Genomic DNA, 48,010 nt, shown 5'->3' with positions numbered 1-48,010 from the left:
GCGCTCCGACCTCGTCCTTGCGCTCCGTGCCGGACACGGTCACCGACAGGTCGCCCTCCGCCAGCTGCCCCATGGAGCCGGTCACATGATTCAGCGGACGCGTAATGGCCATCACGACGATGGCTCCGAGCAGGGCGATGGCGATGCTCAGGCCGATCGCCGACGACACGATGAGCGACGTGGAAGTACTGGACGCCAAGGCTTCCGATGCCTCCGACGAGTCATCGAGCGCCTTCTGGTTGATGGCGATGCGCTCGGTCAGGAGGTTGCGGACCTTCATGCGAAGATCGCGCCCTTCGCCGTTGGAAATCTGGAGGGCGGAGAAATCGTCGTCCTGCATGCTGTGGGCGACGCTCTTGTCCATAAGGGCGAAATATTGGACGAGGGTCGCCTTGATGTTCTCGTTAATGGTGCGGCGTTCCGCAGAATCGGAAAAGGCGATCAGCTCGTCGGCGTGCTGCAAGGCCAGCTTCTTGTATTCCTGATAGACGGACTCCGCACTCTTGAGCCGGTCCTGCTCTGTCGAGGAAAGCAGGATTATGTTCTTTTCCTGGATGCTGGCCTCGTTCACTTCCGCGTTGATGTTGAGAATGGTGATCAGCCGGGCGGACTCGACATTGACCAGTTTCTTGGTGTCGGCACTGAGGGTATCCAAGCCGTTCTTTGCAATTGCAATCAACCCGATGGTGATCGCGACAAAGATGGCTGTCGGAATCGCCAGTTTGAAGATCAATTTCAAGTTATTCAGAAAACGCATGGTCCCTCGACGACCTGCCCACAACCCCGCGGGAGGCGCACGCCCCCACGACGCGCTGACAACAGGTCCTATATTTATAAACGCCACCTACCGCGCACCGCATTACGTGAAATTACTTAGAATTGGCAGTTTTTATAATAAAACTTCATCATTTTCGTAGATTATATTAATGGTATTTTCATAATTGAAGAGTGCCGCCCGGTGAAAGAAATCCTTCAGCTTGATATCATCCCTACGAAAGTGGCAACGCCGTAAGCCCCGTCGGAATAACCCGGCTTGGACCGCGGTTACTCTGACGTAGGGCCAAGAAGACGTTGCTATAGACGTCCGTTAGTGACCTGTTCCGACCCCGGCTTCCTCGAAGGTGAACAGGCCGAGGCACGCGCGGAGTTCATCCAGGGTCGCTTGGGTCCGCTCGCGGGCCGTCGCGGTGCCTGCTCGGAGAAGATTGAGAACATGGCCCGGGTCGCGCCCGAAGGCCGCACGGCGCTCCCGAATGGGCGCGAGAAGGGTCTGAAGGACATCTTCCAGGCGGCGCTTGACGAGGGCGTCCCCGAGACCACCATGGCGATACCGTGCCTTCAGGTCTTCGACGGTTGCATGATCGTCGTCGAAGGCGTCGAGATAGGTGAAGACGACGTTGCCTTCCACGGTGCCGGGATCGGAGGCGCGCAGATGATGGGGGTCCGTGTACATGCGCCGCACGGCATCGCGGATTTCGTCGGGGGTAGCGGATAGGGAAATGGCATTGCCCTGGGACTTGCTCATCTTCGCCTTACCGTCGACGCCGGGCAGGCGTCCGACGGCTGGGATCAGGGCCAGTGCTTCGGGAAGCACATCGCGACCGGCCTGACGGTTGAGACGGCGCACGATCTCGTTGGTCTGTTCGATCAGCGGAGCCTGATCCTCACCCACGGGCACCACATTCGCCTTGAATCCGGTGATGTCGGCCGCCTGCGCGGCCGGATAGCACAGGAAGCCCGCGGGAATATCGCGCCCGAAACCGCGCGCCTGAATCTCATCCTTGATCGTCGGATTGCGCTCGAGGCGCGCGACGGTGACGAAGTTGAGATAGAGCAGGGTCAGTTCGGCAAGCGCCGGCAGGCCCGATTGCAGGCAGATCGTCGTCTGGCCCGGGTCGATCCCGACCGCCAGATAATCGAGCGCAACCTCCAGCACGTTCCGGCGCACCTTGGCGGGGTCGGACGCATTGTCGGTGAGGGCCTGCGTATCGGCCAGAAGCAGATATTGCCGGTGGGTGTGCTGAAGGGCGACCCGGTTCTTCAGTGATCCGACATAATGGCCGAGATGAAGCGGGCCGGTGGTCCGGTCTCCGGTCAGTATGACGGGGCGGTGGTCGATGTCGACGGGCATGGGGCTTCTCCAGATGGAAGCCGCCGCGACGTAGGACCAGATCGGAAAATGACGAACGATGCCTGCCGTACCCGGCGGCTACGTTCGTTGCGAAAAACATGACGACGTGCCGCTCCTGTCAGGAGCGCCACCAAAGGATTGCGGTCGGGGTCGCACGGTCGTTCATGGGTGAAGAAATGCCACGGGAGCGGCACTCATGCAAGAGCCCCGGAAATCTCAGAGCACCACGATGCCTGCGTGCTTGGCCTTGTTGTCGGGCTCCACATGGATCGTGATGAGCGCGTCCTTCACGTCCTCCTTGAGGGCGCGTTCCAGGCGGTCGCAGATGTCGTGGGCATCTGTCACGCTCATCTGGCCCGGCACCACGAGGTGGAAATCGATGAAGGTCATCCGGCCCGCGTGGCGTGTGCGCAGGTCGTGGGCCTCGATGGCGCCTTGCGCATTGACGGCGATGATCTCGCGAACACGGCTGAGCGTGGCCTCGGGGAGCGCCTCGTCCATGAGGCCGCCGATGCTTTCCTTCATCAGGCCCCAGCCTGACCAGAGAATGTTGACCGCCACCAGGGCCGCGAGGGCGGAATCGAGCCAGTGCCACCCGGTGAAGGGAACGAGGAGAAGGCCGATCAGGACGCCCGCCGAGGTCATCACGTCCGTGAAGAGATGGCGTCCGTCGGCCACGAGGGCGGGCGAGCGCATGCGCCGTCCGCGGTTGATCAGCAGCCAGGACCAGAAGGCATTGACGACGCCGGCGATTGCGTTGATCGCAAGGCCCTCCATGGGGGCATCGATCATCTTCGGCGACAGGAATCCGTAATAGGCCTCCCGCAGGATGGCCAGCGCCGCCACGATGATCAGCACGCCTTCGAGAACGGCGGAGAAATATTCCACCTTGTGATGTCCGTAGGGGTGGTTCGCATCGGCCGGCGTGGCGCTCACGCGCACGGCCAGGAACGCCGCAACCGCCGTCACCACGTTGATGACGCTCTCCAGCGCATCCGAATAGAGCGCAATGCTGCCCGTGATGTAATAGGCGGCATATTTCAGAACGAAAACAAGGGTTCCGACGAATATGCTGCCGAGGGCAAGTTTCTGAATCTTGTCCATGGCGCGATACTTAAACGAGAGTGCGGCGGGAAACGAGGCGCCCTTATAGACGGAGTCCCAGGAGTGGCAAGACTTTGTTTTTACTTGCAATTCGTTTGCAAGATCATGTCGGAGCGGGAGTGTTTACCGCGCAAGTCAAGCCTGAACGCGAGCGGCGACACGAGAGACCCATCACGGCCGCGGCCGACCGATCATTCGGGGATGGCCGTCGCCTTGAGCAGAAGCTTCCCGTAATAGGCCGACAGGGCGGGGGCGAGCGCCTGGCAGCGCCGGACGAGGTCGAGGGCCTCCACCCGCCGGCCGGCACGGATGCTGTCGAGCAGCACGGGATGCAGATCCATCAGCTCCGTCAAAGCCGGAGCCTGGCGCTGCGCGGCGGGCGCTACGATGGTGAAGATCGCGGTTTTCTCGGCGCGTCCCTTCACGGCGATGCGGTCGAGCTCGATCAGCACGAAATGGTCCCGCAGCGCCTTCGCGGTCGCGGGCCCGAGGACGATGGAGACGCCGTATTCCTTGGACAGGCTCTCCAGGCGCGATGCGAGGTTCACCGTATCGCCGAGGACCGAATAATCGTAGCGCCAGCGCGAGCCGACATTGCCGACTACGCAATCGCCGGTATTGATGCCGACGCCGATGGCGAAGGAGGGAGCATCCTCGCCCTGTTCTCGCCGCAGCTCGGCATTCAGGGCTTTGACCGCGTCCAGCATGCCCATGGCCGCGCGGGCGGCGCACAATGGATGGTCCGGACTCGGCAGCGGGGCGTTCCAGAACGCCATGACGCAATCGCCGATATACTTGTCGATGGTGCCGCCTTCCGCCAGCACGGCGGCGGACAGCGGATCGAGCAGGCGATTGATCAACGTGGTCAGCCGCTCCGGCTCGTCCTTCAGCTTCTCCGACAGGGTCGTGAAGCCTCGCACGTCGCAGAACAGGATCGAGAGATTGCGGCGCTCGCCTCCGAGCTTCAGGGCCCCGGGATCGCGGGCGAGCTGCGCCACGAGATCCGGCGAGAGATAGCGCGAAAAGGCTTCCGACACGGTGCGGCGCAGGTGGCGCTCGCGGGCATAATCGAGGCCGAACCGCGCACCGAATACCGCCAGCGCCGCCGCCGCCGGCATGGCAGGTGGCATCCAAACCCGGCCGAAGCGGAGCACGACCCAGGATCCGGCGATGAAGAAGGCGAGCAGGAAGGCCGCCGCGAGCCCAGTCCGCCAGGAAACGCCATGGGCCGAGAAGGCGGCGGCGAGCAAGGCCCCGGCGATGACCAGGAGCGCCATGACGAGCCGAGGCGCGGGCAGCACGTAGAGGTTATGGCGGAGATTGTCGAGGATCGTGGCCTGGACCTCCACGCCGGCCGTGAGGGTGCCCTCGGTCAACGTGTAGGGCGTCGGGAAAGTATCGGGCGCGCCGATATCCGCGGAGGTTGCCTGCTTCAGGCTCAGGCCCACCAGAACGACCTGACCCTTGAAGAAGCCCGGCGGCAGAAAATTCCCCGGATCGAGGGCCTGGTAATAGGAGGCCGTCGGGTAGGAGCGGGCGGGGCCGAAGAACTGAATCAGCGCACCCTCGGGAGCGACCGCCTGCGGTTCGCCCTTCAGGCGCAGCGCCTCGGCGGCCAGGCTGTCCTGCATCCGCGGCATGCGGCGCAGATAGGCATCCCCGTCGAGATCCACCGAGGCCACGCCGGTTGCTGCACCGGCATCGAGGAAGGGATCGAGCGGGCTGACTCGGGTCACCTGGACGCCTTGCGGCAGGAGCGTCGTCACGTCGTCGGCGGCCAGCACCACGTCCGGGCCGAGCATCTTTGCGAAAGCGGTATCGGCTTCCTCCGAGCTGGGATCGGCGAAGATGATGTCGAAGGCGATCACCTTCGCGCCCGCGGCCCGCAGGCTCTCGACCAGTCTGGCGTGAAGCTCCCGGGACCATGGCCAGCGTTGGCCGATCTCCCCGATGGACGGCTCGTCGATAGCCACGATCACGGCGCCAGGCCGCGCCGGCAGGGGGGGCGATACGACCGAGAGAATATCGTAGAGCCGCGCCTCGATGAGATGGAAGGGCGGGAAATAGAGGACCGGCACCAGCAGGGCCGCGATGAGCCCTGCCATGATAAAATGGCGCCAGAGAGGCTCGCGCCCTTGATCGACCGCTGCCGGCCTTTCGCCGCTCACCCTAGAACCGAGCCTTGACGGAGGCCGCGACCGTGCGACCGGGAGCCGGAATGTCGAAGCCGAAATCGTAGCGCTGGTCGAACAGGTTGAGCGCCGTCACGCCGAACTGGAAGCGCCGGTCCGGCGTCTCCCAGGTAATCGCGGCATCGGTCGTCCAATAGGCTTCCAGCCGGTCGTTGTAATAGGAGCCGGAACGTTCGCCGATATAGTTCTGGGTCAGCGTGAAACGCAGGCGGCTCGGATGCACGAACGTCATCCCGAAGCGCGCGAAACGCTCCGGAACATAGGGCACGGGCTCTCCCACCGCTCCGTCCACGTCCGCCGAGGTCGCGAGAATTTTCGAGGTCGCTCCGCCGATTGTGCCGAAGACGCCGATGCCATGGCCCAGCCAGACATTCACCGTCGCGGCGAGCCATTCGGCTCGGGCCTTCTCGATGTCATTAAAACTCTCCAGCGTGTTGATTCTCGGAACGGAGAGGTCGCTCAAGGTCTGCCGCTGATATTCCAGCGCTGTGAAGATGTGCGGCGTCCATTCCGCGTCCCAACGTAGAACAATACTCTTCGTCGGTCCGCTCGCGGGCGTGTCGTTCGGGATCAGCCCGACCGTGGTCGTAGGTGCGAGAGAGTAGCTCAGGTACGTGTCGGCATTCTCGATATAGGCTGCGCGCAGCCATTGCCCTTCCAGCGGCGACACGCCGACGCCGAAGCGAGGCGACACCCAGACATCGGGATCGGCGTTCTTCACGTCGAGGAAGGTGCGATGGATGCCAGCCTGAGCCTCGAACCGATCGTTCGGGCGCCACGACAGATCGGCATAGGCACGGCCGCCGCGGAACGGACTGTCGAAGCTCGGTGCGTCCTGCAGAGACTCCTCCGGTCCCGAGAACCAATATTGGTAGCTCCTACTAATTCCATTGTAGCGCAGCTGGCCTGCCTGAGCTTCCAGGCCGTAGCGCAGATTGAAGTCGCCGATCCCGATGGCGTGGCTGACCGCTCCGACCACACCGTCGACGCGCTGCTTCTCCTGCCAGAGGGTATGGGTGGTCGGGAACGCGCTGTAATCCCACAGGTCCCCACGGTCGAGCGTATCGTTCCGGGTTGCGAAGATCGCGGTCGAGAGAACGTTGCGATAGCCGAAAGTATGGCTCCAGCCGGCGACACCGAAGAGAGTCGTCTCGTCCCGCTCGATACGCTGCGTGCGGTCGAAGCGGTCGACATCCGTCAGGCCCGGCTTGCCCTCGGTCGCCCATCCCATGACCATGAATCGGTCGGCGGCGCTCGGAGCCGAACCGATGCTGAGCGTCATGCCTTTCGCTCTTTCGTTGTCGGCCGTCAGGTTGCCTTTGGCCTCGCCGGCGCTCGCGGACAGGCTGAAGCTCGTCGGCACAGGCTCGTTGGAGAAGCCGTTGACCAGCACGCCTGCATCCCAGCCGACCTTGCCGCCGCGCACGACCGGGCCGCCACCGATCTCAGTATCGAGGAACGGCCGGCGAATGGGATCGAAGCGCCCGATGCGGCCCGATACGGCCAGGGGATCGAGGAGCAGACCCTGGATGGACAGGTTCAGGGCCGCACTGTTGAGATCCGTGCCTTCCGCGGCATCGAGGGTCGGCTCCGTTGGGAACAAGCCCGGCCTGCTGGTGATCGCCTGGTCGAAATAGCCCTGCGCCTCGAACGGATCGAAGGTCCGGTCGGCGTAGAAGCGCGCCCAGTCATGCAGGTTGATGAAGCGGTAGGCTTCCACCGGGTATGAGCCGGTCTGCTTCGTGACCGATAGGCCCGCATAATCCCCGCCGCGATCCCGGTAGCGCCGCAGGGCCTCGCGCGCGGCAAGGATGGCCTCGTCGGCCATGTAGAGATCGAGCGCGAAGGCCGTGCGCAGGATGGGCACGATAGGCGCCCTGGGATCGAGCCGGTCGGCATTGTCGAGGGTCTGCCAGGCGAGCTCGTAATCACCGTTCTGGAAATACGCGTCGGCCAGGATGAGCTGATCGTTCGACCGGGCCGGATTGACCGCGGAACCGGCCAGCAGCGACTCGATGGCCTGGGCCATCTTGCCCTTCTGCAGGAGATAGCGCCCGCGGGCCGAGTAGGCTGTGGGCGGATCGAGCGCCAGCGCCTTGTCGATCAGAACGCCCGCCTCTTCCACCCTGCTCTGATCGAGGAGAAGGATAGCCAGGTTGACGTAAGGAATCGGGTTCTGCGGCTCCATCTCGATGGCCTGCCGGAAGGCGGCTTCAGCCTCGATGGTGGCGCCCCGGCCCTGCTCGAGCAGGCCGATCTGGTTGAGAAGCGAGAAATTCGGCTCGGTCTTCACAACCCTGTAGAGATCGGCAAGAGCCCCGTCGATGTCACGGGCATAATCCGCCTTGATCGTCGCCCCGAAGGCCACCACGTCCGGATCGGTGGGATCGATGGCCTTGGCCCGTTCATAGGCCGCATACATGTCCTCGCGGTGGTCGAGATCCTGCGCGAGGGTGGCCGAGAGAATGGCGAGCCCGGCATCCTGCGGAAATAGTCTCTCGGATGCTGCGGCCTCGGCGGCGGCGGCTTTGAGATCCTGTCGGAAACCTGTGAGATAGGCGTTGATTTCCGCCGTCCTGGGATCCTTCAGCGGAACCTTTGGGGGCGGCTGCACCCGCTTGGGATCCGCCAGGGAAGCGGCCGCATAGCGGCCGTACTCGGCCCAGCCGCGCCGCCGCGGATCGAGGCCCGGCTTCGCGCGATCAAACAGCCTGATCGCATCCTGCCAGCGGCGGTCCGCGCCGGCCATGAGGGCTTCGAGGTAATCGGCGCGCGCTCGCTGCGCCCTGCTCATTGGGCGACGGCGGGCTTCCGCAAGAGGCGCCGCCGCGGCGCGCCTGTTGCCGGCATTCATGAGGCTCTCGGCAAGGACGAGCCAGTCCTCCGTCGTCCGGGTTTCGGGCGTCAGCGCCTCGATCCTGGAGCTCTCGGCTTCGAAATGCTTGTTGTCCAGGGTTGTCGTCGGCAGGTTGATGAACACCTCGCGCATCGACATGTAGAAGAGCATCTGCTCGCGGTCGTTCGGGCTCACGAGAACGAATTTCGTCGGCGCCTGGCCGACGGCCGCCACGGCTCCCTCGCCCTGTCGGACCGTCACAGCGCCTTGCGGGTTCTTGAGCTCGACGACGCCTTCGAGCACGACCAGGGAGGTCTTACCCGCGCCGTCCACCGCCAGCGACCAGTCGGTACCACGGATGGCCGCGACCGCCGCCGGCGTCTTGACGTCGACGCCCGAGCCGCCGCGGGCCGCGCGGGCCCAGATGTTGCCGCCCTGCAGACTGAGTTGGGTCGCATCGGCTGGCCCGCGCGCCACATCGTTGACGGTCAGGGTCGAGTTGCGCCCGACGCGGATCTGGGTCTGGTCGTTGAACAGGATCGCCAGGTTGCCGATGGCGTTGGTGCGCAGGGTGTCGCCACCGACGAGGCTCTGCTGCAGCTGGGCGGCCCGCCAGAGATCCTCGCGCACGAAGCGCATCTCCTCGCCGCCCTTGGCCGCCACGATGGCACCCGCGGCGGGTGCTTGGCGCGGCACGGGGACTTGAGCCTGCGCGGCAGCAAAGGAAAGCGCCAGGACGCTTGTGGCGGCCAGAAGCCTGACTGATCGGAAAGACATGGAGAACGGGCTCGATCGAAGGGTTACCTGCTCTAACGTTACTGGAGCTTAGCAGGAAGTCCCCGGGAACAAAGCCGATTCACAGCATGAATGATGTGTTTTGCAGCACAGCGTAAACGATTGCGGCATTCACGCCACAGGTTCAGGCGCCCTACCGACGACGGAAAGCCGATCAGGCGGCCTTGCCGCAGGCGATCAGCAGTTTCTGCTTCAGGTCGTGCTGGGCGAAAGGCTTCTGCAGGACCGGACGGTCGCGGAAGGCGTCGCGGATCCCGGCGCTGCCGTAGCCGGTCGAGAAGACGAACGGGATCGAACGCTGGGCCAGGGCCTCGGCCACCGGATAGATCGGCTCGCCCGCGACATTCACGTCGAGAATCGCCAGATCGACCTGTTCGCGCGCCACCGCGTCCAGGGCTGCCGACAGCCTGGCTGCCGGTCCGATCACCTCGCAGCCGAAATCGAGAAGCATGTCTTCGAGGAGCAGAGAGATCGCGGCTTCGTCCTCGACCACAAGGATACGCAGGCCGTTGAGATCTCCATCGCTCGTTACGCTGTCGGTCACGGGATCACTTTCTTTCACGCCGGGATGCTGGCCGATCGTCCAGCAAAACACGGAACAAGATGAGCCGGATCGTCCGGACTTCAAGGCTGGAATCAGGTGGTTCTATCACTTTTGCGTATCTGTGCAAAAGTCGGGGTGACGCGTGATATCGTTCCCGTGGGATCATAGAGCGATGGTCCGCTTTTGCCTAGATATCTCCCGGCTAAGGAATTGCGACGATGCGGGCCGGCGATGCCTCTTGCGGAGAAGGCATCTTATCCCGAATAATCGGCTTATGTTCTCGCGTGTTTGCCCCTGTACCATCATGATCGCCTCCGCATCGGATCGAAACCATGCCTAGGCGGCCCCCCAAAGCACCCGTTCTCATCGTCCTGCATCAGGAGCACTCGACCCCAGGCCGGGTCGGGCGCCTGCTCCTGGAGCGCGGCTACCGTCTCGACATCCGTCGGCCCCGGTTCGGCGACCCGCTGCCCGAGACGCTCGCCGAGCATACGGGAGCGGTGATCTTCGGCGGCCCGATGAGCGCCAACGACCCGGACGATTTCCTCAAGACCGAGATCGACTGGATCCAGGTGCCGCTCAAGGAGAGCAAGCCCTATCTCGGCCTGTGCCTGGGTGCCCAGATGATGGCGAAGCATCTCGGCGCCCGCGTCTGGGCCCATCCCGAGGGCCGGGCCGAGATCGGCTATTATCCCCTGCTGCCGACGACGGCCGGGGAAGCCCTGAGCGAGGATTGGGGCGTGCCCTGGCCGAGCCATGTCTATCATTGGCACCGGGAAGGCTTCGACTGTCCTGCCGGGGCCGAGACCCTGGCGACGGGCGACGACTTCCCAACCCAGGCGATCCGGGTCGGCGAGAAGGCGTTCGGCCTCCAGTTCCACCCGGAGGTCACCCACGCCATGATGTGCCGCTGGACGGTCGTGGCCGAGGAGCGGCTGGCCATGCCGGGCGCGCAGGACCGGGTCCGCCAGCTCGCCGGGCGCTTCCAGCACGACCCTCACGTCTCCCGCTGGCTCGACCGGTTTCTCGACCATTGGCTCGATGACAGAGTGTAAGAGTTCCGATGATGAAGACCCCTGTTTTGGCGAGTGAACGCCTGTGCTTCTACGAATGGGAGCCCGAGGACTTTCCTCTTCTGGTCACCCTTCATGATGATCCGGAGGTGCAGCACTTTCTGCAGATGGGCGATCCGCCCTGGGATGACATGTTTCTCCAGGCGAAGTTCGAAGGTTTTCGCACGGATTACGCGGTCCATGGTTGGACCAAATTTAAGGTTACTGACCGGCAGGGGATGTTTATCGGCCGGGCTGGATTCGGGAGATTTGAGAAAACCCAGGAACTTGAACTCGGCTACACCTTCATGCGGTCGCTCTGGGGCCAGGGTTATGCGACGGAGGCTGCCAAGGCCTTGCTAGAGTGGATTTACAGAGTCGAAACTCTCGATCACGTCATTGGGTTCGCGGTGGCCGAGCATAGAGCTTCCCGCAAGGTTCTGGAAAAGGTCGGGATGGTGTTCACCGGCATTCATGACGTGGATGGCATCGCCAATGCGTTCTACCGCCACAACCGTCCGGTCTGAGCATTTCAAGCCGCTTAAATCCCGAGCTCTAGGTCGCGTCGAATTCGAAGGGCGAGACGCCGCGCTTCATTTCGTCGACGATCAGGGCGTGCATGAGGGGCGGGGCAGCGCGTTGCGGGCAGGCGGCGCGCTCGCACAGGCGGCAGTTGATACCGATGGGGGTCGCATCCGCCGAGGACAGGTCGAGGCCCCGCGCATAGACCAGGCGGTGGGCGTATTTCAGCTCGCAGCCGAGGCCCACGACGAATTGGGGATCGGGCGCTCCCCAGGGGTTGAAGGCACGCTTTACTGTGCGGGCGATGGAGAACCAGCGCGAGGAATCCGGCAGTTCGATCACTTGCGTGGCTACCTGTCCCGGGGTCCGGAAGGTGGAATGCAGGTTCCAGAGCGGGCAGGTGCCGCCGAACTGGGAGAACGGGAACCGGCCTGAGGAAAAGCGCTTCGAGACGTTGCCGGCTGAATCCACCCGCACCAGGAAGAACGGGATGCCCCGGGCGCCGGGGCGGGCCAGCGTCGTGAGCCGGTGCGCCACCTGCTCGAAGCTCGCGCCGAAGCGGGCGCCCAGCACCTCCACGTCGTAGCCGAGCGCTTCCGCGGCCGCGTGGAACCGGCCGTAGGGCATCATGAGGGCGCCGGCGAAGTAATTGCCGAAGGAGACGCGCAGCAGGCGCCGGGCGGGCCCGTCCACCGGCTCGAGACGGATCGCGAGCGCATCGATGGTCTCGCGCATCTCGGCGAAAGCCAATTGGTAGGCGGCCTGGAAGGTCCTTCCAGAGGGATCGACAAGTTCGGATATCAGGAGCTGGCGCCGGTGATGGTCGTAGCGGCGGAGTGAATCCGGCATCACGTCGATGGGCATGACGCGCACGCGGATCCCGTGCCGGGCATGCAGGCGCTCGGCGATGGCGAAGAAGGGCTCGTGGCCGGTCAGGGCGAGATCCGACGCCAGAGCCTCGGCGGCCTCGTCCAGCTCGGCGAAATGGTTCCTGGCCTCGTGGATCAGCTCCCGGACCCGGTCGACCGGATTGACCTGAGGGGCATCCTCGGCCCGGTCCCGATCGCTGAGGCTCGGGGTCACGGCCTCGCGGGCCCCGCGCAGGGCCTGATAGGCCCGGTAGAGCCGGTTGATGGCGTCGACCAGGGAGGGTGCGCTCTCCACGGTCTCGCGCAGTTCGAGCCGGGCCACCGGGGTGGAGCGGAACAGCGGGTCGGCGAAGACCTCCTCCAGCTCCGAGACGGTGCGCTCGTGATCGTCGTTGGCGAATTCGCGCGGGTCGAGCTGATAGGCGTGGGCGAGCCGGATCAGCACCTGGGCGGTGATCGGGCGCTGGTTGCGCTCCATCAGGTTCAGGTAGCTGGGGGAGAGCCCGAGCTCCTCGGCCATGCGGGACTGGCTCATGTTGAGCTCCCGCCTCAGCCGCTTGAGGCGGGGACCTACGAAAAGCTTTCTGCTCTCATCCATATTGTAAATCTTTTTACAAGTTTACACGACCAGCCGAGTCAAAGCTTTACAAGGCGACTTTTCTTTTGAAATCCGACGTTGAAACAAACGCTTCTTCGCGGATTATACCGTCAAGACGTCCTGCTGCTCTGCAACAATTCTGGCCTGCAGGAGAGTTTTGTCAAGAAATGTAAAAGAAAGGATCGCCATGACCAGCCAGCCGAACCCGGGTTCCCTGCAGGACCTGATCCCCGCCGCTCCCGAGGGGCGCTTCGACGGCATCCGCAGGCCCTACTCGGCCGAGGACGTTGCCCGGCTGCGCGGATCCTTCCCCATCGTCCATACCTTGGCCGAGCGCGGGGCCCAGCGCCTGTGGCAGCTCCTGCACGAGCGCCCCTATGTCCATTCGCTCGGCGCCATGACGGGCAACCAGGCCATGCAGATGGCGCGTGCCGGACTCGAGGCGATCTACCTCTCGGGCTGGCAGGTGGCGGCGGATTCGAACGTGGCCGGGGCCATGTATCCCGACCAGTCGCTCTACCCGGCCAATTCCGGCCCCGAACTGTGCCGGCGCATCAACCGCACCTTCCAGCGGGCCGACCAGATCGAGCATGCGGAGGGCGGCGCCAAGCGCGACTGGTTCCTGCCCATCGTGGCGGACGCGGAGGCCGGCTTCGGCGGACCGCTCAACACCTTCGAGATCATGAAGGCCTATATCGAGGCCGGCGCCGCGGGCGTGCATTTCGAGGACCAGCTCGCCTCGGAGAAGAAATGCGGCCATCTCGGCGGTAAGGTGCTGATCCCGACCTCCGCCCATGAGCGCAACCTCATCGCCGCGCGGCTCGCCGCCGACGTGATGGGCACCTCGACCCTGATCATGGCCCGCACCGACGCGGAATCGGCCAAGCTCATCACCTCCGACGTGGACGAGCGCGACCGGCCCTTCATCGAGCCCGACAGCCGCACCCCGGAAGGTTTTTATCGCCTCAAGGACGGCACCGGACTCGACCATTGCATCGCCCGTGGCCTTGCCTATGCGGAATTGGCCGACCTGCTGTGGTGGGAGACCTCGCATCCCGATCTCGACGATGCGCGCAAGTTCGCGGAAGCCGTCCACAAGCGCTACCCGGGCAAGCTCCTGGCCTATAACTGCTCGCCGTCCTTCAACTGGAAGAAGAAGCTCGACGACGCCACCATCGCCAAGTTCCAGCGCGAGCTTGGCGCCATGGGCTACCGGTTCCAGTTCGTGACGCTCGCCGGCTTCCACCAGCTCAATTACGGCATGTTCGATCTGGCGAGCGGCTACCGCGACCGGGGCATGGGCGCCTATTCCGAGCTCCAGGCCCGCGAATTCGCCGCCGAGGCCGACGGCTACACGGCCACCCGCCACCAGCGCGAGGTCGGCACCGGCTATTTCGACCAGGTCTCGGTGGTCATCACCGGCGGCAAGTCCTCCACGACGGCGATGGCGGAATCCACCGAGACCGCGCAGTTCCAGAATCCGGCCAAGCTCCAGGCGGCCGAGTAACGCAACACCTCGAACCCTTTGCACCAATGGAGACCGATATGATGAAGTCACGTTTCTGGGTGGTCGGCGGCGAGTACACCTCCTGCGACTGCGAAACCATCGTCCAGGGCACCGAGCGGGTCGTCGGCCCCTTCGACAGCCGCACCGAGGCCGAGCGCACCTGGCGCACCCTGTCCGAGGACCATCGCCCGCAGGCTCAGGTCCGCTTCACCATCGCCCAGGAGCCTCCGTCGACCCTGAGCGCCTGAAGAGGCCCAAGCATCGGACCCAAAAGTGGACTTGCACTTTTGGGATCCATCCGATGCTGCTTTTAGCTGGGCGTATCGTCTGGAGCGGAAAACCGGCACCACTTTTCCGCACGATACGCCCGGGCCGCTGAAACGGTCGCCCCGCCGGAGGACGAAAATTCCTTCGGCGGGATCTTTTGCCGTCACACGAAGTTTTTGTGCTCCGGCCTCATTCTTCCGGAGCCACCCCCCTGCCGAAACGGCTCGACTGTCCTAAAAACAGCCGGGCAAGGTTTCTCAAGGGGTTCCGCATGAAGACCGTCCTCACATCGCTCACCTTTGCCGCCGCGCTGGCGCTCGCCGGGGCGGGCGCCGCCAGAGCCGACGTGGTCGTCTCGTCGAAGATCGACACGGAAGGCTCGGTCCTGGGCAACATCATCCTGCTGACCCTTGAGGCCAACGGCATCAAGACGCAGGACCGGATCCAGCTCGGGGCGACCCCAGTGGTGCGCAAGGCGATCACGTCGGGCGAGATCGACATCTATCCCGAATATACCGGCAATGCGGGTTTCTTCTTCAACAAGGCGGACGATCCGGTCTGGAAGGACGCGGCCAAGGGCTTCGAGACAGCCAAGAAGCTCGATTACGACGCCAACAAGATCGTCTGGCTCGATCCCTCGCCGGCCAACAACACCTGGGCCATCGCGCTGCGCAAGGACGTGGCCGATTCCAACAAGCTGAAGACCCTGTCCGAATTCGGCCAGTGGGTCACGAAGGGCGGCAAGGTGGTGCTGGCGGCCTCCGCCGAGTTCGTGAATTCGGACGCGGCCCTGCCGGCCTTCCAGAAGACCTACAACTTCAAGATGAAGCCGGAACAGCTCATCGTGCTCTCCGGCGGCGACACGGCCGCGACCATCAAGGCGGCCGCCGAGCAGACCAACGGCGCCAACGCGGCCATGGTCTATGGCACCGACGGCGGCATCGCCCCGTCGGGTCTCACGGTGCTCGAGGACGATAAGAACGTGCAGCCGGTCTACGCTCCGGCGCCGATCATCCGCGAATCCGTCCTGAAGGAGAACCCGAAGATCGCCGAGATCCTGAAGCCCGTCTTCGCCTCCCTCGACCTCACCACGCTCCAGGGCCTCAACGCCCGCGTCCAGGTCGGCGGCGAGCCCGCCAAGGCGGTGGCGACGGATTACCTGAAGTCCAAGGGTTTCCTGAAGTGATCTGAGGTTCCGGTTTTGGAGACGGCTATCAACCTCTGACCTCATCCTGAGGAGCCTGCGCAGCAGGCGTCTCGAAGGATCATCCAGCACGCACTGGAAGCGCCCTCGTCCTTCGAGACACCGCCTCCGGCGGCCCTCAGGATGAGGGCTCAGGGACGAGCCTGCTTATGAACCAGACTTTCAGGATGAGGACTCGGCAAGCAGAAGGATGAACCGTATCCTCATGACCCAGACGGTGCGATAAGGGCCGGAAATTTTGTGACGACGTTTTCTTCCCGAACCATCGCGCCCGGCATGTCCTCGTTGCGTTCTTCCCTGTCCCTGGATCGGCTCGGGAGCGTGATCGCCGTCCTGATCGGCGCCGCGCTCTTCGCCTCACCGTTCGTCATCTACCGGGCCAACCGCATCGTGGCCGGCGAGGGCCGGATGCTGGCCGATGCGCTGCCGCCTTCAGGCTCCGTCGGCGTGATGGTCCTGGCCCTCGCCGTAGCAGGGTGCGCAGCCCTTGTCCGCGCGCCGCTGATCCGCCTCGCGGCCGCATCCATCGGCCTGTGCGCGATCTTTCCCGCGGTCGGCTGGTCGGCGGGATTCATCACCCCGCCCGGCAACACCTTCGCACGCGTCTCGCCCGCCCTGGGCTTCTGGCTCCTGGCCCTGGCCTTCGCGCTGCTGGCCGCCGATGCGCTGACGCGGCTGCGTCTCTCTCCCTGGGCGCGGCTTGCCGCCCTCGCGGTGGCGGCGGGCGCGGTCGCGCTGCTGCTCGTCTCGGGCGCCTGGAACGATCTCTCCCTGCTCAAGGAATATGCCGGCCGGGCGGACACCTTCTGGCGCGAGGCGCGCCAGCACCTGTGGCTGGCGTTCGGCTCGATGGCGGCCGCCTGCCTCGTCGGGCTGCCGCTGGGCATTCTCGGCCATCGCGTCCCGCGCCTGCGCAATGCGATCCTCCAGGTTCTCAACGTCGTCCAGACCGTTCCGAGCATCGCGCTCTTCGGCATCCTGATCGCGCCGCTCGGCTATCTCGCCGCCCATGTGCCGCTGGCGGCCGCCTTGGGGATTCGCGGCATCGGGGCCGCGCCCGCCTTCATCGCGCTGTTTCTCTATTCCCTGCTGCCGGTGGTCGCCAACACGGTCACCGGATTGAGGCAGGTGCCGGCGGCCGTCATCGATGCGGCGCGCGGCATGGGATTGTCCGCGCGCCAGCGCCTGTGGCAGGTGGAACTGCCCCTGGCGCCGCCGGTCATCCTCACCGGCATCCGCATCGTGCTGGTGCAGAATCTCGGATTGGCCACGGTGGCGGCGCTGATCGGGGGCGGGGGCTTCGGCACCTTCGTGTTCCAGGGCATCGGCCAGACGGCCATCGACCTCGTGCTCCTGGGGGCGATTCCCACCGTCGCCCTGTCGTTCGCCGCCGCCATCATTCTCGATGCGATCATCGATCTGACCAGACGAGGCTCTCCATGATCGAGATCGAACATCTCTCCAAGCGCTATGCCGAAACAATCGTGGTCGACGACGTGTCCCTCCGAATGGACGAGGGAACGATCACCGTGGTGGTCGGCACGTCGGGCGCGGGCAAGTCGACCCTGCTGCGCATGATCAACCGGCTCGTGGAGCCGAGCGAAGGCCGCGTGCTCATCGACGGCCAGGATACCATGGCGATCCCGGAGGATCAGCTGCGCCACCGGATCGGGTACGTGATCCAGGGCTACGGATTGTTTCCTCACCGCAATGTCGCGGAGAACATCGCCACCGTGCCGCGCCTGCTCGGTTGGGACAAACGGCAAATCGCGGCCCGCGTCGACGAGCTGCTCGACCTGTTCCAGCTCGACCCGGCGGAATTCGCCAACAAATTCCCGCACGAGCTCTCTGGTGGGCAGCAGCAGCGCGTCGGCGTCGCGCGCGCCTTGGCGGCGAAGCCCGCGGTGCTGCTGATGGACGAGCCGTTCGGCGCGCTCGATCCGGTCATCCGCAGCAAGGCGCAGGACGATCTCGTCGCCATCCAGCGCCGTCTCGGCACCACGGTGGTGCTCGTCACGCACGACATGAACGAAGCATTCCAGCTGGGCGACAGGATCGCCGTGATGGATCAGGCGCGGCTCCTGCAATACGCGACGCCCGCCGAGCTGCTCACGCGCCCGGCGGAGGCCTTCGTCGAGCAGCTCGTGGGAACGGCGGAAAGGCCCTTCCGTCTCCTGTCTTTGCTGAAGGTGCGCGAGGCCATCGAGCCCGGACCGGCCGAGGGCGAGCCCGTGTCCGTCACCGATACCCTGCGCGATGCCCTCTCGCGGCTGATCTGGACCGGCCGGGAAGCCTTGCCCGTCGCCGATGCATCGGGCGCCCTCGTCGGTCGCGTCAGCGTGAAGGGCATCGTGGCGCACGGGCGGTCCGCTCCATGAGCGCGCCCTCGCTTCTTTGGCGCGGGGCGGCGCTGGTCCTGCTGCTGCTCTTCATCACGGCGCCGCAGCTTTTCGCCTTCGCGTTCGAGCCGCTGACCGTGAACGGCGCGCCGGCGATCTACAACCAGGGCAGCCTGCTCTCCCTGACGCTGTCGCACTTGCGCATCGTGTTCCTCGCGACGCTGGCGAGCACGATCCTCGCGCTCGGGCTCGGCATCTTCGTCACGCGTCCTTCGGGACGCGAGTTCCTGCCGCTGTCGCGCAGCCTGGTGAATATCGGCCAGACTTTCCCGCCGGTCGCCGTTCTGGCGATCGCCGTGCCGCTCGTCGGCTTCGGCGAGAAACCGACTTTCATCGCGCTGTTTCTCTACGGACTCCTGCCGATTTTCGAGAACACGCTCACGGGTCTGATGGAAGTCTCGCCGCAGACGCTCGACGCCGCCAAAGGCATGGGCATGAACCCGCGCCAGCGGCTGTTCCAGGTGGAGCTGCCGCTCGCGCTTCCTGTGATCCTCGCGGGGATCCGCCTCTCGGTGATCATCAGCCTCGGCACCGCCACCATCGGGTCGACGGTGGCGGCCAAGGGGTTGGGCGAGGTCATCATCGCGGGCCTCCAATCCAACAACGTTGCATTCGTGCTGCAGGGCGGTTTGGTGGTTGCGCTGCTCGCCGTTCTGATCCACGACGGATTGGGAATGGCCGAGCGGCGCGTGTCCGCGAAGCTGGGTCGCGCTGCCGACGAGGTGTCATGACGCTTCTCGAACGACTGAAGATCGAAACCCGTGACGCTCACGACCGGATCGAGGCCGCCATGGATCTCGACAGCCGGATCGCGTCGCGAGAGGCCTATACGGACCTGCTGATCCGCTTCCATGGATTCCACGCGGCCTGGGAAAGCGCGGCCGCCGATCGGGCGCCCGACCGGGCCTTCTTCGAAAGCCGCTGCAAGACCCGTCTTCTCGCCCGGGATCTCGAGGCGCTAGGACTAAAATCTGAGGACATCATCGGTTTGCCACAATGCCGTCCTCTCATGCCCCTGCCGGCGCCCGAGGCGGTGCTGGGCAGCATGTATGTGGTCGAGGGCTCCACGCTCGGCGGCGCGATCATCGCGCGCGAAGTGGAGAACCGGCTTGGACTGACGGCGGAAACGGGCTGCGCCTATTTCCGCAGCTATGGACGAAATGTTGCAGCCATGTGGAAGTCGTTCGGCGCAGTGCTCCTGGAAGCCTCGTCGCCGGAGGCCGACGATCTGATCGTCGGGGCCGCACGAGACACCTTCACCGTAATGCATGATTGGCTGTGCGAGACCCCATGACTGAGCAATTGCAAGATATCGACCTGACCGCCTGCGAGCGGGAGCCGATCCACATTCCGGGCAGCATCCAGCCGCATGGAATTCTTCTCGCGATCAACCTGTCAGACAGGACGATCGCCTATGCGAGCGCCAATGTCGCGGAGATCTTCGGCTTTCAGGCGGCCGATGTGCTCGGCCGGCCCTTCACCCAGGTTCTGCCGGCCCTGAGCGCCGAGTTCGACGCGCAGCTCGCCGATCCGCCGACGGCGGGAAACACCCGCTTCGTCCGCACCATCCGGGTCAGGACGACGCAGGACGAGCGCGTCTTCGAGACGGCGGTCTCCCGCTCGGGCGATTGCGCGATCCTCGAACTGGAGGAGCCTCCCGTCGATGCGGTCTCCAGCATCGACGCGCTCTATCCCACCCTGCGCCGTTTCGTGGAGCAGCTGCAGGGGGCATCCACCATCGAGGTTCTGTGCGGACTGGCCGCGCAGGACATCCGCCGCATGACCAGCTTCGACCGGGTGCTGATCTACCGCTTCGACGAGCAGTGGAACGGCACCGTCGTGGCCGAGGACCGCAACGAAGTGCTGCCGTCCTATCTCGACCTGCGCTTCCCGGCCTCCGACATCCCGGCCCAGGCGCGCGAGCTCTACCGGCGCAACCGCCTGCGCATCATTCCCGATGCCGGCTACACGCCCGTGCCCATCCAGTCGCGCGATCCAGCGCCGCTCGACCTGGGCGACTCGGTGCTGCGCAGCGTTTCGCCCGTGCATCTCGAATACATGCGCAACATGGGGACGCTCGCCTCCATGTCGATCTCGATCCTGCGCGACGGCGAATTGTGGGGTCTGATTTCTTGCCACAACAAGGAGCCGAAGCGGGTCTCGCTCCAGGTGCGCAACGCCTGCGACTTCCTCACGCAGATCTTCTCGCTGCAACTGGAGGCGCGGGAGAACACGATGCTGGCCGAGGACCGCGTGCGCCTCGGCGCCGTGCAGACGCGGCTTCTCGCCCATATGGCGGCCGAGGAGCATTTCATCGCGGGCCTCGTGAACCACCCGGGTGACCTGATGATGCTCGCCGGCGCGCAGGGCGCGGCCGTCGTGACGCAGGACCATTGCTGGTGCCTCGGCCGGGCTCCCGACAAGGACCAGGTCAGGGCGCTCTTCCATTGGCTCTCCGAACACCAGCAGGCGGACGTCTTCGCCACCGACGACCTGTCGGAGGTCTATCCGGCGGCGAAGGCTTTCGTCGACAAGGCGAGCGGGCTTCTCTCCATCTCGATCTCGAAGGTGCATTCGAGCTACGTGCTTTGGTTCCGCCCGGAGGTCGTGCAGACGGTGAAATGGGGCGGCAATCCGCAGAAGCCCGTCCAGGAGGAGGCCGGATCCTTAAGGCTTCATCCCCGGCGCTCCTTCGAGATCTGGAAGGAGACGGTGCGGGACCGCTCCCTGGCCTGGGACCGGAGCGAGGTCGAGGCGGTCAAGGAGCTGCGCAACGCCATCGTGGGCATCGTGCTGCGCCGTGCCGAGGAGATGGCGTCGCTGACGGAGGAGCTGCGCCGCAGCAACAAGGAGTTGGAGGCCTTCTCCTATTCGGTGTCCCACGACCTGCGGGCCCCGTTCCGCCACATCGTCGGCTATTCCGAGCTTTTGAAGAAGCAGGAAGCGGGCGGGATGTCCGAGAAGGGCCAGCGCTACGTCGACACGATCATCGAGGCCGCCTACACGGCCGGAACCCTGGTGGACAACCTGCTGCGCTTCTCCCATATGGGCCGCACGGCCCTGAAGCCCCGGCCGGTGGATGTGGGCCGCCTGGTCGACGAGATCAGGCAGAAGCTCTCGGCCGAACAGGGCGACCGCCGGATCCAGTGGGTCGTCGGGGACCTGGCTCCCGTGAACGCCGATCCGGTGCTGATCCGGCTGGTCTTCGAGAACCTGCTCGACAATGCGGTCAAGTACACCCGCCCCCGGGACAAAGCGCGCATCGAGATCGGCTCCGTCCGCAAGGATGGGGAGACCGTCTATTTCGTACGCGACAACGGCGTCGGGTTCGATATGAAGTACATCGACAAGCTGTTCGGCGTGTTCCAGCGCCTGCATCGCATGGAAGAATTCGAAGGAACCGGGATCGGGCTGGCCAATGTCCGCCGGATCGTCGAAAGACATGGAGGCCGGGCCTGGGCCGAAGGGGCGCTCGACAAGGGAGCGACCTTTTCCATCGCCCTGCCGGATCAGAACGAAGGAGCCGCGTGAATGGCGGAGCTGAAACCGATTCTTCTGGTTGAGGACAACCCGAAGGATCTCGAACTGACGCTGGCCGCTCTGGAGCAGAGCCAGCTCGCCAATGAGGTCGTCGTGGTGCGCGACGGCGAGGAGGCGCTCGACTTCCTCTATCGCCGCGGCGCCCATGAGAGCCGCAACACCAGCGACCCGGCCGTGGTCCTGCTCGACCTCAAGCTGCCGAAGGTCGACGGGCTCGAGGTGCTGGAGAAGGTCAAGGCGGATCCGCACCTGCGGCAGACGCCGGTCGTCATGCTCACCTCCTCGCGGGAGGAGAGCGATCTCGTGCGCAGCTACGAGCTCGGCGTGAACGCCTTCGTGGTGAAGCCCGTGGGCTTCCGCGAATTCTTCGATGCGATCCAGGACCTCGGCGTGTTCTGGGCGATCCTCAACGAGCCGCCGCCGCGGCGCAACGGCGCTTAAAGGCTGCCGATGGACAAGACTTCCGTCATCCCATCCGACCGGGTGCTGCGCATCCTCCTCCTGGAGGACAGCGCGCTCGATGCCGAGTTGGTGGCGGAAACCCTGGCCGATGCCCAATTGCCCGTCTCGATCGAGCGCGTGGTCTCGGCGGACGATTTCACCAGGGCCGTCCGCGACGGGACCTGGGACCTCATTCTCGCCGATTACCTCCTGCCCGCCTTCAACGGTCTGCACGCGCTCGAGATCGCCCGGGAGATGTCCCGGGCCACGCCGTTCGTCTTCGTCTCCGGCGCCCTCGGCGAAGAGGTCGCCGTCGAGGCCCTGAAGCGTGGGGCGACGGATTACGTCCTCAAGGACAAGCTCGACCGGCTGCCCGCCACCGTCCTGCGCGCTCTCGCCGAGGCCCGGGAACGCGGCGAGAAGAAGCGGGCGCAGGATGCCCTGCAGCAGATGCTCGACCAGCGCACGGCGCTCCTGCACGAGCTCGACCACCGGGTGAAGAACAATCTCCAGCTGCTTCTCTCCCTGATCGGTATCGAGTTCCGCCAGACCGAGGACGGGCCCGCGCGCCAGGCTCTCGGGCGCATGAAGGAGCGCATGCAGGCGCTCGCCGCCGCGCATCGGGACCTCTACGACGGGCAGGGATCGACGCGGTTCGACGTGTCGCGTTTCGCGAAAGGCTTGTGCGAGGAACTCACCGAATCCATTCCGGGCGTGAGGATCACGCCGGAATTCGAGATCGACACAGTGGAGGTCGAAGCGTCGAAGGCCGCTTCCATAGCGCTCCTGTTCAACGAGATCGTCGTCAATGCGCTCACCCATGCCTACAAGGAGCGCAAGGGCAAGCTGAAGCTCCTGTTGCGGATCCTGGACGGCAGGCTGGTCTTCCAGGTCGCCGACGACGCCTTCAGCCTGGAGGAGAAGCAGCACGCGAAAGACAGCGCCTCCGGGACCATTCTCAAGGCTCTTGCCCGCCAGCTCGATGCGGACGTGGAATGGCCGCTCGACGATCCCGCCGTCCTGGTGCGTGTCGCCATGCCGGTTCAGGATGGCGGCTAGATGATCGGGCGAAGATCATATTCCGTGAAAGCGGCCCGGGACCTGTCCCAGGGCGCCCGGACCTCGTTGCGCCAGGTGCTGTGGGGATTGGTGCTGGTGCTCGCCCTGCCGACCATGCTGGTGGCGGCGGCGGGCCTCTACTCGGCCTACCGTTCCGAGCGGCGGGCCATCGACCTGCGCATGCAGGAGACGGCGCGCGCGCTGAGCCTGTCGCTCGATCGCGAGATCGAGAAATTCGTGGTCGCCCTGCAGGTTCTGTCCCGGGCGCCCAGCCTCGCCCGGGGCGAGTTCGACGTCTTCTACCGCTTGGCGGAAAGCACCAATCTCGCGGACCCCTCCTGGGTCGCGCTCTCCGAACCCGGCGGCCGCATCATCCTCAACACCCGCGTGCCTTACGGGGTCATTCTGGCGGACAGCAAGCGCCCGGACGTGCTGCGGCGCGTCGCGGAAACCCGCAAGCCCTATGTGTCGGATCTCTATGTAGGGTCGCTGACGGGACAGCGGCTCATCACCATCGATGTGCCGGTGATGGTCGACGACCGCGTCGCCTACGTCCTCTCGCTCGGGATCACGCCGGACGTCTTCCAGAACATCATCCGCGACCAGAGGGTCGCGGACCACTGGAACGCCGCCGTGCTCGACCGGAGCCGGATTCTCGTGGCGCGCTCGCGGGCGCCGGAGCGCTTCGTCGGGCAGCCGGCCAGCGCCAATGTCCAGGAGGCCCTGGCGGCCCAGCCGGAAGGTCTTCTGCGGAGCGTGACGCTCGACGGCATTCCGGTGCGCACCTATTTCAGCCAGTCGCCGACCTACGGCTGGTCCTTCGTCATCAGCATCCCGGAAACGGAGCTGGCGAAATCGGCCCAGCGCTCGCTCTTCTGGCTCACGATTCTCGGAGCGGTCATCCTCGGCGGCATCCTCCTGGCCGTCCTGCTCTCGCGCTCCATCTCGAAGCCGGTCGACCGGCTCGTGACGGCGGCCCAGTCCCTCGGCCGCGGCAGCGAAATCACCGATCGGGCCACCACGCGCGTGCTCGAATTCGACACGATCAAGAAGGCGCTCGTGGAAGCGGCCACGGGCATCCGCAAGCACGAGCGGGAGCGGGAAGAGGTTCTCGCCCACATGGCCGAGAGCGAGGCGCGCCTGCGCCTGGCGCTCAATGCGGGGCATCTCGGCTCCTGGGAGCTGGTCCCGTCCACGGGAGTGTTCACCACATCGGCGATCTGCCGCGCGAACTTCGGGCGCGGGCCTGACGAGCCTTTCTCCTATGCGGATCTCGTTGCATCGATTCATCCCGCCGACCGCGCCGGGCAAGCCGAAGCGGTCGCACAGGCGCTTGCGAACCGTGCGGATCTTCACATGGAGTATCGCGTGCTCTGGCCCGACAGCAGCGAGCATTGGATCCGCGTGAGTGGCCGGATGAGGAACGGTCCGGATGGACAGCTGTCCATCGTCGGCGTGTCTCAGGACATCACCGAGCGCCGTCTGGCGGAAGAGCGGCAGGCGCTTCTGCTGCACGAGCTCAACCACCGGGTCAAGAACACGCTGGCGACCGTCCAGTCGATCGCCTCGCTGACCCGACGCTCTGCCGACAACAGCGATCCCGCCGCGTGGAACGCCTTCATGGACCGGCTGCACGGCATGGCGAAGACCCACGATCTGCTCACGGCTACCCATTGGCAGGGTGCGCTCCTGGAAGACGTGCTGAAGAACGAGCTGGAGCCCTATCAGGACGGCATGCGGCAGCGCATCCGCCTGCGCGGCCCGCGCATCAATCTGCAGCCGGGCGCCGTCCTCGCCCTGGGGCTCGCCGTGCACGAACTGGCGACGAACGCCGTCAAATACGGCTCTCTCTCGGTCCCGGACGGCAAGGTGCATGTGATGTGGGCCGTCACGTCGGGGAGCGGACAGCCGGCGCTTCTCGTGGAATGGGTCGAAAGCGGCGGCCCGCTGGTGAAGAAGCCCGAGCGCCAGGGCTTCGGCTCCAAGCTGATCCAGCGCGGTCTCGCGCAGCAGCTCGGCGGCGAGATCAAGCTCGATTTCGCCCCCGCGGGCATCCGCTGCGTCATCACCTTCCCGATCTCGACCATGACGTCGGACCAGACTGGCCCGGGCGAGGCCCAGGAGCGCTATGCGTCGTGAAGGATAAGGCTTCTGCCGTGTCATCCTCAGGCCAAGTGAAGTGAGGGAAGGGGATCCACGTGCACTTCGACGCAACGGCCCTCCCCCGCACAACGTTCGACGGGGATGACAGGGTTGCGTTAAAGTGCCATCCCGGCTCAACCCTGGAACTAATCTCCTCTCATCCGGTGCCCTCATGACGACGACCCGCGACAAGCTCGAATCCATTCTGGCGCGCCTGGACGCGCGCAGGGACGACGAACGGGTGTTTCTGCGCGTCTACGAGGATGCGGCGCGGATCGCCGCCGATGCGGCCGATGCGCGGCGTCGCGCGGGTCTCTCGCTTGGTCCGCTCGACGGCGCCATCGTGTCGATCAAGGACCTGTTCGACGTGGCGGGCGAGACGACCCTCGCGGGCTCGATCGCCCTGCGCGACGCGCCTCCCGCCGACAAGGACGCGATCATCGTGCGCCGCCTGCGTCGGGCGGGCGCCGTCATCCTGGGCAAGACCAACATGGTCGAGTTCGCGTTCTCCGGAATCGGCCTCAATCCCCATTACGGTACGCCCGGCAATGCGACGGACCCCTCGCGCATTCCGGGCGGCTCGTCCTCGGGAGCGGGCGTCACGGTGGCGGAGGGCACGAGCGAGATTTCCATCGGCAGCGATACCGGCGGCTCGGTGCGCATTCCGGCGGCCCTCAACGGCGTCGTCGGGTTCAAGCCCACCGCGCATCGCGTTCCGCTCGACGGCGCGTTTCCGCTCGCACCCAGTCTCGATTCGATCGGGCCGCTCGCGCGCGATGTGCAGGCCTGCGCCTTCACGGACGCCGTCATGGCGGGCGAGGAACCGCGCCTCTTGACTCCCCATTCCCTGGCGGGCCTTCGGATCGGCGTACCGCGCGGGCGCCTGTTCGGGCAGACGGAGCCCCTGGTGGAGCAGGCCTTCGAGGCCGCGTTGGCGCGCCTGTCCGGAGCCGGGGCGCGGATCGTCGATCACGGCATCGAGGATCTGCTCGACGCCATGAAGGACAACACCGTCACGTCCTCGATCGCGTCCATCGAAGCGTCCGAGGTTCACGCGGATTGGCTCGAGGCCAAGGTCGCCGAGATCGACCCGCGCGTGCATTGGTGGATCGCGCGCAGCGGCAAGGTGCCTGCGCCGATCTATATCCGCATGCTGCGCCGCCGGCGCGCGCTCATCGCCGCCATAGACGAGCGCCTGTCACCTCTCGACGTGCTGGTGCTGCCGGCCACCGCCATTTCGGCCCCTCTGATCGCCCCGCTCGAGGCCGACACCAAGCTCTACAACAAGACCGATGATCTGATCCTGCGCAACACCACGTTCGGAAACCAGTTCGACCTCACCGGCATCTCCCTGCCGATCCCCGGCACGGAGCGGCCGGTCGGGCTCATGCTGGTGGCGCGCCACGGCCATGACCGGCGTCTCCTCGACATCGCCGCAAGCGTCGAGACCCTGCTGGGTCAGGGGGTGTGAGCGGCACGAAACCGGAGAACGGCGCGTTATGCCCATTCCGATCCGTCCGGCGAGAGACACGACGATGCGCCTCTTCTTCCTCTGCCTCGGCTATGCGAGTCTCGCGCTCGGCATCATCGGCATCTTCCTGCCGGTCCTGCCGACGACGCCGTTCGTGCTCCTGGCGGTCTGGTGCTTCGCGCGCTCCAATCCGGCCTTGGCCGAGAGGCTCTACAACCATCCTCGCTTCGGCCCTCTCCTGACCACGTGGCGCGATCAAAGGGCCATCCCGCGTCACGCCAAGATCTATGCGCTGACGACGCTCGCCCTGTCCTATGCGCTGATTCTGTGGCTGACGGAAAGTCGCGTTCTTCCCGTTGTGCTCGCGGCTATCATGGGCAGCGTCGCGCTCTATATCGCGACGCGCCCGACGCCGCGGGATCGTGCCGGCGTCCTGGTCACGGACGCTCCCGATCGTTAGAGCAACGCACGTGAAACCGCACTCACGTCCGATGCTCTCATGTTTTGGTTTGACGCATCTTTCGACGCAAAACCGGTTCTCACTTTTGCGCTCGGTGCTTTAGGATTTCATGCGATTTTCGACAGAAAAACCAGGTGCTGCAAGGCTATATAAGAGCTTTATCTATGCAGAGCTTCTCATGTTTGGCCAAGGTTGTGCCATGTTGCGGCCCAGGTTCCGGTTACGCTGCAAGCTGCACGATTGAAGGAGCCAGATCATGCGCAGTCTCAGCCTGTCGGTTTTCCTGCTCGCTTCCGCCGCAATGCTTGCGCCGCTTCTGATCGCCATGGCCTATGCTGTCAGTATTCTGGCTTCAGCTTTGATGTTTCCTTGATCTAAGGCCACGTATCCCGTTTTCATTGAACCATTGCCGACAGTCATACCGTTTCTTGTTTGGAACCGCGTTTTATGGGCGGGCGTTGGAATGCGATTGTTGAATAGGACATTATCTGATGCGAAAAATCGTTTTCCTGGCCATTGCCACATTGGGTTCTAGCCTTCTCGTCTCTTCTCCCTCCTTGGCCCAGCCGCAGCTCCAGTTCGGAATCGGGCCCGATGGTCGTCCGCAGATCGGCGTGCGCGATCCCGAGCAGGAGCGCTATGAACGTCGCGAGCGCTGGCGCGAGCGTCGGGAGGAGGATCGCAACCGCGCCTATGAGGCGGGCCGTCGGGACGCGCTGCGTGAGGGACGCCGCTACGGCTATGAGAGCCGCTGCCGCAACATCATCATCCGCGAAGAGGACGATTGGGGACGCACTGTCACGCGGCGGGTCCGCCGCTGCGACTAACGGTCAGTCCGATTATCCGGCGCTGATACATGGGCGATGCCCACATGGGCAATGTCATGCGCGGGGATTTGCGATTTCCGCCGTGAGCTTGGGAAGCTCCTTGGTCATCCACTCCACCATCTGATCGCTGGTCTTCAGATGCGCCGGCATGGGGATGAACGGGCCATGGGATTCGTAGATCGCCACCGGATCGCGTGCGCCCAGGATGGGATCGAGATCATCGTCGATTTCCGGCGTGATGGTTCTGCCGCCGAACCACGTGAGCAGCAGCAGGAGCATCCCGATGGCGCCAGCCAGAACGACGAGCAAGGATATTGCCAAGTCTGCCACTGCTGGTTCTTTCCCTGAACTCCGAAGCGCGTCTTGCTTGAGGGAGAAGCCTACCACCGAAAGACCCGCGCTCCAATGTCGTAAAGCACGTGGCAAAAAGGTGCATTCGCGCGGTTTTTCGCAGGTGCGAGGAACCGGGTTGAAGACCTTGAGGTTGAACTTGCAATCGCCTCACGGCCGCTTATCGCCATGAGGAATGCGCAGCGATTCCTGTCGGATGGGAGGCGCTCATGAGAACCTATTACGTGTTCCGGTCCAAGATGACCCCCGAGCTGCGCGGCTTCGCCGACAACGAGGCGGGCGAGACCTTGCCCGCCGACCAAGGCCCCTGGGAACTCGACCGCCGGATCGGCCCCGACGACGAGTGGAATCTCGACGTGAGCCGGGCCGTCGTGGCAGCGGGTATCATCGAGAACGGCTCCTATCTCTGGGGGCCCATCAACCGGACGGCCGCCTGGCACCCGGTGATCGAGAGCGACCGCGTGGAAGGCACCGCCGTCTACGACCCACGGGGCACGCAGATCGGCACCATCAAGCGCCTGCTGATCGAGAAGGTGAGCGGCAAGGTTCTCTACGTCGACATGATCTTCGGCGGCTTCCTGGGCATCGGGGTGCATCACCATACGATTCCATGGGACAAGCTGTCCTACGACAAGGACCTCGAAGGCTACCGCACCGACGTGACCGAGGCCCAGGTCCAGGGCGCGCCCGCCTTCTACGGCGACGACCAGGTCTGGCCGGACCGCAAGCGCGAGCAGGAGCTGCGGGATTACTGGCACGACATTCCGAGAGGGCCGATCTGACAAACGCGCCGCCAGCGTGTATTCGTCCGCAGTGCCGATTACCGATTATAGTTGTTTTCGAGCCTGCCTTGGTTTTGCCCTGAGAACCGAGCGTCGAGATCTTTATGAATTCATTCCATGAAACGTAAATCGAAGTAACGCGTTTGTCTCCCAACGACAATACGTGGAGATGGAATGATGAAGAAGTCCGTTTGGCTCCTGGCGGCCGCATTGATCGGTTCGAGTGTCGTCGTCTCGACGCCTTCATCTGCTCAAGTACAGTTCGGCATCGGCCCTGACGGCCCGAGCGTCCGCGTCGGTCCGGATCGCGACCGCCACGAGCGCCGCTATATCGAGCACCGGCGCGTCTACGACCGGGACGACCTGTCGACCGGCAGCATCGATCGTTGCCGGACCGTGGTGATCCGCGAGGAGAACGACGACGGCGATACCGTCACGCGCCGCATCCGCCGCTGCCGTTAAGCCTCACGATCCCATCCAACCAAGGTCCGGGAGGAGCCTGAGCCTCTCGGACCTTTTTCATGATCGCGTGAGGGCGCTAAAACATCGAACGCAAGAGTGGAAACCGGTTCTGCGTGGAAAGATGCGCCAAACCAAAAACTTAGCGCATCGGACGTGAGTTCGAATTCACGTCCGATGCGCTAGGCTGCCTGCGCATGCGGCGCCCGCTCGAGCTCCACCTCGGATGTGATTGCAGGCGTCGCCATGCGCCCACAGCTGATCAGGGCCACGACATTGGCGGCCAGCGCCAAAGCCGGCCGGTCCGACCGTCGGAGCTGCAGGTAGGAGACGTAGAGCCGCATCAGCTCGACCGTGACATAGTGGAAGGCGACCTCCGACCCGCGCGCCAGCTTCATCCGCCGCGAGGCCGTCGTCAGCTTATCGAGATAGACGGATTGCTCGATGGCCGGCTCCGCCAGAAAGCCGCTCAGGCCTCCGAACATATGCTCGAAATGGTCCCACAGGAGTGCGAGGTTCCGGGCCGCCTTGTCCTGCTGGTCGGGAGCGAGCGCCTGAAACTCGGCGAGGATTTCCCAGGCCGGATCGGCGGCCAGCACATCGTCCTCTTCGCTGGCAAGAGGAAGGAACGGCCGCAGCGCTCGCGCGTGGGAGACCAGAGCGGGACGAAGCCTGTCCCAGCCGGCCATCACTTTGGGTACGACGATCAAAGCCGTGGCGAGCATCGTCTGGTCGAGCACGGCGCCGGCCTGTGTGAGTCTGGGACGCGCCGCCTGCCGGCATGCTTCGAGGAAGCGCCAGCGCAGAAGGCTCAGCCTGTAGAATCGCTCGAGTTTTTCGATGAGGTTGTTTTGCGGTTGTTGATCGACCGACCAGGGAAAGGTGAAGTCACTTCCATGCTGAGGCGGGCTGCTCATGAGGCTGATGATCCGATCCGCAAATCGTTTGAGACGGTGTTCAGGTCATACAGGGCCAATCCAGGCAACTTTGAGGCTTGGGCGTAAGGGCGGGAAAGTACCTTTGGTCGCAGGGGAATCTTGTCTCCCGAGTCAGGCGGCCTTGAACGCCGGTCTGCCATGCTTAAATCCTGGAGCGTCCCTGATCCGGGCCCCTCTGACGCGAGCCGTGCCGGCCCTTGCGTGATGTCGGATCTCTTCGATCCGACCGCCGGCTCAGAGGTGAAGAATGCTTCAGGAACTCCTGGCTGCCGTCGTCAGCGTGCTGATCGTCGATCCGCTTCAGGCGGAGATGAACGAACGCCTGTCCCAAATCCGCGCCCCTCAGGCCGTCATCACCGACATGCGCAGCTGCGCGGAGGCTTCCCTGCCGAGGCTGGCCGATCGGGCGGTCGCCGACCCGTTCTGGGCCGTCAGGGCCACGTTCGACGTCTGGACCGGACGCACCGCGCCCGAAGACATCCTCGGCGGCACCTCGACCCAATGTGACGCCGCCATCAAGGCCGCGAGACTCTACCTGGAGAGTCGCGGAGCGTAAGCGGGATACCGGGCGGATCCCGGATCTCAGGCTCAATGCGGCGGGTGAGATGTGGCGTGAGCCGGCACGCAGGCCGTGGCAACGGACGAGCGAGCCTTCACGCCGGTCAGCGCGCAGCGCCCCAGCCGAGGGTTCAAGCCGGCTGGAGCGTCCGCATGCGTCTCGGACTGGTTCTGCGTTCGATGCGTTAGGTCACCAGAATGTCCAGGTGGGTCATTTTCAAGCCTGCGGAGAGCTTGGCCACCACCACCTGCTGGGCCGCGCCGGTGCCATCCTGGTCGTAATAGAGGACGCCGTTGGCACGGTCGTAGATGACACGGTCGGTCGCATCATGGGCCTCAGTTCCCGTCCAGAAGGCCGAGGACTTCAATGGGCGTTCGCTCCCCAGGCCCGTGAACGCCTTGTTGTTCAGCCAAAACGTGTCGTGGGCCACCGAGAAGTCCCGGATGGTGTCCACGTCCGCAGAGCTTTTCGGAACCGTGTTGTAGACGAAGGCGTCCTTGCCCGAGCCGCCGCGAAGAATGTCGGCCCCTGACTCGCCATAGAGGCGGTCGTTGCCGCTGCCGCCGTTCAGGACGTCGTCGCCATAGCTGCCATAGAGCCGGTCGTTCCCGCTCCCGCCATCGATTCGGTCGTTGCCGGCGCCGCCGTCCAGATTGTCATTGCCGCTCCCGCCGCTCAGAACATCGTCACCATTGCCGCCGAGAAGACGATCGTTGCCGTCTTCTCCATAGAGGCGGTCGTTGCCGTCCCGACCGTAAAGCCGGTCGTTTCCGACACCACCCAGGATCCAGTCGTTGCCCGCCGTTCCGAAGAGCGCGTCATCCACGTTCATGTACTTGAGCTGGCCATAGAGCGGAACTTCGGATCGGCTGACGTCGCCCGGGAGGCTCGTGCTGAAATCCAGGCCAACCGAATGAAGCACGGAGGCAACGACGGAGTTGCTGTTCAGATCATATCCGGGAAGGCTCTTGGTAATGTCATAGCTGTAGCGCAGCCCGGCCTTGTCGATATCGGCTGCATGCTGAACCATGATCTGCCAGACCTCGTTGGCATCCCTCCCACCGAGATCGAGCACCTTGCGATGCCGCTCCTCGGGGGTGTCGGAGCCACGCCGGTCCGGGGAGGACGCGAGGTCGGCGCCGGCAATCGTTCGAAGGTCATCGTTGTTCTTGACGGAGCCCCGGATCACCTTCTCGGAGATGACGTTGCCCTGGTTGTCGGTCTCGGTCTTGACGAGGTAGAGGTGGAGAAAGTTGCTGTCGACCTTCTCGAAATCGACCGGCTTTGCTTCAATGGCGATGACGGTGGGCATGACGTGATTCCCTGAACAACTCGGCGAACCCGAGGCCGCGAGAGAGGCGGCGAAACCATCAACATCGTTGATCGCCTTACGGTTCCATGGACGATGATCGAAGGATCCGGAGACAGGGCTTCTGGCAAGGGGGGCACCACGGCGCAGTCTCCGTGCCGGGACTCGCGCAAGAGGCAGGGAAGGGCTCGGCGCGGGAACCGTGAGAATGTCCCGCCGGGCTGCCGGCCCGGTTTTCCTGTCAAGGTTAACCGCGGGTTAGCTTTCTGGCTGCAGTCTTGAGGCCGACATCCAAAGGAGCCTCGCCATGCAAACCCTCAAGACGTCCCTGGGCCTCGCTTTGGTCGCGACAGTGCTCGTCCCGTTCGTCACCCTGTCGGCCTATGCGGCCACTATCGTGGCCGCTGCCATGATAGCCCCCTGATGCCTCGCCTGCCCGGGTCGCCGACGATGGGTGATGCCGGTCAGGAGAGCCGTCTCACCACGTGTCATCCCACCCGTGTCATCCAGCGAAAGTAGTCTCGCGACCAGCAGACGCCCATCCCGCGATCGCAGGTTCGCTTGTCTACCACTCAGGGAAGATCGCCTCGGCCGGCAAACATCATTGATGTCAGAGGCTTGGAACTTGGTGGAGCTGAGGGGATTCGAACCCCTGACCTCTGCAGTGCGATTGCAGCGCTCTCCCATCTGAGCTACAGCCCCGGTCGATTGAATCGAGCCAAGTGGGCGACGTTTTAGGCCTCTCGGCTTCGGTCTGTCAATCGGCCCGTGCGGGGCAGGGGACGGGTTTCCGACGGGATCCGGCCGCCGGCCGAAGCGGTTATGGGTTGTTCAGCCCCGCTTCAATCGCTACATGAACGAAGCCGATCCCCCGACAGGTTTCCCATGCGCGCGCTCCTGAACGTCATTCTGCTGGCCCTGCAGCTCTATACCTATCTCATTGTCGCCTCGGCGATCCTGAGCTGGCTGGTGGCCTTCAACGTGGTCAACACCCGCAACGATGTGGTCCGGTCGATCTGGAATTTCCTCGATGCGGTGACCGAGCCGGCCCTGAGGCCGATCCGGAACATCCTGCCCAATCTCGGGGGCGTGGACATTTCCCCCATCATCCTGATTCTGCTGATCATTTTCATCCAGAACCTGATCGTCGACTACCTGATGCCCATCGCTTTCTGACAAGGAGCCTGGTTTGGCCTCGAGTGCGGCCTGGAGCATCCGTCCCGATGGGCTCGACATCTGGGTGCGCGTGACGCCCCGGGGCGGGCGTGACGCCATCGAGGGCATCGATGTCCTCTCGGACGGAAGGCGGGTGCTGAAGGTCCGGGTCCGGGCCGTGCCGGAGGATGGGGCCGCCAACGAGGGCGTCCGGCGCCTGCTGGCGAAGGCCCTGAAGGTTCCGGCCTCGGCCGTGAGCCTTGCGGCGGGAGCCACGGCCCGGCTGAAGACCTTTTCGATCTCGGGCGAGGGGGAGGCTCTGGCCGCCGTCCTCGCCGCATTGACAGGACGGACCCATTCATGAGCGCCACGATCATCGACGGAAAAGCCTATGCCGAGGGGTTGCGGTCCCGCATCGCCGGAGCGGTCGGAACCCTGGCCGCGCAGGGCGTCACCCCCGGCCTCGCGGTGGTCATCGTCGGAGAGGATCCCGCGAGCCAGCTCTATGTGAAGAATAAGGCGCGCCAGACCGTCGAGGTCGGCATGCGCTCCTTCGAGCACAAGCTGCCGGCCTCCACCCCTGAGGCGGAGCTGCTCGACCTCGTCGCAAGGCTCAATGCCGATCCTGCGGTGGACGGCATCCTGGTGCAGCTGCCCCTGCCAAAGCAGATCGACGCGCAGAAGGTGATCGAGGCCATCGATCCGGCCAAGGACGTGGACGGCTTCCACCCCATCAATGCCGGGCGTCTGATGACCGGCGTGCCCGGCCTCGTCTCCTGCACGCCGCTCGGCTGCCTTCTGCTCGCGCAATCCGTACGGCGCGATCTCGCCGGGCTCAACGCCGTGGTGCTCGGGCGCTCCAACATCGTCGGCAAGCCCATGGCGCAGCTGCTCATCGCCCAGAGCTGCACGGTGACGGTGGCCCATTCGAAGACCCGCGACTTGGCCGACGTGTGCCGTAACGCGGACCTCCTCGTGGCCGCCGTCGGGCGTCCCGAAATAGTGCGCGGCGATTGGATCAAGCCCGGCGCCATCGTGATCGACGTGGGCATCAACCGGGTCCCGAATCCGGCGGCCGGCGAGGGCAAGACCAAGGTGGTCGGCGACGTGGCCTATACGGAGGCGGCTCAGGTCGCATCCGCCATCACGCCGGTGCCGGGCGGCGTCGGCCCCATGACAATCGCGTGCCTGCTGCGCAACACGCTCGAGGCCGCCTGCCTCCGGCGCGGGCTCCCGATGCCGGCGGTGGATTTCGCCACCCCGTGAGTGAGATGCTCTTAAGGCCTCATCGCTGCGGGAGGTTCGAGAGGCCGCGAGTCAGATGTCCGAGCGTGATCGGCCACCCTTTCCGGCTCCCTTGAATTAGACTACAAAGATGCAATGAGATCTCGTTGCCGTGAGATATACAAAGACTGGAGACCGCAGCCTGCTCCGGGTTGGCACGACCGTCTGATCCTCATCGACGGCGTTTGCGTCCTCTGTTCGTCCTGGGCCCAGTTCGTAATCAGGCGGGATGAGACCTTCCGCTTCCTGCGCATTCAATCACCGCAAGGCCGGCATCTCGCCGAGAGCTTCGGCATCGACCCGGATGAGCCGCAAACCAATGTCGCCATCGTCGGAGGCACCGCCTATTTCAAGTCCGATGCCGCTCTGATGGTCGCCCGTCACCTGCGCGGATGGGCATGGACGCGCATCCTGCGGATCGTCCCGCGGTCCTTGCGCAATCCGCTCTATGATCGGGTCGCCCGGAACCGCTACACTTGGTTCGGGCGTGACGAGGTTTGCCTGCGCCCCACGCAGGAGATGCGGATGCGATGCCTCGATGAGGTCGCCCTGACGGGCGTCTCATGACGTCCCCTATTCTTGTTGTGGGTGGGGCGGGCGCGTTTGGGCGGAGACTGGTCGAGGGGTTGCTCGCCACCACGGATGTCGCTGTGCTGGTCGGTGGACGCAATCCGCGACGTCATGCGGACCTTATTAGAAGCCTCAAAGCCCGTTATGGGGATCCGCGGATCGACATGATCTCGATCGATCGGGATGCACCGCTCGAAATCCTTCGCAAGGTAAAGCCCTTTTGTGTCGTCGATGCTGCGGGCCCGTTTCAGGGAGCGGAGCCTCATCTGGCGCGGGCGGCAATCTTGACGGGCTGCCACTATGTGGATTTGGCGGATGCGCGCGACTTCGTGGCCCGCTTCTCGGCACTGAACGAGGTCGCGCTTGAAGCAGGTATCCTGGCCGTGACGGGGGCAAGCTCAACGCCTGCGTTGTCCGGTGCGGCGGTGGCGGTTCTGACGCAAGATTGGCGGCAGGTCGATGCGATTGCGGTCGCCATCTCACCTGGCAATCGCGCGCCGCGTGGCCTGTCCGTGGTTGAGGCGATTCTCGCCTATGCCGGACAGCCCGTCCGCGTTTGGCTCGGTGGTCGCTGGACGATGCGCCCCGGATGGGGTGAGCTGATCAGACAAGACATGCCTGGTCTCGGTCCCCGCTGGCTCTCCCTATGCGAGACGCCGGATCTCGACATTTTGCCGGCACGCTATCCGTCCACTCGCAGCGTGATTTTCCGCGCAGGCCTTGAGCTGCCCATCCTGCATCTTGGTCTTTGGCTGTTCGCGCTTCCGATCCGCCTGAAGCTCCTGCGTTCTCTTCGCCCCTTAGCATCCGCCCTGCAAAATATCGCATTGTGGTTAGAGCCTTTCGGCACAGATCGGGGCGGAATGAGCGTAGCGACTTCGGGACAAGATCAGGAAGGACATTCTATCCAGGCCATATGGTCCGTCGTGGCGGAAGCAGGTGACGGGCCGAACATTCCCACGCTGCCAGCGCTTGCTCTCATTCGAGGCCTGCTCGATGGCAGCATCATGACAAGAGGCGCGAGGATCGCGAGTGATCTTCTGGCCCTTAATGCGATCGAGAATGAGTTCCGCCGCTTCCGGATCGATGTGCGGCGGGCTTCCTGCTGGCCTGAAGGCAAAACCCTGTTCGAGAAAGCTCTCGGCCCCGATATCGCACGTCTCCCGCCGCTGGTGCGACAGATTCATACAAGCGCTCCTCTCCATCTGACAGGCCGCGCCATGATCGACGGCGCAGAGCATTGGGCGGCAAGGATCGTCGCAAAGCTGTTCGGATTTCCTGCAAGTGCATCGGATGAGGTCGCCGATGTCTTCCTAAAACGGCACGGCAACAAGGAAATCTGGATCCGTCGCTTCGGACGCTCGACCTTTCGCAGCACGCTTAGAGCCGGCCCTGCGCCCCGACGCCTTTATGAACGTTTCGGTCCCTTCGATTTCGAGCTCGAAATGACGCCGGACGAGACCGGCTTCATGCTCGACATGGCGGCCTGGCGCATAGGTCCTGTGAGATTGCCGATGGTTCTGGCACCGCGCACGCCGGCACGAGCCTTCGTGGACGAACATGGCCGCTACAGCTTCGACGTAGCGATCGCGCTGCCCTTCATCGGGAAGCTCGTGCGCTATCAGGGCTGGCTGGTGCCTGACGAGCGATAAAGATCCGCCCGCGAGGGCGGCAGGCCTGACGGGCCGCGGGTGCGTTTGGACACGAGGGTCTGGTTCACACCCACGGCCGCGCGCTCGAAGGCGAGCGAGCAGCCGGCGAGGTAGAGCAGCCACATGCGGGTCTTTTCCGGCCCGACGAGCGTCTCGGCCTCGGCCCGGCGGGCGTTGAGGCTCTCCCACCAGAGGCGGGTCGTGCGCTGGTAATGCTCGCGCCAGGCCTCCACGTCGTGCACCTCGAAGCCATGGCGTTCGAGATTGGCCACCGACATGCCGAGGTGATCGAGCTCGCCGCCCGGGAAGATGTAGCGGGTGAGCGCCTTGTATTCGGGCTTGAGCCTGCGGAAGGCCCTGTCGCTCTTCTTGGCGCGTCTCGCGATGGTATGGTGCAGGTAGAGCCCGCGCGGCCTGAGCAGGCGATGCACGGCGCTGAAATAGGCCGGGTGGTTCCGGATCCCCACATGTTCGAACATGCCGATGGAGGAGATCTTGTCGAACTCGCCCCCCATTTGCGTGAAGTCCTTCACCAGCACCTCGACCCGGTCCTGCAGGCCCAAGCGCTGCACTTTCTCCCGCGCCAGCGCGGCCTGCTCCTCAGCGAGCGTCACGCCTGTGGCCTTCACGCCGTAATGCTGCGCCGCATGGCAGATGAGCGCCCCCCAGCCGCAGCCGATGTCGAGCAGGCGCTCGCCGGGTTTGAGCCGCAGCTTGCGGCAGATCATGTCGAGCTTGTCCCGCTGCGCGCGGGCGAGGTCGTCGTGCCAGTCCGGCTGGAAATACGCGCAGGTATAGACCATCTCCGGGTCGAGGAAGAGCTCGTAGAACGCGTTCGACACGTCGTAATGGTAGGCGACGTTCTGCTTGTTGGTCTGAGGATTCCCGTCGCGCGAGTCCGGCTTGTCCTCGACCCGGGCGAGCGGCCGCGGCATGTCGGCGGGAGCGCGCAGGAAGTGATAGGCGGTTTTCAGCGCCTTGAGCTTGCTCAGGCTCTTCAGGCGCCGGCCGGCCTTCTGCGGACGCTGGGAGGCGAGATCGAAGATGGTGCCGTTCTTGAGGTCCAGCAGGCCGGCCACATAGGCGTTGAGCGCGGTATCGAGATTGGGGCGGCGCAGGAGGGCCGCGATCACGCTTTCACGCCGGATGACCAGGCGCATGGCATAGGACGGCAGGTCGGCCGGGACCGTCGAGCCGTCCCACAATTCGAAGCCGAACTGGAGGTCCAGCGCGCGATGCGCGTCGCCTAACAGATCCCGGAACATTTCCAGCCGCGCGGTCTCGCCCATCCCAGCCATGAGCCCTCCCTTATCAGCGCAAGGTAGCGGGAGGGCGGCACGGGAACAACCGGTGCTTTCGCGGTCCGGCCCTCCTTCAACGCTTAATTCGCCAAGGTCCAAGTCACCGAGGTTCAGTTCGCCAAGCCGGCCAGGTGGCGGAGCTTCTCGGGATTGCGCACGATATAGACCCCAACGATGCGGCCGTCCTCGATTTCGAGGGTCGTGGTCTGCACGATGCCGTCCTTCTCGAGCGTGACGAAGCCGGGCAGGCCGTTGATCAGCCCGTTGTAAAGGACGGGGGGCAGCCGGCCGTCATCCTTGCGCGCCACGCCCATGAAGAGGCCCGATACCCTGCGGAAGCCGAAGAGCGGGTTGAGGGCCGCGTTCCGGACGCCGCCGCCATCCGTGTAGGCGACGACGTTCTCCGACAGGAGATTCTGCAAGGCCGTCAGGTCGCCGCTGCGCGAGGCGGCGAAGAAGGCATCGGTCATCCGGCGGCCTTCCTCCCGGTCGACAGGATAGCGCGGCCGGTCGGCGCGCACGTTCCTGCGCGCCCGGGCGGCCAGCTGGCGGCAGGCGGCGGGATCCCGGTCGAGGGTCGCCGCGACCTCCTCGAAGCCGAGGCCGAACACGTCGTGCAGGAGAAAGGCTGCGCGTTCCAGCGGCGAGAGCCGCTCCAGGGCCATCATCAGGGTCAGCGACAGGTCCTCGCTCATGTCCTCGTCCCCGGCGGTTTCCAGGACCGGCTCGGGCAGCCAGGGCCCGATATAGGTCTCGCGCCTGACCCGCGCCGATTTCAGGATGTCGAGGCACAGCCGCGTGACCGTCCTGGACAGGAAGGCGCCCGGCTCGCGGATCAGGGTGCGGTCCGTCTGGTGCCAGCGGATATAGGCCTCCTGCACCACGTCCTCGGCCTCCGCGAGGGAGCCGAGCATGCGATAGGCGAGGCGGACCAGCCCCGGCCTGAGGGGCTGGAACCGGTCCGCCGCGTCGCCGTCAGGCGGCCGCACGGCCCGCCTCGACCGGATGGATGGACCGGAAGCCGATGGCCAGCCGGTTCCAGGTGTTGATCGCGCCGATCAGAAGGGTCAGGTTGACCTGTTCTGCGGGCGTGAAGTGACGGGCGAGCTCCTCATAATCCTCATCCGGAGCATGGGTCTCGGCCACCAGGGTCAGGGCCTCGGTCCAGGCGAGGGCTGCCCGCTCGCGTTCGTTGTAGAGGGGCGATTCCCGCCAGCCGTTGAGGAGATAAAGCCGCTCCTCCGTTTCTCCGCTCGCCCGCGCATCCTTGGTATGCATGTGGAGGCAGAAGGCGCAGCCGTTGATCTGCGAGGCGCGGGTCTTCACCAGCTCGATCAGGCTGTGCTCCAGCCCGCTGTTCTTCAGGAGCTTCTCCAGCTCCACCATGGGTTTCAGGGAGCCGGGAGCGACTTCGAAGGGCATCAACCGGGCTTTCAACATCGTCTTGGTCCTCGTGTCTCGTGTTGCTGACAATGCCAAGACGAGGCGGCGATGCCGAATGTGACATGAGGCCGAAATTTTTTCAGCTCTCCGGGTTCGACGCGGCGCCGACGGATCTCCCCAAAATGCTCAAAAGCCGAGGAACAGGAGATCAAGCGCTCGCTTGATGGTGTCTTGATCGGCCGCGAGGGAGCCGACGGGGTGCTGCAACTCGCGGACAGGAATGGATGCCAGGAGCGGGATCATCACGACGAGCTCGCGTCCGTCGAGACGTACCAACGGGGTCAGTTCGGTGAGGACCGGCGCTTCGCTCCTGGGAAAGAGCGGCGCGACGATGCGGGTGGCGATGGGCGCCAGGATGTCCGATTGCAGGTCGACCACGAGCCGGTTCGAGCGGCCGACGCCGGCGAAGACGTCGAATTGGCTCATCAGAACTGCCGGAACTCGTCCAGGGGCAAGCCGTCCTGTTCGATCATTCCGTTGTAGGTGTCGATGGCGTCCCTGTTGTCCTCCCGCCAGCGGGCTTTCCGAGCCTCCGCCACCGAACGGGCCAAGCCGCTTTCGCAGGCTTGGGACAGGTTTATGTTCAGCGCTTTGGCCTCAGCCACGAGCTCGACTGGAAGGGTGACATTGGTCGGACGCCGCTCCCGCGCTGCTCCAGAAAGCTTTGGCATTGCACCATCTCCAAAAACATATGCACATAGTCTATGCGCATATGAGGTGCGCGTAAAGCCGACTCCTGCGTCAACTCTACAAACCCGAAGAGACCATGGTCTCAAAAATCGCTCGCGATGCCCTTCACTTCCCAGTCCTCGTAGCGGACGGGCTCGAGGCCGCCGCGGCCCTGGAGTTCCTTCTGCTTCGCGATCTCGGCCGCGCGGGCATCGATGTCGAGGCGGCGTTGGGCGGCCTCTTCCAGGGCCCGCCGGGCGGCGGGGGAGAGGTTCTTGCCGGGGGCCGCGCCTTCGGCGGGTGGGGACTGAGGGATGTTGTCGTTCGTGCTCATGACAGGCCTTATGCCAGATTATCCTCTTGGGAGGGAGCTGGACCGTTCCCACATAGGGTTCAACATGGATTTTGCGTTGACCCCGAGGTGGAGACCCCGATGAACACCGTCAAGACCGGAATGCTGCTGGCGGGCCTGATGGCCCTGTTCGGCGTCGTCGGCTATTTCCTGGGCGGCGGCACCGGCATGATGATCGCCCTTGGGTTCGGCCTGGCGACCAACCTCTTCGCCTATTGGAACTCGGACCGGCTGGCGCTCGCGGCCCATCACGCCGTCGAGGTGGATGAGCGCACCGCGCCGGAACTGGTCCGGATGGTGCGCGATCTCAGCCAGCGCGCCGGCCTGCCCATGCCGCGGGTCTATCTCATCGACAATCCGCAGCCCAACGCCTTCGCCACCGGGCGCAACCCGGAGAACGCGGCGGTGGCCGCCACCACGGGCCTCCTCCAGATGCTCTCCCATGACGAGGTGGCGGGCGTGATGGCGCACGAATTGGCCCATATCAAGAACCGCGACACGCTCATCATGACCGTGAGCGCCACCATCGCCGGCGCCATCGCGACCCTGGCGCAGTTCGGCTTCCTCTTCGGCGGCCGGGGCGACAACCGGCCGAACCCCATCGTGATGCTGGCCACGGCCCTCCTGGCGCCGCTCGCCGCCATGATCATCCAGATGGCGATCAGCCGCTCGCGGGAATACGACGCCGACCGGATGGGCGCCCAGATCTGCGGCCAGCCGCTGTCGCTCGCCTCGGCGCTGGCCCGCATCGCCGGCGGCGTGGCGCAGATCCCGAACCCCGACGCGGAGAGCCGTCCCGCCACCGCATCGCTCTTCATCATCAACCCGCTCTCGGGCCAAGGGGTGGACAACCTGTTCTCGACCCATCCCGCGACGGAAAACCGGATTGCGGCCCTGCACGCTTTGGCGCAGGAGATGGGTGCGTCGGCTGAGCCTCCCGGCTTCTTCGCGCAGAGTTCATCAAGCCCGTGGGGTTCCGTCAGGGGCCCTGGCGGCAGCCCGACCGGCACCCGCCGCGGGCCTTGGGGTTAAGATTTTGGATCAAATGAGCGAACAGGCGGGCCTCGGGCCCCGCCGCCTGGCCTGGATGGCGGTGACCGAGACCCTGAAGCGGCGCGTGCCGCTCGACGACGTCATGGAGGAGCTGTCACGGGCGGAAAACCTCTCCGCCCGCGACGAGGCGCTGGCCCGGGCCATCGCCATCGTGACCTTCCGGCGCCTCGGCACCCTCGGGCACGCGTTGCGCGAGCGGCTCAACAAGCCGCCCAAGGACGAGCGCCTGATGCATCTCCTCGCCATCGGGGCGGCGCAGATCCTGTTCCTCGACGTGCCGGACCATGCGGCGGTCGACAGTGCCGTGGAACTCGCCCAGGGCGACCCCAAGCTCCATCACGCCGGCGGCTTCATCAACGCCGTCCTGCGCCGCGTCGCTCGCGAGCGCGAGCAGATCCTGGCCGAGAACGATCCTTGGCTCGACACGCCCACCTGGCTGGAGGAGCGCTGGATCACCCAGTATGGCGAGCCGCTGGCGACCAGGATCGCCGAGGCGCATCGGTCGCTCGCCTCCGTCGACCTGACGGTGAAGGGCGAGCCGGAAGCCTGGGCCGAGCGCCTCGGGGGCGTTCTCCTGCCCACCGGCAGCATCCGGCTCAAGGAGCGCACCGCCATCCGCGAGCTGCCCGGCTTCGAGGACGGCGAATGGTGGGTGCAGGACGCGGCCGCCGCCCTCCCGGCCCGGCTGCTTCAGGCGAAGCCCGGCGAGCACATCGCTGATCTCTGCGCCGCGCCCGGCGGCAAGACCGCGCAGCTCGCCGCCGCGGGCGCCGAAGTCCTCGCCGTGGACCGCTCGGCCAAGCGGCTGGAGCGGCTCGAGGAGAATTTGGCCCGTCTGAAGCTCAAGGCCGAGACCCGCGCGCTCGACGCGGAAAAGCTCGACGCGGAGCCGTTCGACGCCATCCTGCTCGATGCCCCATGCTCGGCCACCGGCACCATCCGGCGCCATCCGGACGTAGCCTGGACCAAGAGCGAGGAGGATATCCGCAAGCTCTCGGGGCTTCAGGCCCGTCTCCTCGACAAGGCGGCGACCCTGCTGAAACCCGGCGGACGGCTGGTCTATTGCACCTGCTCGCTGGAGGCCGAGGAAGGCGAGCGTCAGGCGGAGGCCTTCCTCGCCCGCCATCCCGCATTCACCCGCAAGCCCATTACGTCCGATGAGATCGGCGGCCTGACCGAGTGCATCACCCCGCAGGGCGACCTTCGCACCCTGCCGAGTCAGCTTGCCGTTACGGAACACGATCGCAGCGGCCTTGACGGCTTCTTTGTCGCACGATTTGTGCACAAGGGATCGTCAACAGGGTGAACGATCCCTTACCTGTTGTTAACCGGTCAGCAGGAACTCCTCACCTAAGTTGGCTGAGATTTGAGCGAACAAGGGGAGCACCACGGGTGGAATTCGGGCCGGATCGCTGGCGACTGTACGGGCTTGCCGCACGCGAGGCAGGCCGTGCCGTGCGCGAAAGCGCGGTCTGGAGCCTGTCGAAGCTCTCCAGCGCGCCCGTGCCGACGCGGCTGCTCTTCGCCCCGCAGGACCTGCGCACGGCCGATCCCACCATCGCGACGGATATCTATTCCGGCTTCTTCGCCTTTTCCGGCCGCGCCATCACCACCGGCGGGCGCTCGCCCTTCGCGTTCGCGCCGCCGAGCCGGGCCTGGGGCCAAGCCCTCTACGGCTTCGGCTGGCTGCGCCACCTGCGCGCGGCCGGCACGGCGCTCGCCCAGGCCAATGCCCGCTCCCTGGTGGACGAGTTCGTCACCTCCAAGCTCGGGGACAAGCGCCTCGCCTGCTGCCCGGAGATCACGGCGCGCCGGCTCATGTCCTTCATCAGCCAGTCGCCGTTGATCCTGGAAGGCGCCGACCACGCCTTCTATCAGCGCTTCCTGAAGCTCATCGGCCAGCATGTGCGCACCCTGGAGCGCCAGGTCCGCGCGGGCTGCCTGCCGTTCCAGCAGCTCATGGCGGCCATCGCGCTCTGCTATGCGGGCCTGTGCTGCGAGGGCCTCGACCGCAACCTGCGCCGCGCGAGCCGCCTGCTCGCCCGCGAGCTCGAACGGCAGATCCTGGCCGATGGCGGGCATGTGAGCCGCAACCCGCGCATCATGGTCGATCTCCTGTTCGATCTCCTGCCCTTGCGTCAGATGTTCGCCAGCCGCGAGGTCGATACGCCCGACGCCCTGCTCCATGCCGTCGACCGGATGCTCCCGATGGTGCGCCTGTTCCGGCACGGGGACGGCACGCTCTCCCATTTCAACGGCATGGGCGTGACGGCCGCCGACCATCTGGCGACGCTGCTCACCTATGACGACATGCGCAGCCAGCCGATCCACCACGCGCCCCATTCCGGCTACGAGCGCCTGGAGGCCGGGCGCACCTTGCTCGTGGCCGATGTCGGCGCCCCGCCGCCGCGCCCGCTCTCGCAGGATGCGGGCGCCGGCTGCCTGTCCTTCGAGTTCTCGAGCGCCGCGCAGCGCATCGTGGTCAATTGCGGGACGCCCTACATCGCGGGCGATCCGATCATCCAGGCCTCGCGCTCGACGGTGGCGCATTCCACCGCCTCCATCGACGACGTCTCGTCGTGCCAGATCGTCGACAAGAAGGGCAATTGGCTGCAACGCCGGATGTCGGCTTGGATCCTGCGCCGGGTCGGCCCCGTGGTCCTCAGCGGGCCCGAGCGGGTGACGGCGGAGCGGAGCGAGCGCGAGCACGTTCAGATCCTCGGCGCCAGCCATGACGGCTACAAGGCCCGATTCGGCATCACCCACGAGCGGCGCTGGCAGCTTGCGCCCAAGGGCAACGTGCTGGAGGGCGAGGACAATTTCTGGAGCCAGGGGGGCAATGCCGGCACCGCGCAAGCCGTCATCCGCTTCCATCTGGCGCCGGGAATCAAGGCGAGCCGCGCGCAGAACGGCCGCGTGGTGATGCTGGTCCTGCCCAACCGCGAGGCCTGGCAGTTCTCGGCCGCTCCTGTCGAGGCGGAGCTGGAGGACAGCGTGTTCCTCGCTACCGCCGAAGGCATGCGCCGCACAGAGCAGATCGTGCTCACCGTCCAGCCCGGCGAGATGCCCTCCGTGCGCTGGCGCTTCGAGCGCCTGGCGCGCAGCTACAGCGCGGAACAGCCGGCCGAGCAGGGAGCGGAGCTGATCTGACCCTTCACTCGTTCGCCTCGGGCGGCAGGAAGTCGACCTCGTGCTCGGCGGAGAGCTGCAAAATCCGGGGGATGTCGTTCAAATCGTGCAGGGCGTCGAACAGGGCCTCCAGCCTGCCCGCGGGAGACACCCAGAACAAGGCGCGCGCGGGCGTGTCGGATTTGTTGAAATAGCCATGCGGAACGCCCCGCGGCATGCGAACGAGATCGCCCACCTTCGCCTTGCTCCAGACGCCATCGAGCTTCAGGTCGAGCTCGCCTTCGAGCACCAGAATGAACTCGTCCTGCGTGGGGTGGATATGAACGGGCACATATTGCCCCGGATCGCTGTTGGTTTCGAAGGCGAAGGACGAGTCGCAGGAGGCTTTCGGAAAATACAGTTGGCCCAGAATGTTCCAGGATTTGCCCCTGTATCCTTCGCCAGCCCGCGTGATGCCCTTCTCAAGGTCGCTCATCCTTGTCCCCTGTTTGCCTGACACTTGTGGTCCGGCAGCATGACCGGACCGTGTTTGCGCACGCAAATGGGCATCCGGGGTAAGATCGTCCCGGCCGCGCCGGGTAATCTCCGCAAGAGCACTGAGAAAGTCCCACGCCGATCTGCTAAGATCCGGCAGCGTTGCGTTCCGATCCCTCGAAGCGATTGGAGCCGAACATGTCCTCCAAGTTCCATGCGAAAAGTGCCGAGGCCTATGAACAGCTCATGGGCCGCTGGAGCCGAAGGCTGGCCCGGCCGTTCCTCGACTTTGCCGGACTCGAAGCGGGCGAGCGGGTGCTCGATGTCGGGTGCGGCACGGGCAGCCTGACCTTCACGCTGCCCCAGGTCGCGGATGTCGGCCGCATCGACGCCATCGATTATTCCGAGGTTTATGTGGAAGCAGCAAAGGAGCGGAACGCCGATCCCCGGATCGCTATCGCCCAGGGGGATGTCTGCGCCCTGCCGTTCGAGGATGGCGTCTTCGATCGGACGCTGGCTCTCCTGGTCCTCCATTTCGTTCCGGAATCGGAGCAGGCCCTGCGCGAAATGAGCCGGGTGACGAAGGCTGGCGGAACCGTTGCGGCTGCCGTCTGGGACAGCTTTGGCGGCGTGCCGGTCCAGCGCATGTTCTGGGACACCGCGGCCGCCCTCGATCCCTCCGCGGCGGCGATCCGCGGCGAAAATTACTTTAAGCCGCTCACGAGGCCCGGCCAGATGGAAGCGCTCTGGGCTGACAGCGGCCTCGTCGACGTCGCCGAAATCCCGCTCATGATCCGCATGGAGTTCCGGAACTTCGCGGATTTCTGGAGCCCCATCGCGGCCGGCGAGTCGCCGCTCGGCAAATACGTGACCGGGCTCGACGACGACAATCGCGCGGCCTTCGAGGGTGGGCTGCGCGCCGCCTACGAGGGGGGCAGGCCTGACGGGCCGCGATCCTTCGCGGCTGTCGCCCTGGCCTGTCGCGGCACCGTGCCGGCGGAGCGGCATCGGCGGTGAGGCGGCCATGCAGGTGAGGCAGGTTCCCATCCCTGGCCCGCCGTGGTATCGCGCCCGCATCTTTTCCCTTGAATGGAGCGGCCGCCATGCCGAGCGACCTGAAGCGCGTGTCCCGCGCTCTGCTTTCCGTATCCGACAAGACGGGTCTCGTGGACTTCGCCCGCGCGCTCTCCGAGCGGGGCATCGAGCTGGTGTCCACCGGCGGCACGCACAGGACCTTGAGCGAGGCGGGCCTGCCCGTGAAGGACGTGAGCGAGGTCACGGGCTTCCCCGAGATGATGGACGGGCGCGTGAAGACGCTGCATCCGTCGGTCCATGGCGGCCTGCTCGGCATCCGTGAGAATCCCGAGCATCAGGCGGCCATGCTCGCCCACGGCATCCAGCCCATCGACCTCCTGGTGGTGAACCTCTACCCGTTCGAGGCGACGGTCGCGGCCGGCAAGCCCTATGACGATTGCATCGAGAACATCGACATCGGCGGTCCGGCGATGATCCGCGCGGCGGCCAAGAACCACGGCGACGTGGCCGTGGTGGTGGACGGTGCCGATTACGCTGCCGTGCTCGACGATCTCGCTCGGCATGCCGGCTCCGTCACCCTGACCCTGCGCCGCCGCCTCGCCCAGAAGGCCTATGCCCGCACGGCCGCCTACGATGCGGCGATCTCCAACTGGTTCGCCGCCGAGATCGGCGAGGCGACCCCGCCCTTCCGGGCGCTCGGCGGCTCCATTGCCGAGGTGCTGCGCTACGGCGAGAACCCGCACCAGAACGCCGCTTTCTACCGCACGCCGGAACAGCGCCCCGGCGTCGCCACCGCCCGGCAGGTGCAGGGCAAGCAGCTCTCCTACAACAACATCAACGACACCGATGCCGCCTACGAGGCCGTGGCCGAGTTCCTTCCTGAGCGCTCCGCCGCCATCGTCATCGTGAAGCATGCCAATCCCTGCGGCGTCGCAGAGGGCGCGTCCCTGCGCGAGGCTTACGAGAAGGCCCTGCGCTGCGATCCGGTTTCGGCCTTCGGCGGCATCGTGGCCATGAACCGTCCGCTCGACGCGGAGGCTGCGAAGGCCATCACCGAGATCTTCACCGAGGTGATCATCGCGCCCGACGCGACCGAGGAGGCCATCGCCATCGTGGCGGCCAAGAAGAACCTGCGCCTGCTGCTCGCCGGCGGCCTGCCCGATCCGCGCCAGGAGGGCCTGACCCTGCGCACGGTCGCGGGCGGCTTCCTGGCCCAGAACCGGGACAACGCGGTGGTCGATTCCATGGACCTGAAGGTGGTCACGAAGCGCGCCCCCACGGACCGGGAGCTGGAGGACCTGCGCTTCGCCTTCCGTGTCGCCAAGCATGTGAAGTCGAACGCCATCGTCTATGCCAGGGACCTGGCGACCGTCGGTGTCGGCGCCGGCCAGATGAGCCGGGTCGATTCCTCCCGCATCGCCGCCTGGAAGGCCGCCGAGGCGGCCAAGGCCGCAGGCCTCCCTGAGACCCTCGCGAAGGGTTCGGTGGTCGCCTCCGATGCCTTCTTCCCCTTCGCGGACGGCCTTCTGGCCGCC

At 65.2% G+C, this 48,010-nt stretch carries 46 protein-coding genes and 1 tRNA gene; 29 read left to right on the top strand and 18 right to left on the bottom strand.

The window, feature by feature from the left end:
- The 6 genes from OC446_RS19465 to OC446_RS19440 form a co-directional block, all read right to left on the bottom strand.
- The coding region (locus tag OC446_RS19465) for a HAMP domain-containing protein (protein WP_262030674.1) at positions 1 to 844 on the bottom strand (844 nt) is incomplete at its 3' end.
- 243 nt (positions 845 to 1,087) lie between these two features.
- A complete protein-coding gene (trpS, locus tag OC446_RS19460) occupies positions 1,088 to 2,131 on the bottom strand; it encodes a tryptophan--tRNA ligase (protein WP_262030673.1) in 1,044 nt (347 codons plus the stop codon).
- 216 nt (positions 2,132 to 2,347) lie between these two features.
- Positions 2,348 to 3,235, bottom strand: a complete 888-nt coding sequence (locus OC446_RS19455) for a cation diffusion facilitator family transporter (RefSeq protein ID WP_262030672.1) — start codon at positions 3,233 to 3,235, stop codon at positions 2,348 to 2,350.
- A 191-nt stretch (positions 3,236 to 3,426) separates the two neighbouring features.
- The gene (locus tag OC446_RS19450) at positions 3,427 to 5,340 is read right to left on the bottom strand and encodes a CHASE2 domain-containing protein (protein ID WP_262030671.1); all 1,914 of its coding nucleotides are present in this window, start codon (positions 5,338 to 5,340) and stop codon (positions 3,427 to 3,429) included.
- 64 nt (positions 5,341 to 5,404) lie between these two features.
- Positions 5,405 to 9,040: a FecR domain-containing protein gene (locus tag OC446_RS19445; RefSeq protein WP_262030670.1), complete on the bottom strand. Its 3,636-nt coding sequence runs from the start codon at positions 9,038 to 9,040 to the stop codon at positions 5,405 to 5,407.
- Between the two features lie 172 nt (positions 9,041 to 9,212).
- Complete coding sequence (locus OC446_RS19440) at positions 9,213 to 9,602, bottom strand: response regulator (RefSeq protein ID WP_262030669.1); 390 nt, start codon at positions 9,600 to 9,602, stop codon at positions 9,213 to 9,215.
- Positions 9,603 to 9,934: 332 nt separating this feature from the next.
- Here OC446_RS19440 and OC446_RS19435 point away from each other — a divergent pair, with 332 nt between their 5' ends.
- Positions 9,935 to 10,657 carry a glutamine amidotransferase gene (locus OC446_RS19435; protein ID WP_262030668.1) on the top strand — a complete coding sequence of 241 codons (723 nt, stop codon included), beginning with the start codon at positions 9,935 to 9,937 and terminating at the stop codon, positions 10,655 to 10,657.
- Between the two features lie 8 nt (positions 10,658 to 10,665).
- Entirely contained in the window at positions 10,666 to 11,181 is a 516-nt protein-coding gene (locus tag OC446_RS19430; RefSeq protein ID WP_262030667.1) for a GNAT family N-acetyltransferase, read from the top strand.
- A gap of 28 nt (positions 11,182 to 11,209) precedes the next feature.
- On the opposite strand, the gene OC446_RS19425 is transcribed toward OC446_RS19430, so the two are convergent.
- Positions 11,210 to 12,643: a short-chain fatty acyl-CoA regulator family protein gene (locus OC446_RS19425; RefSeq protein WP_262030666.1), complete on the bottom strand. Its 1,434-nt coding sequence runs from the start codon at positions 12,641 to 12,643 to the stop codon at positions 11,210 to 11,212.
- Positions 12,644 to 12,830: 187 nt separating this feature from the next.
- On the opposite strand from OC446_RS19425, the gene aceA reads away from it, so the two are divergent.
- From aceA to OC446_RS19355, 14 genes are all read left to right on the top strand, one after another.
- Positions 12,831 to 14,150 (top strand): isocitrate lyase, encoded by a 1,320-nt coding sequence (aceA, locus tag OC446_RS19420; RefSeq protein ID WP_262030665.1) that lies wholly within the window; start codon positions 12,831 to 12,833, stop codon positions 14,148 to 14,150.
- A 38-nt stretch (positions 14,151 to 14,188) separates the two neighbouring features.
- Positions 14,189 to 14,398 (top strand): hypothetical protein, encoded by a 210-nt coding sequence (locus OC446_RS19415; RefSeq protein ID WP_181050716.1) that lies wholly within the window; start codon positions 14,189 to 14,191, stop codon positions 14,396 to 14,398.
- Between the two features lie 290 nt (positions 14,399 to 14,688).
- A complete protein-coding gene (locus OC446_RS19410; RefSeq protein WP_262030664.1) occupies positions 14,689 to 15,603 on the top strand; it encodes an ABC transporter substrate-binding protein in 915 nt (304 codons plus the stop codon).
- A 294-nt stretch (positions 15,604 to 15,897) separates the two neighbouring features.
- Positions 15,898 to 17,064 (top strand): ABC transporter permease, encoded by a 1,167-nt coding sequence (locus OC446_RS19405; RefSeq protein WP_262030677.1) that lies wholly within the window; start codon positions 15,898 to 15,900, stop codon positions 17,062 to 17,064.
- A complete protein-coding gene (locus OC446_RS19400) occupies positions 17,061 to 17,999 on the top strand; it encodes an ABC transporter ATP-binding protein (RefSeq protein WP_262030663.1) in 939 nt (312 codons plus the stop codon). Before OC446_RS19405 ends, OC446_RS19400 begins: the two co-directional genes overlap by 4 nt.
- Positions 17,996 to 18,751: an ABC transporter permease gene (locus tag OC446_RS19395; protein WP_262030662.1), complete on the top strand. Its 756-nt coding sequence runs from the start codon at positions 17,996 to 17,998 to the stop codon at positions 18,749 to 18,751. The genes OC446_RS19400 and OC446_RS19395 overlap by 4 nt, the downstream gene beginning before the upstream one ends.
- A complete protein-coding gene (locus tag OC446_RS19390; protein ID WP_262030661.1) occupies positions 18,748 to 19,314 on the top strand; it encodes a biliverdin-producing heme oxygenase in 567 nt (188 codons plus the stop codon). Before OC446_RS19395 ends, OC446_RS19390 begins: the two co-directional genes overlap by 4 nt.
- Positions 19,311 to 21,551 carry an ATP-binding protein gene (locus OC446_RS19385; RefSeq protein WP_262030660.1) on the top strand — a complete coding sequence of 747 codons (2,241 nt, stop codon included), beginning with the start codon at positions 19,311 to 19,313 and terminating at the stop codon, positions 21,549 to 21,551. Before OC446_RS19390 ends, OC446_RS19385 begins: the two co-directional genes overlap by 4 nt.
- Complete coding sequence (locus OC446_RS19380; RefSeq protein ID WP_181050710.1) at positions 21,552 to 22,001, top strand: response regulator; 450 nt, start codon at positions 21,552 to 21,554, stop codon at positions 21,999 to 22,001.
- Between the two features lie 9 nt (positions 22,002 to 22,010).
- The gene (locus OC446_RS19375; RefSeq protein ID WP_262030659.1) at positions 22,011 to 23,060 is read left to right on the top strand and encodes a sensor histidine kinase; all 1,050 of its coding nucleotides are present in this window, start codon (positions 22,011 to 22,013) and stop codon (positions 23,058 to 23,060) included.
- Positions 23,061 to 23,084: 24 nt separating this feature from the next.
- Positions 23,085 to 25,199, top strand: a complete 2,115-nt coding sequence (locus OC446_RS19370) for a sensor histidine kinase (protein ID WP_262030658.1) — start codon at positions 23,085 to 23,087, stop codon at positions 25,197 to 25,199.
- A gap of 175 nt (positions 25,200 to 25,374) precedes the next feature.
- Positions 25,375 to 26,673 (top strand): amidase, encoded by a 1,299-nt coding sequence (locus OC446_RS19365; protein WP_262030657.1) that lies wholly within the window; start codon positions 25,375 to 25,377, stop codon positions 26,671 to 26,673.
- A 64-nt stretch (positions 26,674 to 26,737) separates the two neighbouring features.
- The gene (locus OC446_RS19360; protein ID WP_262030676.1) at positions 26,738 to 27,133 is read left to right on the top strand and encodes a YbaN family protein; all 396 of its coding nucleotides are present in this window, start codon (positions 26,738 to 26,740) and stop codon (positions 27,131 to 27,133) included.
- 491 nt (positions 27,134 to 27,624) lie between these two features.
- On the top strand, positions 27,625 to 27,960 hold the full coding sequence (locus OC446_RS19355; protein ID WP_262030656.1) for a hypothetical protein: 336 nt from the start codon (positions 27,625 to 27,627) through the stop codon (positions 27,958 to 27,960).
- A 54-nt stretch (positions 27,961 to 28,014) separates the two neighbouring features.
- Here OC446_RS19355 and OC446_RS19350 read toward each other — a convergent pair whose 3' ends face one another.
- Positions 28,015 to 28,281, bottom strand: a complete 267-nt coding sequence (locus OC446_RS19350; RefSeq protein WP_262030655.1) for a hypothetical protein — start codon at positions 28,279 to 28,281, stop codon at positions 28,015 to 28,017.
- Positions 28,282 to 28,520: 239 nt separating this feature from the next.
- Here OC446_RS19350 and OC446_RS19345 point away from each other — a divergent pair, with 239 nt between their 5' ends.
- Positions 28,521 to 29,093, top strand: coding sequence for a PRC-barrel domain-containing protein (locus tag OC446_RS19345; RefSeq protein WP_262030654.1), 573 nt, complete (start codon positions 28,521 to 28,523; stop codon positions 29,091 to 29,093).
- 174 nt (positions 29,094 to 29,267) lie between these two features.
- Positions 29,268 to 29,555, top strand: a complete 288-nt coding sequence (locus OC446_RS19340; RefSeq protein ID WP_262030653.1) for a hypothetical protein — start codon at positions 29,268 to 29,270, stop codon at positions 29,553 to 29,555.
- Between the two features lie 179 nt (positions 29,556 to 29,734).
- Here the strand turns inward: OC446_RS19340 and OC446_RS19335 are convergent, their stop codons facing one another.
- Entirely contained in the window at positions 29,735 to 30,469 is a 735-nt protein-coding gene (locus tag OC446_RS19335; RefSeq protein WP_262030652.1) for an FUSC family protein, read from the bottom strand.
- Between the two features lie 268 nt (positions 30,470 to 30,737).
- Here OC446_RS19335 and OC446_RS19330 point away from each other — a divergent pair, with 268 nt between their 5' ends.
- Positions 30,738 to 31,046: a hypothetical protein gene (locus tag OC446_RS19330; RefSeq protein ID WP_262030651.1), complete on the top strand. Its 309-nt coding sequence runs from the start codon at positions 30,738 to 30,740 to the stop codon at positions 31,044 to 31,046.
- 187 nt (positions 31,047 to 31,233) lie between these two features.
- Here the strand turns inward: OC446_RS19330 and OC446_RS19325 are convergent, their stop codons facing one another.
- On the bottom strand, positions 31,234 to 32,361 hold the full coding sequence (locus OC446_RS19325) for a calcium-binding protein (RefSeq protein ID WP_262030650.1): 1,128 nt from the start codon (positions 32,359 to 32,361) through the stop codon (positions 31,234 to 31,236).
- A 623-nt stretch (positions 32,362 to 32,984) separates the two neighbouring features.
- Positions 32,985 to 33,060, bottom strand: a tRNA-Ala gene (locus OC446_RS19320).
- A gap of 183 nt (positions 33,061 to 33,243) precedes the next feature.
- Between OC446_RS19320 and OC446_RS19315 the strand changes: the two genes are divergently transcribed.
- From OC446_RS19315 to OC446_RS19295, 5 genes are all read left to right on the top strand, one after another.
- On the top strand, positions 33,244 to 33,534 hold the full coding sequence (locus OC446_RS19315; protein ID WP_009493530.1) for a YggT family protein: 291 nt from the start codon (positions 33,244 to 33,246) through the stop codon (positions 33,532 to 33,534).
- A 13-nt stretch (positions 33,535 to 33,547) separates the two neighbouring features.
- Positions 33,548 to 33,877: a DUF167 family protein gene (locus OC446_RS19310; protein ID WP_262030649.1), complete on the top strand. Its 330-nt coding sequence runs from the start codon at positions 33,548 to 33,550 to the stop codon at positions 33,875 to 33,877.
- A complete protein-coding gene (gene folD, locus OC446_RS19305; RefSeq protein ID WP_262030648.1) occupies positions 33,874 to 34,779 on the top strand; it encodes a bifunctional methylenetetrahydrofolate dehydrogenase/methenyltetrahydrofolate cyclohydrolase FolD in 906 nt (301 codons plus the stop codon). Before OC446_RS19310 ends, folD begins: the two co-directional genes overlap by 4 nt.
- A gap of 114 nt (positions 34,780 to 34,893) precedes the next feature.
- Entirely contained in the window at positions 34,894 to 35,364 is a 471-nt protein-coding gene (locus tag OC446_RS19300; RefSeq protein ID WP_262030647.1) for a thiol-disulfide oxidoreductase DCC family protein, read from the top strand.
- Positions 35,361 to 37,019, top strand: a complete 1,659-nt coding sequence (locus OC446_RS19295; protein WP_262030646.1) for an SDR family oxidoreductase — start codon at positions 35,361 to 35,363, stop codon at positions 37,017 to 37,019. Before OC446_RS19300 ends, OC446_RS19295 begins: the two co-directional genes overlap by 4 nt.
- Here the strand turns inward: OC446_RS19295 and OC446_RS19290 are convergent.
- The 6 genes from OC446_RS19290 to OC446_RS19265 all read right to left on the bottom strand — a co-directional run bounded on the left by OC446_RS19290 (position 36,989) and on the right by OC446_RS19265 (position 40,766).
- The gene (locus OC446_RS19290) at positions 36,989 to 38,317 is read right to left on the bottom strand and encodes a class I SAM-dependent methyltransferase (RefSeq protein ID WP_262030645.1); all 1,329 of its coding nucleotides are present in this window, start codon (positions 38,315 to 38,317) and stop codon (positions 36,989 to 36,991) included. The genes OC446_RS19295 and OC446_RS19290 overlap by 31 nt on opposite strands.
- Positions 38,318 to 38,430: 113 nt before the next feature.
- The gene (locus OC446_RS19285; protein ID WP_262030644.1) at positions 38,431 to 39,309 is read right to left on the bottom strand and encodes a sigma-70 family RNA polymerase sigma factor; all 879 of its coding nucleotides are present in this window, start codon (positions 39,307 to 39,309) and stop codon (positions 38,431 to 38,433) included.
- Positions 39,296 to 39,706 (bottom strand): carboxymuconolactone decarboxylase family protein, encoded by a 411-nt coding sequence (locus tag OC446_RS19280; RefSeq protein WP_410055098.1) that lies wholly within the window; start codon positions 39,704 to 39,706, stop codon positions 39,296 to 39,298. The genes OC446_RS19285 and OC446_RS19280 overlap by 14 nt, the downstream gene beginning before the upstream one ends.
- Before the next feature lie 183 nt (positions 39,707 to 39,889).
- Positions 39,890 to 40,189: a CcdB family protein gene (locus tag OC446_RS19275; protein ID WP_262030643.1), complete on the bottom strand. Its 300-nt coding sequence runs from the start codon at positions 40,187 to 40,189 to the stop codon at positions 39,890 to 39,892.
- Positions 40,189 to 40,434, bottom strand: a complete 246-nt coding sequence (locus tag OC446_RS19270) for a type II toxin-antitoxin system CcdA family antitoxin (RefSeq protein ID WP_262030642.1) — start codon at positions 40,432 to 40,434, stop codon at positions 40,189 to 40,191. The genes OC446_RS19275 and OC446_RS19270 overlap by 1 nt, the downstream gene beginning before the upstream one ends.
- A gap of 101 nt (positions 40,435 to 40,535) precedes the next feature.
- Positions 40,536 to 40,766: a DUF1674 domain-containing protein gene (locus OC446_RS19265; RefSeq protein WP_262030641.1), complete on the bottom strand. Its 231-nt coding sequence runs from the start codon at positions 40,764 to 40,766 to the stop codon at positions 40,536 to 40,538.
- A 99-nt stretch (positions 40,767 to 40,865) separates the two neighbouring features.
- Here OC446_RS19265 and htpX point away from each other — a divergent pair, with 99 nt between their 5' ends.
- The 3 genes from htpX (at position 40,866) to OC446_RS19250 (ending at position 44,987) form a co-directional block, all read left to right on the top strand.
- A complete protein-coding gene (gene htpX / locus OC446_RS19260) occupies positions 40,866 to 41,816 on the top strand; it encodes a zinc metalloprotease HtpX (RefSeq protein ID WP_262030640.1) in 951 nt (316 codons plus the stop codon).
- Between the two features lie 13 nt (positions 41,817 to 41,829).
- Entirely contained in the window at positions 41,830 to 43,143 is a 1,314-nt protein-coding gene (locus OC446_RS19255) for an RsmB/NOP family class I SAM-dependent RNA methyltransferase (protein WP_262030639.1), read from the top strand.
- A gap of 86 nt (positions 43,144 to 43,229) precedes the next feature.
- Positions 43,230 to 44,987 (top strand): heparinase II/III family protein, encoded by a 1,758-nt coding sequence (locus OC446_RS19250; protein ID WP_262030638.1) that lies wholly within the window; start codon positions 43,230 to 43,232, stop codon positions 44,985 to 44,987.
- 4 nt (positions 44,988 to 44,991) lie between these two features.
- Here the strand turns inward: OC446_RS19250 and OC446_RS19245 are convergent, their stop codons facing one another.
- Positions 44,992 to 45,441 carry a cupin domain-containing protein gene (locus OC446_RS19245; RefSeq protein WP_262030637.1) on the bottom strand — a complete coding sequence of 150 codons (450 nt, stop codon included), beginning with the start codon at positions 45,439 to 45,441 and terminating at the stop codon, positions 44,992 to 44,994.
- 197 nt (positions 45,442 to 45,638) lie between these two features.
- Between OC446_RS19245 and OC446_RS19240 the strand changes: the two genes are divergently transcribed.
- Positions 45,639 to 46,457 carry a class I SAM-dependent methyltransferase gene (locus tag OC446_RS19240; RefSeq protein ID WP_262030636.1) on the top strand — a complete coding sequence of 273 codons (819 nt, stop codon included), beginning with the start codon at positions 45,639 to 45,641 and terminating at the stop codon, positions 46,455 to 46,457.
- Between the two features lie 86 nt (positions 46,458 to 46,543).
- On the top strand, positions 46,544 to 48,010 hold a 1,467-nt coding region (gene purH, locus OC446_RS19235), incomplete at its 3' end, for a bifunctional phosphoribosylaminoimidazolecarboxamide formyltransferase/IMP cyclohydrolase (protein ID WP_262030635.1).

Source organism: Microvirga sp. Mcv34 (assembly GCF_024519725.1).
Lineage (GTDB): Bacteria > Pseudomonadota > Alphaproteobacteria > Rhizobiales > Beijerinckiaceae > Microvirga.
This window is presented reverse-complemented; position numbering and strand designations above follow the sequence as displayed.

Excerpts from the sequence above, each read along its gene's own strand:
- trpS (WP_262030673.1), bottom strand. The coding sequence starts at position 2,131 with ATGCCCGTCGACATCGACCACCGCCCCGTCATACTGACCGGAGACCGG.
- OC446_RS19455 (WP_262030672.1), bottom strand. The coding sequence starts at position 3,235 with ATGGACAAGATTCAGAAACTTGCCCTCGGCAGCATATTCGTCGGAACC.
- OC446_RS19450 (WP_262030671.1), bottom strand. The coding sequence starts at position 5,340 with ATGGCAGGGCTCATCGCGGCCCTGCTGGTGCCGGTCCTCTATTTCCCG.
- OC446_RS19445 (WP_262030670.1), bottom strand. The coding sequence starts at position 9,040 with ATGTCTTTCCGATCAGTCAGGCTTCTGGCCGCCACAAGCGTCCTGGCG.
- OC446_RS19435 (WP_262030668.1), top strand. The coding sequence starts at position 9,935 with ATGCCTAGGCGGCCCCCCAAAGCACCCGTTCTCATCGTCCTGCATCAG.
- OC446_RS19430 (WP_262030667.1), top strand. The coding sequence starts at position 10,666 with ATGATGAAGACCCCTGTTTTGGCGAGTGAACGCCTGTGCTTCTACGAA.
- OC446_RS19425 (WP_262030666.1), bottom strand. The coding sequence starts at position 12,643 with ATGGATGAGAGCAGAAAGCTTTTCGTAGGTCCCCGCCTCAAGCGGCTG.
- aceA (WP_262030665.1), top strand. The coding sequence starts at position 12,831 with ATGACCAGCCAGCCGAACCCGGGTTCCCTGCAGGACCTGATCCCCGCC.
- OC446_RS19415 (WP_181050716.1), top strand. The coding sequence starts at position 14,189 with ATGATGAAGTCACGTTTCTGGGTGGTCGGCGGCGAGTACACCTCCTGC.
- OC446_RS19410 (WP_262030664.1), top strand. The coding sequence starts at position 14,689 with ATGAAGACCGTCCTCACATCGCTCACCTTTGCCGCCGCGCTGGCGCTC.
- OC446_RS19405 (WP_262030677.1), top strand. The coding sequence starts at position 15,898 with ATGTCCTCGTTGCGTTCTTCCCTGTCCCTGGATCGGCTCGGGAGCGTG.
- OC446_RS19400 (WP_262030663.1), top strand. The coding sequence starts at position 17,061 with ATGATCGAGATCGAACATCTCTCCAAGCGCTATGCCGAAACAATCGTG.
- OC446_RS19395 (WP_262030662.1), top strand. The coding sequence starts at position 17,996 with ATGAGCGCGCCCTCGCTTCTTTGGCGCGGGGCGGCGCTGGTCCTGCTG.
- OC446_RS19390 (WP_262030661.1), top strand. The coding sequence starts at position 18,748 with ATGACGCTTCTCGAACGACTGAAGATCGAAACCCGTGACGCTCACGAC.
- OC446_RS19385 (WP_262030660.1), top strand. The coding sequence starts at position 19,311 with ATGACTGAGCAATTGCAAGATATCGACCTGACCGCCTGCGAGCGGGAG.
- OC446_RS19380 (WP_181050710.1), top strand. The coding sequence starts at position 21,552 with ATGGCGGAGCTGAAACCGATTCTTCTGGTTGAGGACAACCCGAAGGAT.
- OC446_RS19375 (WP_262030659.1), top strand. The coding sequence starts at position 22,011 with ATGGACAAGACTTCCGTCATCCCATCCGACCGGGTGCTGCGCATCCTC.
- OC446_RS19365 (WP_262030657.1), top strand. The coding sequence starts at position 25,375 with ATGACGACGACCCGCGACAAGCTCGAATCCATTCTGGCGCGCCTGGAC.
- OC446_RS19360 (WP_262030676.1), top strand. The coding sequence starts at position 26,738 with ATGCGCCTCTTCTTCCTCTGCCTCGGCTATGCGAGTCTCGCGCTCGGC.
- OC446_RS19355 (WP_262030656.1), top strand. The coding sequence starts at position 27,625 with ATGCGAAAAATCGTTTTCCTGGCCATTGCCACATTGGGTTCTAGCCTT.
- OC446_RS19345 (WP_262030654.1), top strand. The coding sequence starts at position 28,521 with ATGAGAACCTATTACGTGTTCCGGTCCAAGATGACCCCCGAGCTGCGC.
- OC446_RS19340 (WP_262030653.1), top strand. The coding sequence starts at position 29,268 with ATGATGAAGAAGTCCGTTTGGCTCCTGGCGGCCGCATTGATCGGTTCG.
- OC446_RS19335 (WP_262030652.1), bottom strand. The coding sequence starts at position 30,469 with ATGAGCAGCCCGCCTCAGCATGGAAGTGACTTCACCTTTCCCTGGTCG.
- OC446_RS19330 (WP_262030651.1), top strand. The coding sequence starts at position 30,738 with ATGCTTCAGGAACTCCTGGCTGCCGTCGTCAGCGTGCTGATCGTCGAT.
- OC446_RS19325 (WP_262030650.1), bottom strand. The coding sequence starts at position 32,361 with ATGCCCACCGTCATCGCCATTGAAGCAAAGCCGGTCGATTTCGAGAAG.
- OC446_RS19315 (WP_009493530.1), top strand. The coding sequence starts at position 33,244 with ATGCGCGCGCTCCTGAACGTCATTCTGCTGGCCCTGCAGCTCTATACC.
- folD (WP_262030648.1), top strand. The coding sequence starts at position 33,874 with ATGAGCGCCACGATCATCGACGGAAAAGCCTATGCCGAGGGGTTGCGG.
- OC446_RS19300 (WP_262030647.1), top strand. The coding sequence starts at position 34,894 with ATGAGATCTCGTTGCCGTGAGATATACAAAGACTGGAGACCGCAGCCT.
- OC446_RS19295 (WP_262030646.1), top strand. The coding sequence starts at position 35,361 with ATGACGTCCCCTATTCTTGTTGTGGGTGGGGCGGGCGCGTTTGGGCGG.
- OC446_RS19290 (WP_262030645.1), bottom strand. The coding sequence starts at position 38,317 with ATGGCTGGGATGGGCGAGACCGCGCGGCTGGAAATGTTCCGGGATCTG.
- OC446_RS19280 (WP_410055098.1), bottom strand. The coding sequence starts at position 39,706 with ATGGTGGAGCTGGAGAAGCTCCTGAAGAACAGCGGGCTGGAGCACAGC.
- OC446_RS19275 (WP_262030643.1), bottom strand. The coding sequence starts at position 40,189 with ATGAGCCAATTCGACGTCTTCGCCGGCGTCGGCCGCTCGAACCGGCTC.
- OC446_RS19270 (WP_262030642.1), bottom strand. The coding sequence starts at position 40,434 with ATGCCAAAGCTTTCTGGAGCAGCGCGGGAGCGGCGTCCGACCAATGTC.
- OC446_RS19265 (WP_262030641.1), bottom strand. The coding sequence starts at position 40,766 with ATGAGCACGAACGACAACATCCCTCAGTCCCCACCCGCCGAAGGCGCG.
- htpX (WP_262030640.1), top strand. The coding sequence starts at position 40,866 with ATGAACACCGTCAAGACCGGAATGCTGCTGGCGGGCCTGATGGCCCTG.
- OC446_RS19255 (WP_262030639.1), top strand. The coding sequence starts at position 41,830 with ATGAGCGAACAGGCGGGCCTCGGGCCCCGCCGCCTGGCCTGGATGGCG.
- OC446_RS19245 (WP_262030637.1), bottom strand. The coding sequence starts at position 45,441 with ATGAGCGACCTTGAGAAGGGCATCACGCGGGCTGGCGAAGGATACAGG.
- OC446_RS19240 (WP_262030636.1), top strand. The coding sequence starts at position 45,639 with ATGTCCTCCAAGTTCCATGCGAAAAGTGCCGAGGCCTATGAACAGCTC.